The sequence below is a fragment of the Pseudarthrobacter sp. fls2-241-R2A-168 genome (genome assembly GCF_030209335.1).
Lineage (GTDB): Bacteria > Actinomycetota > Actinomycetes > Actinomycetales > Micrococcaceae > Arthrobacter.
Genome location: NZ_JARVSG010000012.1, coordinates 1 through 57,259, shown reverse-complemented (window position 1 = coordinate 57,259; position 57,259 = coordinate 1). Strand labels below are relative to the sequence as shown.

Sequence of the window (57,259 nt, the reverse complement as noted above, 5' to 3'; positions counted from 1 at the left end):
GTCAAACCGATCACCATTGTGTTCCTGCCCTTCATAGGCCTGCTCTGGGCGGGGAAAAACGCCGGCTGGCTGCGGAAGTTCGCCTTCTGGGGCCTGACGGCCGGGTTGAGCCTGGGAATCCTGGTGCTGATGAGCCTGGTCAACGGGTTCGGGTTCGGCTGGATCAACGGGCTGTCCGCCCCCGGCAGCATCTTCATCTGGTACGCGCCGGTAGGGCTGATCGGCATGGTGGTGGCCTCGCTGGCCAACGCTTTCGGACTGGACGGGCGTGTCCTTGCCGATTGGGTGTTCGACGCCGGGAAGCTGCTGGCGGTGGGTATCCTCGCCTGGCAGATTTTCCGGGGTGAGCATGACCGGCTTATCCGCCGCCTCACCCTTGGGTTTGCGGCGATCGTTGTGCTGGCCCCCATGATCCAGTCCTGGTATGTGGTGTGGCTTATTCCGCTGTTCGCCGTGACCGGCATCCGGAACGACTGGCAGGTCAAGGCCCTGTACTTCGTGGTCTCGTTCTTTATGATCTATGCCATTTCGGACCAGCTGGAGGTGTTCCCGTACCTCCAGACGGCGGACCTCGGGCTGGCTCTTGCCCTGGCGCGTGTTGCCGCTGCGGTCACGGGGCTGCTGTTTGGCCTCTACCTGATTTTCTGGGACCCCCGCACGCGCAGCCTGTTCCGGAAGACCGGTGAACCAGTCCTCGAGCGTCCGGTCATTTAGGCAGGTTCTTCAGCGCTTCCCGGCGGGACAACGGGCTGATGCTTCCCTGGTGTCTGGCCACAAACTCCGCTACCCAGTCAGGTGCTGTTTTCGCATACTCCCGGAGCGCCCAGCCAATAGCCTTCCGTATGAAGAACTCGGGGTCAGCCAGGTTCACTTCGATGACGCGGCGGAGTAGTTCGGGGTCCGTGTTGGCCTTGGCCTTGAGCTGTGCGGTGAGGGAAGCGCGCCTGATCCAGAAGTCAGGATCCGTGCTCCAGCCCAGGATCACGGCAGTCATCTCCTGCCGGTTGGCCTGCAGCAGTGTACAAATGCGGCTGGCAACACCGTCGGCAAAATCCCACCACGCGCCATCGCGGATGATTTCCTCGTAGACCGGAAGCATCTGCAGATCCGTGGCCACCAGCCTGCCGGCGGTCAAATCGATCGCGGCATACCGTTCCTCGCGGAAGCCGGCGGTGCGCCAAAGCTCCAGGACGGTATCACGGACCTGCTCCGCCGAGTCGAAGGGATAGCGGACAACTGCCCCGGCAGCCAGCCGGCGCACCTCTGGCACCCGGACACCGAGCGAAGGGATGGCGGATTTCATGTACGCCTGCGCTCCGGCTGCCCTCTTCGGGTCGGCCATGTCCCGGAGCTGGCTGCGGACAGCCTCAAGGAGTTCCCGGTTCACCATACGGCAACTCTAGCCATCGTTTCTGACGACGGCGGCCTGCCGTCCGCCGCCCCAGCGGCGACTTTGGCGATACGATGTTTAGCGCTAACACAGGCGAATAATCGATGGAGGACTCCCATGCCGGGCACCGAGTACAGCATCGCCGCCGGCGACTACACTGCGGTGATCACCGCGCGGGGAGGAGCCCTCCGGGAACTCCGCCACAAGGGGAGGGACCTGGTGGTGGCCTTTGGCGCTGACGGAACGATTCCCGACTACCGCGGCGTCATTTGCGCTCCGTGGCCCAACCGCCTTGCGGACGGCACCTACACCTACGCTGGCCGGACATTCGAGGCAGCCATCAATGAACCTGAACGGGGTTCAGCCCTGCACGGTCTGGCAACAGGCCGCCTCTGGATCGTGCGGCAACCTTCCCCGGACGAGGTGGTGCTGGATTGTCGGGTGGCCGCGGGCGAGGCATATCCCGGGGAGCTGGACCTTTCCGTTGCCTATAGGTTGACTGAGGACGGGCTGGTCAGCACTGTGCGGGCGGCAAACGTCGGCGGCGTCCCGGCGCCGTACGGTGTCTGTCCGCACCCCTACCTGGTGGCGGGCCCGTCGGGACTCGACGAATGGTCGCTGGAGCTGCCCGCCGCCGATTTCCTTGAAGTGACCCAGGACCGGTTGCTTCCGGTCGGGATGCGCAGCGTCGACGGGCACGAGTTCGACTTCAGGGCCGCCCGCCGCCTGGGGCCGGTCAAGATCGACCATGCTTTTACCGGCATCAACCGCGGGGCTGACGGGCGCGCACGCGTCCGCGTCCAGGATCCCGCAGGAACCGGCGTCGAGCTGGAATGGGGCGCCGAGTGGCCCTGGGTCCAGATCCACACGGCTGACAAGCCGGTGGGACCGGACCGCCTGGGCCTGGCAGTTGAGCCGATGACCTGCCCGCCGGACGCTTTCAACTCAGGAACCGACGTGGTCCATCTGCAGCCCGGCCAGGCGCACTGCGCTGAATGGACCATCCGCGCCCTTGGCTAGCTAGGAAACCGTCCAGCCTGCGCGGTCCAGCCAGCCGGCACAGAGGGCGGGCCACTGGTCTGCGCCGGCTTGCCCGTCCGCCAGGCCCAGCCCGTGGCGGCCCTCGGGGAAGACGTGGAGTTCCGCTGGCACGCCGGCGTTGAGCAGGGCCGCGGTGTAGTCCAGGCTGTGGCTGACGGGCACTGCGGCATCATCGGCCGTATGCCAGACGAACGCGGGCGGCGTTGCAGCTGTCACCTGCTGCTCGGCGGACAGTTCGGCAAGGAGATCCGCCGACGGCGACCCGCCCAGAAGGTTGTCCACGGAACCCTGGTGCACCGCCCGGGTATAAGACACCACCGGATAGCAGAGCACGGTCAGATCCGGGACTGCCGATGGAACGTCCAGGTCAGCGCCGCCGGTGGCCACAGCCGTGGAAAGCGTCGCCGCAAGGTGTCCACCCGCGGAAAACCCGAGGACGCCCACGCGCCGGGGATCCACCGCCAGGCCGTGCGCACCGCCGCGGATCTGGAGCATTGCCTGCTTTGCATCCTCCAGCGGTGCGGGGTGCCGGTCCGGAGCAACCCGGTAGCGCAGGACGAAACCGTGAATGCCCAGTCCGGCCAGCCATTCGGCCACGGGCTCGGCCTCATGGTCTGCCTGGCGGCCATAGCCGCCGCCGGGAAGCACCAGGACGGCGGGACGCTCTCCCGAGCCCGCGCGGGACGGCGCCGCCGTCAATTGCAACGCCACGGTCAGGCTGCCGTTTCCGTGCTGCGCCGGAGCGTGACTTCACCGGTAATGGGCTGCTGCCGCCCGCCGTCGGGCCCTGCCTCAGTTGAACCGGAACCGTTCTCGCCGGGCTCGCGGGCACTGGCTCCGCCGGGAGCCGTGGCACGGGTTGCCAGGCGCCCGATTTCTTCCAGCGGCAGGCGCACCGTGGAGAGGGCGGGGCGGAAGTCCCGGAGTGTTTCGATGTCGTCGAAGCCTGCGATGGTGGCGTCCCGCGGAATCCGCAGCCCCTGTTCACGGAGGGCTGCGGCCGCACCGATGGCCATGACGTCATTGACGGCGAAAATGCACAGCTTCCCGCGCCCGGCTTCCTCCCCGGAGTCCGCCTGCCGGGACTCTGCCTGCCGGGCCTTGATCATGTCAGCGAGCTTGAGGCCGGCCTCGTAGCCGCCGGCGCGGTTGAAGGCCGTGCGAAGGACTTCGGCGGGTTTGCGTCCGGCGGCTGCCAGGCCCTCCTGGAACCCGCGGATCCGGTCGTCGGACGTGAAGAGCCCATCCGGACCGCCTATGATCACAAAATCACCATCCTGGCCGGAAGCGAGTTTTCCCGCCAGTGCCGCTGCGAGTTCCTGGTTGGGCACGGCCACAATATGGTAGCCCTCGGGAGCTGTCGCGCCGACCACAGGGTGGCCCACCACCGCTACCCGGCCGCCATTGCGGCAGTACCGGTCCAGTTCAGCCGCCAGTTCAGCGTTGCCTTCCTGGTTTTCCGGCTGCGAAGAGCGGGAGCCGGCGATCACGATCGAATCAGCGCGGCGTGCGGCGAAAGCTGCCACGGCTTCCCTTTCCTCCGCCGGGGCGCCGCCTGTGGTGGCCAGCAGCACCATCTTGCGCTGCTCGCGGGCCGCCTCCTGCACACCCCTGGCGATGGCGGCGAAGTAGGGGTCGGCGATGTCGTGGACGATCAGGCCGATCAGTCCCGAACTGGACTTCGCGAGGCCCTGGGCCTGGGCGTTGGGGATGTAGCCGAGCGAGTCCGCGGCCTGGCGGACGCGGTCCGCGATGTCCTGTCCCGGCTTGCGGGCGGAACCATTGAGGACCCGGCTGGCAGTGGCCGGTGATACCCCTGCCAGCCGCGCCACCTCGGTAAGGGTACTTGCAGCCACAGCGTCTCCTGATCGGCTTTGTAGGGTCATCGAGCGTAACCACATTATGGCAGTTTTAAGCTGGTGCTGGAAAGCGCTTGCCAATACGTCGTGCCGGGTGCATCATTGAAGCAGTGGGAATGCGCTTTCCCGATACAGCTTGAGTAGAACTGCTCACTCACCGTGGAGGACTTATGGGCTTCGAGACAAAAACAATCCGCATCGCCATGAACGGCATCACCGGTCGGATGGGTTACCGCCAGCACCTGCTGCGTTCCATCCTCCCCATCCGGGACGCCGGCGGTTTCACCCTGGAGGACGGCACCCGCATCCAGGTTGAGCCCATTTTGGTGGGCCGCAACGAAGCCAAGATCCGTGAACTGGCCGAAAAGCACAAGGTCTCGGAGTGGAGCACCGACCTGGACGCCGTGATCAACGACCCCACGGTCGACGTCGTTTTCGACGCCTCCATGACCAGCCTCCGCGCCGCCACCCTGAAGAAGGCCATGCAGGCCGGCAAGCACATCTTCACCGAAAAGCCCACGGCCGAAACCCTCGAGGAAGCCATTGAGCTGGCCCGCATCGGCAAGGAAGCCAGCGTCACCGCCGGTGTTGTCCACGACAAGCTGTACCTGCCCGGCCTGGTCAAGCTCCGCCGCCTGGTGGACGAAGGCTTCTTCGGCCGCATCCTCTCCATCCGCGGCGAATTCGGCTACTGGGTCTTCGAAGGCGACATCCAGGCTGCCCAGCGCCCGTCCTGGAACTACCGCAAGGAAGACGGCGGCGGAATGACCACGGACATGTTCTGCCACTGGAACTACGTCCTCGAAGGCATCATCGGCAAGGTCAAGAGCGTCAACGCCAAGACCGCCACCCACATCCCTGCCCGCTGGGACGAAGCCGGCAAGGAGTACAAGGCCACGGCCGACGACGCCTCCTACGGCATCTTCGAGCTTGAGACCCCCGGCGGCGACGACGTCGTCGGCCAGATCAACTCCTCCTGGGCCGTCCGCGTCTACCGTGACGAACTCGTGGAATTCCAGGTGGACGGCACGCACGGCTCCGCCGTCGCCGGCCTGAACAAGTGCGTCGCCCAGCAGCGCGCCCACACCCCCAAGCCGGTCTGGAACCCGGACCTTCCGGTCACCGAGTCCTTCCGCGACCAGTGGCAGGAAGTGCCGGCCAACGCTGAGCTGGACAACGGCTTCAAGCTGCAGTGGGAAGAGTTCCTCCGTGACGTCGTGGCCGGCCGCGAGCACCGCTTCGGCCTCCTCTCCGCAGCCCGCGGCGTCCAGCTCGCCGAGCTTGGCCTGCAGTCCAACGACGAACGCCGCACCATCGACATCCCGGAGATCACCCTCTAATGACCTCACTCATCCTTCCCTCCCACGACGGCGGCACCATGGAGTACCGCCTGCAGGGCGGCACCACCTGGGCGCGCCCGGCCGCCCCGCTGACCGCCCGCCGCGCTTACGCCGCAGCCCACGTGATCCCCGAGGTCCTGGCGGACAACACCCCCGGTGCCCCCGCCCGCCTCGACTGGGATGCCACCATGGCCTACCGCCACGAACTGTGGTCCTACGGACTCGGCGTTGCCGATGCCATGGACACCGCCCAGCGCGGGATGGGCCTCGACTGGGCAGCCACCCAGCAGCTCATCAAGCGCACCGGAGTAGAGGCCGCTTCGGTGGTTTCGTCCGGCAACGCAGCCACGGCCGGCAAGTCGGTCCGCGACCTCGTATCCTGCGGCGCGGGCACAGACCAGCTGGACATCGACTCCCTGCCCGTTGGAGAGGCCGGCCTCAAAGCGGTCCTCGAGGCATACCGTGAGCAGATCGCCGTCATCACCGAAGCCGGTCCGAAGGTCATCATCATGGCCTCGCGCGCCCTGGCCAAGGTTGCCCGCGGCCCGGAAGACTACCTGCAGGTCTACTCCACCCTGTTGCAGGAAGTGGACCAGCCGGTGATCCTCCACTGGCTGGGCACCATGTTCGATCCCGCCCTCGCCGGCTACTGGGGTTCGGACCACGTCGCAACGGCCACCGAAACGTTCCTGGGCCTCATCAAGGACAACGCGGCCAAGGTGGACGGCGTCAAGGTCTCGCTGCTGGATGCCAACCACGAGGTTGCCCTGCGCGCGGCCCTTCCCGAAGGCGTCCGCCTCTACACCGGGGACGACTTCAACTATCCCGAACTGATCGACGGCGACGGCGACGGCAGCCACCACTCCGACGCCCTGCTGGGCATCTTCGCGGCAATTTACCCCGCCGCTTCGGTGGCACTGCAGAACTACGACGCCGGCAACCCGGCCAAGGCGCGGGAAATCCTGGACTCCACCCGGGAACTGGGCAAGCACATCTTCAGCGCCCCCACGTTCTACTACAAGACCGGGATCGCCTTTATGTCCTGGCTCAACGGCAAGCAGCCCGGCTTCCAGATGGTGGGCGGCCTGCACTCCGGCCGATCGGTCTGCCACCTGGCCAAGACCTTCGAACTGGCGGACCAGGCCGGCCTGCTGCGGGACCCGGCTCTGGCTGCCTTCCGGATGTCCGATTACCTGCGGATCAACGGGGTGGGCGTGTGAGCGACTTCTCGCGCCTCTCCATCAACAGCGCCACCACGAAGAAATGGACCCTCGCCCAGGTGGTTGACGGCTGCGTCAACGCCGGCATCCCCACGATCGGTCCCTGGCGGGACCGGGTGGAGGAAGCCGGCCTGGACAAGGCCGCCCGCCTGATCAAGGACGCCGGACTCCGCGTTTCATCCCTGTGCCGCGGCGGGTTCCTCACTGCACCCGACGCTGAAGGGCAGGCCGCCGCACTCGCTGACAACCGCGCCGCCATCCTGGAGGCCGTTGCCCTGGACACCAAGGAACTGTTCCTGGTGGTGGGCGGCCTGGCGCCGGGGGAGAAGGACGTGGTGGCGGCACGCCGGCGCGTCGCAGACCGCCTCGCCGACCTGGTTCCTTTCGCCGAGGAACACGGCGTCCGCCTGGTCCTGGAGCCGCTGCACCCGATGTACGCCGCGGACCGTGCCCTGATCTCCACCCTGGGGCAGGCTCTGGACCTTGCAGCTCCGTTCGACTCATCCACAGTGGGCGTCGCCGTCGATACCTTCCATGTCTGGTGGGATCCCGAACTCAAGGCGCAGATCGAGCGCGCCGGGCGGGAAAACCGCATCGCCAGCTACCAGGTGTGCGACTTCAACATGCCCATTGCGGCCGATCCGCTGCTGTCCCGCGGCTACATGGGCGACGGCGTGGTGGACTTTGCCACTATCGGCACCTGGGTGCGTGAAGCCGGGTACACCGGGGACATCGAAGTAGAAATCTTCAATCAGGACATCTGGGACACGGACGGCAACACTGTCCTGGCCACAGTCAAGGAGCGCTACGCCGAGCTTGTGCTCCCGTACGCCTGACCTGATAAAGACCTCGGGCTCCTGCCACGCTTCCCAACATGGCAGGCAGGAGCCTGAGCCCCACCAAAAAGGACCGGACCGCGCTCGCGGTCCGGTCCTTTTGCATGGCAACGGTCAGGCGTACATCGAAGCGCACCGCCGGTACCTGGCCAGCACCCCGCCGTCGTCCTGCCCGGCAGGAAGGTCGACGGCGTCCAGGGCCCACTGCGGAAATTGTCCGGTGAGTGCCGCGGCAGCCTGGCGGGCTGCGCCGTCGGCCACGTATTCGCCCGGCCGTGGCACAGTGACCTTGACTCCCAGCAGCTGCGCCGCCGCAGACTGGACCGCAGTGGACTGCGCCCCGCCACCCACCAGGACGATGCGCCGGGCCTGGACTCCCTGCTCCTGCAGGGCGGCCAGGCCGTCTGCGAGCGAGCAGACTACGCCTTCGACGGCGGCACGCGCCAGGTTAGCCGGCGTGTAGTTGGCGCGGGTGATGCCATGCAGGGAACCGGTGGCCTCCGGCAGGTTGGGCGTGCGTTCGCCGTCCAAATAGGGCACGAGCGTGAGGCCCGCGGCCCCTGGCTCGGCACTCAGCGCCAGCTCGTTGAACTCCTCGATACTGACGTCCAGCAGGGCCGCCGTGGCATCGAAAACGCGCGTGGCATTGAGGGTGCACACCAGTGGCAGGTAGTGCCCGGAAGCATCGGCGAACCCTGCCACCAGCCCCGACTGATCGGCTGCGGGGGTGTCCGAGACGGCAAAGACCGTCCCAGAGGTGCCCAGGGACATCACCACATCCCCGACGCCGGCACCCACTCCCAGCGCTGCTGCCGCATTGTCGCCGGCGCCGGCGGCCAGGAGGGCGCCATCGGGGGTCTTGCCGGCGACGTCCAGGGGACCCAGCACCTCAGGCAGCAGCGGCACATGGCCCAGCGATGCCTCCAGCACCTCGGGCAGGTACCGGCCGGCCGCCGTCGAAAAATAGCCGGTGCCCGAAGCGTCCGAACGGTCCGTCGCCAGGGCGTCAAGGTTTTCCGGACCGCTGCCGGGGCCATGGCCCATCAGCCGCCACGTCAGCCAGTCGTGCGGGAGGCAGACGGCCGCCACCTCCGCGGCGTTCTCCGGCTCATGTGCGGCCAGCCAGTGCAGCTTGGTCAGCGTCAGCGAGGCCACCGGGACAGTGCCCGTGGCACCGGCCCAGTAGCGGGCGCCGGCAGCACTAGCGCCGTCGCCCGCGGTCCTGATCAGCTCCTGGGCGGCGCCGGCACTGCGGGTGTCGTTCCACAGCAGTGCCGGACGGATCACCCGGCCATCGCTGTCGAGGCACACCATGCCATGCTGCTGCCCGCCCACCGAGACAGCTGCAACGTCGGCCAGCCCGCCGGCCTGTTGCAGTGCTTCCTGCAGTGCATCCCACCAATGGTCGGGATGGATCTCCGAACCGTCCGGATGGCTGGCCCTGCCTTGGCGGACCAGTGCTCCGGTGTCCGCATCGCGGATCACCACTTTGCAGGACTGGGTAGAGCTGTCGATCCCTGCTACCAGCGCCATGGTCAGCGGGCGTTGAGGAGGTGTTCGATGGCGAGCTGGTTGAGGCGGACGAACGCGAAGGAGCGTTCGGCAGCCTTGTCGGCGTCGAAGTCCTCGAACGCTCCGGCGTCGTTGAGCAGGTCGGCGGTGGTCTCGCCGGCGGCCAGCGTGGGTTCTGCGAGTTCGCCGACGCCGGAGGCGGCGAGGGCGGCCTGAACTTCGGGGTCCGCGCGGAAGGCCAGGGCGCGTTCCTTCAGGAGCAGGTAGGTGGCCATGTTGGCTTTGGCTGATTCCCAGACGCCGTCGTAGCCGTCGGTGCGGGAGGGCTTGTAGTCGAAGTGGCGGGGGCCCTCGTAGCGGGGGCCGCCGTTGGGGAAGCCGTTTTCGAGCAGGTCCACAGTGAAGAATGCGCTGGTGAGGTCGCCGTGGCCGAAGACCAGGTCCTGGTCGTACTTGATGCCGCGCTGGCCGTTGAGGTCGATGTGGAAGAGCTTGCCGGCCCAGAGGGCCTGGGCGATGCCGTGGGTGAAGTTCAGCCCGGCCATCTGCTCGTGCCCGGTCTCGGGGTTCAGGCCCACGATGTCGCCGTGTTCGAGCTGGGCGATGAACGCCAGGCCGTGGCCCACGGTGGGCAGGAAGATGTCGCCGCGGGGTTCGTTCGGCTTTGGCTCCAGCGCGATGCGCAGGTTGTAGCCCTTGTCCTTGATGTACGCGGCGGCCGTGTCCACGCCTTCCTTCATCCGGTCCAGCGCCGCGGCGAGGTCCTTCGAGCCGTCGTACTCGCTGCCCTCACGCCCGCCCCACATCACAAACGTCTCGGCGCCGAACTCGGCGGCGGAATCGATGTTGCGCAGCACCTTTGACAGGGCAAAGCGGCGGATGGAGCGGTCGTTGGAGGTGAAGCCGCCGTCCTTGAAGACGGGGTGGCTGAAGAGGTTGGTGGTCACCATGGGCACCTTCAGACCCGTCTCGGCCAGTGCTGCTTTGAAGTTCTTCAGGATCAGCTCCCGCTCGGAAGCCGTCGCGTCAAAGGGGACCAAGTCATTGTCGTGGAAGGTGATGCCGTAGGCGCCGAGCTCGGCCAGCCGGTGTACCGCTTCCACCGGATCAAGGGCGGCGCGGGTTGCGACACCGAACGGGTCCGCACCGGTCCAGCCCACGGTCCAGAGACCAAAAGTGAATTTGTCAGCGGGGGTGGGGGAGAGAGTCATGATGCGTCCTTGCAGTCAGTGTGCCCCTTGCGGAGCGAGTTAGTTTATCGCTTGAACTATATAATTGTGATTACGTTGGGGTCAATAGCCAAGGGCATGTTGGGACGGCCCGGCTTATCTAAGGAGGCCGCCATGGCGAACACGGCACCAGCACCTGCCCTGCCCGATGCCGGATCGCCAGGAAACATGGGCGACGTCCGCAGGAGCAACCTCGCCCTGGTTATGGGCAGGGTTGCGCAGGCTCCATCCGGCTCCCACCTGACGCGGGCGCAGATTGCCGCGTCCACGGGGCTTACCAAGGCTTCGGTATCGAGCATCGTCCTGGATCTTCTCGAGACCGGGATCCTGCGGGAAATAGGGCTTAATCCCCAGGGGGAGCGCGGCCGGCCCGGAGTAGGCCTGGAGTTGAATCCGGCGCGCGGGGTGATTGGCATGGAAATTAATGTCGACTACATTGCCGCCGGCGTCACGGACTTGTCCGGAGCGGTGGTGGTGCAGGAGATCCGCGAGCGGGATAACCGTGGGAGTGAAAGCGCGCCAGTCCTGGCGGCCTTGGCCGCCCTTGCGGTGGAGGTGCGGACGGCTGCCCTCGGCAAGGGCGTGGAAGTCCTGGGTGGAGGACTGGCCGTTCCCGGGCTTGTGGATGCCGGCAGCGCCACTGTCCTTGCCGCCCCCAACCTCGGCTGGCTGGACGTAGAACTCGATCTTGACCGGCTGCTGCCCGGCCTGCCGTTGGGTATAACCCTCTTTAATGAGGCCAATGCTGCTGCCCTTGCGGAACTGGCGCGCGGACCCGCCGGCCGGCACGACTTCCTGTACGTGTCCGGTGAGGTGGGGGTCGGCGGCGGACTGGTCATCAGATCGGAGCTCTTTACGGGTCCGGAAGGGCACGCCGGGGAAGTGGGCCATGTTGTGGTGGACCCCGCAGGCAGCCGCTGCTCCTGTGGAGGCACGGGCTGCCTGGAGACTGTTGCCGGGCAGGACGCGATCTTCGCGGCTGCCGGTATCGCCGGCAAAGGGAGGTCCAGGTCGGAGAGCATGTCCGCGCTGGTGGCCGCGCTCGCGGAGGATCAGCCGGGCGCACTGCGGGCCGTTGAGCGTGCCGGGACGTCACTGGGGGTGGCGGTGGCATCCACAGCCCGTGTGCTGAACATCGGGGCGGTGGTGCTCGGCGGGCACTTCGCTGTCCTGGAACGGTGGCTGCGCCCTTCCCTGGCCGAAAGCCTGGCACGGTACGCGCCCGGCAAGGTTTTTCCGGAGCACATCACCATCGCAGCCGTGGAAGAGGGCGGCGCACTGCTGGGTGCCGCCGGCAGCGTGGTCCGTTCCCTGGTGGAAGCGCCGCACCGGCTGCAGTCGTAGAGCCCGCAACCCGCGGTTGCACCATCACCTGCGGGTGCTGTCCCCGCCGTTTGAAGATGTTGGCTTGTGTCCCTGGCCTCTAGACTTGGCGCCATGTCTGCTGATGATGAGAAGGATCCGCCTGTTCCCGCCGACGTTGAGGGCAAGATCCCGAGAAAGGTCCACGACGACCCGGGCGACGAAGATGGGGACGAACCTGCCACTCAACAGGATTGAGTCCACCACCGCATCCGGACATGGTTCCGGCGGTACATGGTCGGCTGAGCCGACTGCAAAATTAAAGACGGCCCTGATCAGCTTTTCCACTGGTCAGGGCCGCTCTTTTTTGTGCCCCAGGAGGGAATCGAACCCCCGACCGGCGGATTAGAAGGCCGCTGCTCTATCCCCTGAGCTACTGAGGCAGTTCCGGAGATGAATTCCGGCGCCTCAAAAAGTTTACATTGCCCGCCGTCCGGGCGCCGTCATTGATGTGCGTGGCACCCACTGATCCTCCACAGGCAGCCGCGGGCCGGGTTTTGCACATAGGCAAACTCCTGCCTCCCCGGCAGATTGCGCCAGGGCCATGCTGGTCTTGCCTGCTAGGCAGAACCACATGGAGACAGGACATAGAGATGAACGACACCATAACGATCAAAGGCTTTGTTGCCACCGACATCACCAGCGGCACAACACCGGGGGGAGTGGCCACCGCCGAATTCCGGATCGCTTCGAACTCGCGTCGGCGTGACAAGGACGGCCAATGGGTGGATGGCCACACCAACTGGTTCACGGTCCAGGGCTACCGCCATCTGGCCGGCAACATGGGCTGCAGCATCCGGAAAGGCCAGCCCGTCATCGTGGTGGGCACGCTGAGGATCCGCAGCTGGGAGAGGGACGGCAGGGTCTATTACTCGCACACCATCGATGCTGACGCCGTTGGGCATGACCTCACGTTGGGGACCGCCAACTTCACCCGGTCCTCCAAGAAACCGCTCCTCTCGCTCGTGGAACCGGAGCCACCCCTTGACGCCAGCCGGCCGGCCGGGCCGGAAGGCCCTTTCGACGAACCCGAAGACAGCGATGACGGCGCTGACGGCGGAGATCCGGCTGCCGCCTACGTTGAGGACACCAATGGCGACCTGCTCGCCCTCAACCTGGAAACGGGGGAGCTCGCCGACTCCCCAGTTTGAGGATGCCCTTGTCAACGCCTCTCGGCCCTCTTGGTTCCTTGGCGGGCAGGGTCGCAGCACCCCCCGGCTGCACCCCTGTCCGCCAAGGTCATGAAGCCCATGGCGGAAAGTTGGCTCTTGCAGGCGTGGCAGAATGGCACCATGCGGCTTACCCCTGACCACCGGCAAAAGACTCCGGCGGGTGCAGTATCGGCCGCCCCCGCAGCTTTAGCCCCAGCCGTTCCAGTCCAATCTGCTCCGGCCCCCGCAACTGCCGCACGCACGGCCATCGCTTCCATAGCTGTTTGGCCCACCGCCGCACGCTGTTTGGTCGTGGCAACGGCCGCCGCCGCGCTGCTGGCGGGTCTGTCGGGCTGCGTTGGCGGTTCGCCCCAGGTCCAGCCTGCATTATCCGAGCCGGCAACCGCGGCAGCATCCACTGCGGCAGCATCAGCCGGTGCTGGTCCGGCAGCAACGGAAAGCGGCTCCGCCGAACCGCTGGCCGGCACCTCCGGGGCGCCATCGGCCCCGGCAGCGGACGCCGCCGCCACCGCAACGGTGACACAGACCGTCACGGATGCGCTGGGACGCCTGGCCGCAGGATCGCCCAAACCGGCCACTGCCCAGGTAACAGATGCACTCACCGGCGCGGGAATCGCGCCGGCAGCATTGCAGGTGTCGCAAAGCCGTACCCCCACCGGCCTCGAAGCCGATGCCATCGAAGCGGCAGTGCTGCAGGGAAAGGACTGTGTCATCGGCCAGGTCCGCGACGGTGCCGTCACGGTAACGGTCCTGCCCGTACTGGCCAGCGGCAAGTGCTTTGTAGGCTCCTGACCTTGCCGCACCGAATGTGAGATATGCCCGCCGACCCACTAGATTTGGAACCATGGCGGAATTTATCTACACAATGACCAAGGCCCGAAAAGCCGTTGGCGAAAAACTCATTCTTGACGACGTAAGCATGTCCTTCTTTCCCGGCGCCAAGATCGGTGTTGTGGGCCCGAACGGTGCCGGTAAGTCCACCATCCTGAAGATCATGGCCGGACTGGACACCCCCTCCAACGGTGAGGCCCGGCTCAGCCCTGGCTACACCGTGGGCATCCTCCTCCAGGAACCACCCCTGAACGAAGAAAAAACCGTCCTGGGCAACGTCCAGGAAGGCGTTGGCGAGATCTACGGCAAGATCCAGCGCTTCAACGAAATATCGGAGGAAATGGCCAGCCCCGATGCTGACTACGACACCCTCCTTGAGGAGATGGGGCACCTGCAGGAAGCCATCGACGCTGCAGACGCCTGGGACCTGGACTCACAGCTGGAGCAGGCCATGGACGCCCTCCGCTGCCCGCCGGCCGACGCCGACGTCACCAACCTCTCCGGAGGTGAGCGCCGCCGCGTAGCCCTGTGCAAGCTGCTCCTGCAGAAGCCTGACCTGTTGCTTCTCGACGAGCCCACCAACCACTTGGATGCTGAAAGCGTGCTGTGGCTTGAACAGCACCTCTCCTCCTACGCCGGCGCCGTCCTGGCGGTCACCCACGACCGGTACTTCCTGGACCACGTGGCCGAGTGGATCGCCGAAGTGGACCGCGGCCACCTGTACCCGTACGAGGGCAACTACTCCACGTACCTCGAGAAGAAGCGCGCCCGCCTGGAGATCCAGGGCAAGAAGGACGCCAAGCAGGCCAAGCGTCTTTCCGAGGAACTCGAATGGGTGCGGTCCAACGCGAAGGGCCGCCAGACCAAGTCAAAGGCCCGCCTGGCCCGCTACGAGGAGATGGCTGCCGAAGCAGACCGGACCCGCAAGCTGGACTTCGAAGAGATCCAGATCCCGCCGGGACCGCGCCTGGGCGGGCTGGTCCTCGAAGCCAAGAACCTGCAGAAGGGCTTCGAAGACCGGACCCTGATCGATGGACTGTCCTTCAGCCTGCCCCGCAACGGCATCGTGGGGGTCATCGGCCCCAACGGCGTCGGCAAGACAACGCTGTTCAAGACGATCGTGGGCCTGGAGCCGCTCGACGGCGGCGACCTGAAGATCGGCGATTCGGTCAAGATTTCCTACGCTGACCAGAGCCGCGGGGGCATCGACCCCAACAAGACGCTGTGGGAAGTTGTCTCGGACGGCCTGGACTTCATCCAGGTTGGCCATGTGGAAATGCCGTCCCGGGCCTATGTCGCCGCCTTCGGCTTCAAGGGCCCGGACCAGCAGAAGAAGGCCGGCGTGCTCTCCGGCGGTGAGCGCAACCGCCTGAACCTCGCCCTCACCCTCAAGCAGGGCGGAAACCTGCTGCTCCTGGATGAGCCCACCAACGACCTCGACGTCGAAACCCTCAGCAGCCTGGAAAACGCGCTGCTGGAGTTCCCGGGCTGCGCCGTGGTGGTCTCGCACGACCGCTGGTTCCTGGACCGGGTGGCCACCCACATCCTCGCCTACGAAGGTGACGAGGAGAACCCCTCCAAGTGGTACTGGTTCGAGGGCAACTTCGAATCCTACGAGGAGAACAAGGTGGAGCGGCTCGGCCCCGATGCGGCCAAACCGCACCGCGTCACGCACCGCCGCCTCACCCGCGACTGATAAGCCGCGGCACCAGCGAAAAGCAACAGGCCGGCCCCGGAAGGGTGCCGGCCTGTTGGCGTTTCCACCCACAGGAGCAGGCGGAAACAAAATACAGCTAGTCCTTGGCTGCCTTGCGGATCTGGTGCTCCATCACCTTGGACTGGAAGGCGCCCACCACTTTGTTCTTCAGGTCGGTTGGCACGCGGACCATCCCTTCCTGCGCCACGGACGCCACGTGCTGGCCCGCTTGGTTAAAGATCTTCCCGGTGGCGAGTCCGCGGGCGCCTTGGGCGCTGGGCGACTCCTGGACATAGAGCAGCCATTCATCCACCCGTGCGGGCCGGTGCCACCACATCGCGTGGTCCAGGCTCGCGACGTTCATCCCCGGCGTGATCCAGCTCAGCCCGTGCCGGCGCAGGATTGACTCGAGCAGGGTGTAGTCGCTCGCGTACGCCAGCGCCGCCCGGTGCAGGTTCGGGTTGTCCGGCATGGGCCCAAAGGTCTTCATCCACACGGCGTTGCGGGCTTCCCTCTTACCTTTCGCCGAGACGTACAGCGGCGGGTCAACGTGCCGGATGTCGAACGGCCGTTCGTAGGCCCAGTGCCGTGCCACCGGATGATCGAATTTGCCCAGCAGGTCAGCGGTGCTGGGCAGCGACTCGGGATCGGGAATACCGCTGGGCATCACGGATTCGTGCTCAATTCCTTCGTCCTCGCCCTGGAAGGAGGCAATCATCGACAGGATGGGCACGCCCTCCTGGTAGGCGTGGACGCGGCGGGCCGAAAAGGACCTGCCGTCCCGGAGGCGCTGCACGCCGAACGTGATCGGCTTGTTCGCATCGCCCGGCCGCAGGAAGTAGCCGTGCATCGAATGCACAAAACGGTCGGGGTCTACCGTCCTGATGGAGGCGATGAGCGACTGTGCCAGTACCTGCCCGCCAAACACCCGATGGTGGGGCTGCTGCTGCGACGGGCCAAGGAAGATGTCCTCATCTGTCCGGGCCCCCTCGAGCTCACCAAGGTCGAGAAGATTGATGAGCGACAAGGTGGGATCTTCGCTGGGGAGCGCCAGGAGTCCGGCGTCGGCTTCAGTCATGGTTTGACTCTAGACGGCACCCGGGCACTGCTCAACAAAGGTCGAGCCGGTAGTGTTCTTGGTGTGTCTGATCTACTCACCTCGTCCTTCCGTTTCGCCGATCCCCGCGACCTCGCTGATTTGAAGACCTTCGCCACGCGGGCAAAAGCAATCGACGACGGCGCCATCCGGCTTCAGGCGGCAGGTTCCGTTCTCGCCGCGTACGTCTGCGTGCTGCGCCCGCGTGTGCTGGGTGAATCGACTCCCACCATCCTGGGGCTGCGCACCATGGCGTTGGCCGAGCCGTCCGGAACGGATGTCACCGTTCCCCTGGCCGCAGTGCTGGACCGCCTTGCCAGGGCGGCGGAGGACGACGTCGAGCTGCCGGTTCCGCCGTCCACCGTCACCCAGTCCTGGACCGGGGTGGGCGCCCCTAGGAGCGGGTGGGAGCTCATGGGCCCGCGAAGCGACGCCGCCCTGCGTAAGGCCGCCGAGGCCGGCATCGCCGAAGTGGCAGGGATTGTGCCGGACAAACCCGGCGCGCTGATCGTCAACAATGCCAGGGCCGCCGTCTGGGGCAGGGAACTCGACGAGACCGGGCTGCCGGCAGGGGCCGCCTTCGCCGCCCTGGCCCTTGGTTTCCTGGGTGACGGCGACCAGAAGCTCTACCGTACGGGGCGCTGGTTCCGGCTGTCGGGTCCGCGCGGGCACGTCCTGGCACGGACCGGAAGCGGACTGCTCTAAGCGCAAGAACCCTGCTCTAAGCGCAAAAACTCTGTTTGGGCAGCCGGGGCTTCACTATCCGGCCGGGCTGTTCACCATCGACAGTGCGGCACGCTCCATGTAATCCCACAGGGTGCCCTCGTACAGCGGCGGCAGCTCCAGCGCGTCCACGGCCTTGCGCATGTGGAACAGCCAGCGGTCCTTCGCTTCCGGCGTCACTTGGAACGGCATGTGGCGCATGCGCAGCCGGGGATGCCCGCGCTCCTCCCCGTATGTGGTGGGACCGCCCCAATACTGTTCGAGGAACATCAGGAACCGGCGCTTGGCCGGCGCCAGGTCCTCTTCGGGGTACATGGGCCGCAGCAGCGGATCCGTGGCCACGCCGTCGTAAAAGACATCAATCAGCTTCACGAACGTTTCGTGGCCGCCCACGGCGTCATAGAAGTTATCGGTGTAGCCGGGCTGGCTGAACGGATCGTTCTGCATCAGCTGGCGTGGCCGCTGCGGTTCGATGGGGATGGTCATCGCTAGTCTCCGGCTTTCTGGTCAGTCTTTTTGGTCTCGACGGCGCCGTGGTCGCTGCCTTGGTCCGTGGTCCCGTCCGGTGACTCGTGCAGGGGCACGTAGTTGCCCTGGGACCGGTTGCCCACCCGAAGGATCTCACCGTTGCGGAGGTACCAGATGGCGCCGTCGTCAGAGCGTACCCGGGTGATGCGCAGGCCCATGGACTCCACCACACCAACAACCTCACTGGTCTCGATCACGTCGCCGATGCCGTACTGGTCTTCAATGGTAATAAAAATTCCCGCCAGGAAGTCCCGGATCAACTGCTGGGCACCGAAGCCGATGGCCACACCCAGGATGCCCACGCTGGTAAGCAGCGGGGCGATGTTGATGTCCAGGTTCTGCAGCACATACATGCCGGTGATGATCACCACCAGCACTCCCACCACGCTGTTCAGCAGGGATCCGATGGTCTCAGCGCGCTGCACCCGCCGTTCGTGGTCCAGGGCCCGCAACGCGGGCGCCACCCATTTGAAGGTGGGCTTCTTGAAGAGGCTGCTGCCGGAAGCAACTTGCCGCGTGATGCGGGAAATGACGAAGGTGGCCACCAGCCACACCGTGACGCCCACGCCGAGGCTGATCACGATGCCGGTGATGTTGATACCGTCCGGATCATTGGCGGCGGTAGGAAGGATCGACAACGTACTGACCATGTGGGGGAAATACTCCTGGGGGTTTCTCCGGCTGCGGCCGGGATGCGGATACCGGAGCGCCGGTTAAGCCCGGCGCGGAAGGCTCTGTTCTCCTTCAACCCTAGCGCCGTAGCGTGGCGGCATGCGCATTCTTGTCCTTGGCGGAACCGCCTTCCTGTCCGCAGAAATCGCCCGCCAGGCTGTGGCGGCCGGGGATGATGTCACGTGTCTGGCCCGCGGATCCGTGGCCGCACCGCCGCAGGGTGTTGCGTGGCTCAAGTCCGATCGTTCGCTGGGGGTGAACGCCTACACGGACGTGGCCAAAGAAGACTGGGACGCCGTCATCGAGGTCGCCCGGGACCCCGTGCCGGCATCGGAAGCTCTGCACGCCCTCGCGCACCGGGCCGCGCACTGGACGTTCGTCTCCAGCTGCTCCGTGTACGCCGACGCTTCGGTTCCCGGTGCCGGGGAGGATGCCGCCCTGCTTCCCGCCCTTGCCCCTGGTACGCCGTCCACGCCGGAGAACTATGGCGAGTCGAAGGTTGCCATCGAGGAGGCAACTCTCCAGGCTGCCGACGGCAAAGCCCATCTCTGCCGTGCCGGCCTGATCGGCGGTCCGGGGGACGGCTCGGACCGGTATGGCTACTGGCCTGCCCGCTTTGCCCGGGACATGAAGCCCGTTCTGGTACCGGCCATCGACGACGCCCCGATGCGGGTGATCGACGTCCGGGACCTCGCCGCCTGGATCCTGCTGGCCGCAAAGCGGGGCATTACCGGTGCAATGAACGCACTGGGAGACCAAATCCGGTTCGGCGACTACATCGAGGCGGCCCGGCATGCGGCGGGTCACAGCGGCGCGGTGGTGCCCGCGGCGGGGACCTGGCTTGCGGAGCAGGGCGTGGACTACTGGGCCGGCCCGGACTCGCTGCCGCTCTGGCTCCCGCCGGGGCACGAAGGCTTTATGGCCCGGAGCAACCAGGCGGCGGTTGACGCCGGCCTGCTGCTCCGGCCGTGGCGGGAGACGCTGGCGGACACGTTGGCCGACGAACGTGAACGCGGGCTGGACCGGCCCAGGAGGGCCGGGCTGTCACCGGAAACGGAGGCGCGCCTGCTCGCCGCCCTGCAGTAGGCCGCCTAAGCCAGGAGACTCCTAGGCCGGCGGACCGTACGGTCAGCCAACCACCGTCTCGGGCTCGTGGTGAACCGGAAAATTCACGCTCCGGGCGATGAAGCAGACCTGGTTCGCCTCGTGGTGCAGCCGGGCCGCAAGGTCCGTCTGGCCCGCGTCCGCAACCGTCACGCGCGGGTGCAGCGTGACGCTTTCGAACTGGCCGCTGCCGTCCCGGTTCAGGCGCATCAGCCCGGTGGCGTCGTCCCGGTAGCCGGTCACCACCACACCGTGCTTCACCGCCACATGGAGGTAGGAGAGCATATGGCACTGGGCCAGGGCGGCCAGGAGCAGCTGCTCAGGGTTGTAGCGCTCCCGGTCTCCATGGAAGGTGGGATCTGCCGAGCCCTTAAGGACCGGCAGGCCCGCGATGAGCACGTCGTGGTCGCGCGAGTAGCCGCGGTAGGACGACGTCCCCTCGCCCAGGTTGCCGGTCCATTGGACAGTCAACGCATAGCGGTGTTCGTGCAGGCTCATACCGCGGGAACTGCTTCGCCGGGCAGGACGTCAGCCGCGCGGGCGCGCAAGGCCCGGGCCACGCCGTCGCGGTTTTCCAGCATGAGCCGGCGCAGCGCGGCGCTTTCGGGCGGAAGCGACGCCAGGAAGCCATCCGTCCGGTCCACGATGGCCTGCGTGGTCAGCAGGGAGGGGTAGAGCCCGACGACGATCTGCTGGGCAAGTGCGTGCGTCCGGGTCTCCATGATCCCCGGCACCGCCTCGAAATACTTCTCGGCGTACGGTTCCAGCAGTGACCGGTCCAGGACCCGCATAAAGCCGTTGACCGCCGAGCCCTGAAGGGCGTTGGACAGCTCGCCCTTGACCACGATCGATTCCCAGGCCGCGGCTTTGGCCTCCGGCGTTGGGATGGCGGCCTTCGCCTGCGCTGCGGCATTTTGTCCGCTGGAGGTATTGTCCCGCTCCAGCTCGGCATCGATGCCGTCCTGGCCCAGCCGGCCGCCTGCCACGAGGGACGTCACCAGCTCCCACCGCAGGTCCTGGTCAACAGCCAGCCCGTCCAGGACCAGCGAGCCGTCCAGGAGGCCGCCAATCCGGTCCAGCTGGCTTTCACTGCCTGCCAGCAGGGCAAAGGACTTCACGAACTGCAGCTGGGCGTCCGAGCCGCCGGGCACCTCGGACGCCAGCTCCCACAGCTTGTCCGCGGCAGCCACAGCCGTCGCCTTCCGGTGCTCCTCGGCCACGTAGAAGTTCAGGGTGGTGGCCAACTGGCGGAGCTGGACCAGGATCACGGAAGAATCTGTCTCGGCCGCCACGTTGGCAAGGATCAACTCCACGTACCGCCGCGCCGGGGTCTCGCCGTCGCGGGCAGCGTCCCAGGCGGAGTTCCACACCAGGGTCCGCGGCAGGCTGTGGCTGAAGTCCTTCAGGTGCGCTGTGGCGGTGGCCAGCGATTTTTCATCCAGCCGCACTTTGGCGTAGGCGAGGTCGTCATCATTGACCAGGATGAGGTCCGGCTGCGCCAGGCCCGCCAGCGCGGGCACTTCGGTCCGTTCGCCGTCGACATCCAGCTCTTCGCGGTGCACCCGCTCCAGCTTCCCGTCGCCATTGAGGTTGTAGAACCCCACGGCCAGCCGGTGCGGACGGATGGTGGGCCACTCTGCGACGGCTGATTGCACAATGGCGAACGATGTGAGCCTGCCCTCGCTGTCCACCTCCAGTTCCGGTTTGAGGGTGTTGACCCCGGCCGTTTCAAGCCATTGCCGTCCCCACACATCGAGGTCGCGGCCACTGGCCTTTTCCAGTTCCACCAGGAGGTCCCGCAGCTCGGTGTTCTGCCAGGAATGCTTGGCAAAGTACTCCCGCACACCGGCCATGAACTGCTCCGGCCCCACCCATGCCACCAGCTGGCGGAGCACGGACGCGCCCTTCGCGTAGGTGATGCCGTCGAAGTTCACCTCGACGTCCTGGAGGTCGTTGATTTCGGCGAAGATCGGATGCGTGGTGGGCAGCTGGTCCTGGCGGTAGGCCCAGGACTTCTCCACCGAGGCGAAGGTGGTCCAGGCGCTGGTGAACGAGGTGGCCTCCACCGCTGCAAGGTGGGACATGTACTCGGCGAAGGACTCGTTGAGCCACAGGTCGTTCCACCAGCGCATGGTCACCAGGTCGCCGAACCACATGTGGGCGAGCTCGTGGAGCACTGTAATGGCACGCCGTTCGATCTGGGCGCCGGTGACCTTGCTGCGGAAAACGTAGCCCTCGAGGATGGTCACCGCGCCGGCGTTCTCCATGGCGCCGGCGTTGAACTCCGGCACGAACAGCTGGTCGTATTTCTCGAACGGGTACGGGCAGCCGAACTGCGCCTCAAAAAATGCGAAGCCCTGCCGGGTCAGCTCAAAAATGTTCTCCGCGTCCAGGTACTGCATCAGGGACTTCCGGGCAAAAACGCCCAGCGGGATGACCCGCCCGTCGGAGCTGGTGACCTCGCTGCGCACCGACTGGTACGGGCCCGCGATCAGCGCGGTGACATAGGAGGACAACCGCGGAGTCGGGGAGAAGGACCAGACGGACCTGGCACCGCCGTCCCCGCCGGGTGTGGTTTCCACCGGGGCGGGGGTGGGGGAGTTGGAAATGACGTCCCAGTGCGAGGGGGCAGTGACGGTAAAAGTGAAGGTGGCCTTCAGGTCAGGCTGCTCGAACACGGCGAACATCCGCCGTGAATCGGGAACTTCGAACTGCGTGTACAGGTAGACCTCGTTGTCCACCGGGTCCACAAAACGGTGCAGGCCCTCGCCGGTGTTCATGTACGGTGCGTCCGCTACAACGGTGAGCTCGTTGTGTTCCGCGAGCTCCGGCAACTGGATCCGCACGCCGTCGGACACCGCGGCCGGGTCAAGGCTGCGGCCGTTCAGGGTGACGCTGTGCACGGCCGAGGTAACCGCGTCAATGAAGGTGGCGGACCCGGGCCTGGCGCTGAATTTCACCGTGGTGGTGCTGCCGAAGACCTTCCCGCCCCGGGTCAGGTCCAGGCTGACGTCGTAGGACTCGACAGAGATCAGTTCGGCACGCCCGCTGGCTTCAGCGCGCGTCAGGTTCAAACCAGGCAAAGTGGGGCCTTTCGAAGGATGGCGACTGCCCGCTGGCGGTGCCCAGCGGGGCGTTTGTTCATTCTTGCATTCCTTCGCGGCTGCAAGTAGCGCGGCTCACAGTGGGTAGGAGTCAGGTGGGAGGCCAGTTGCCGGCAGCGGGAGTAGCGTTAAATCATGGGCAAGTTCATGGAGTCGGTGGACACCAGAGCCTTGCGTTTCGTCGCAGGGTTCCCGGTGATGGTTGCGGTGGCCTTCGTGGTGACCGCCTTCCTGATTCGGGCGGACCTTCCGGAGCCGCTCGCCGTCCGGTGGACGGCCGACGGCGGCGCCTCCTTCGCGCCCTTTGCCGCCTATGTGACGGTAGGCGCGCTGATGATCGTGGTTGCGGGCTGGCTGGTCCTGTCGCAGGCGCTGCCGGTCCGCAGGCCGGTGCTGATGCGGCGGATCATGATGGGAGCAGGATTGTTCCTGACGCTTTTCGTCACCAGCGCCCTTGCGGCAGGGCTGATTGGCCAGGCCGGACTGGCGGACGCCCGGGAATCCCGGGTGGACATGACGGTGCTCGCGCTGGGAAGCGGGGCGGCCGTGTCTTTGGGCGTGACGATCGCCATGGTCTATAAGGCGGACCAGCAATGGTCGCCCGATGACGATCGCGCCCTGCAGCTGGCCATTGCCAGGGAACTGGATCCGGACCTGTCACGGGACAGCATCAGGCTCTGGGTCCATGCCCGCAGCTCGGTCTTTGTGATGATCGGCATTGCCTCGGTGTTTCCTGCCATGCTGATTGCCATCGCCGTGCCCTGGCTCGGAGCCCTGCTTGTGGTCCTGGCAGTTATTGGTGCTGCGTTCCTGTTTGCCCGCATCAAAGCGGACCGGCGAGGCCTTCGGGTGCTGCTGGCCGGCGTGGTGCCGGTGATGGACGTGCCCGCCGGGGCGATTTCCGCAGCCAGCGCGGCCGACATCCGCGCCGCGGACTTTGGCGGGTGGGGCTACCGGCACCACAGCGGAACCGCCGCGATGCTCGTCAGCAGCGGCCCCGCCGTCGTGGTTAAGAAGACCGACGGGCAGCGGCTGGCGGTCAGCGGCGGGAGCCACGACTCGGCAGCGCGGCTCGCGGAGGTTTTGACCCGGGTGGCGGCGAGGGCACGGGGCGGCGGGAACCCCGCGGCAGGGCAGGCTGAGTCCTAGTATCCTTGTCCGTGTTGTCCTGACCCCGGCCTGCACCGTCCGTGCCGGCCGCCAGCGCCCACCGAACGGATTCTGCTCGTGACTTCTTCCCCTGCCTTCCCGCGGGTCCACATCGCCACCGACCATGCAGGCATGGAACTCAGCGCCCACCTCGTCACCCACCTGACTGCCAAGGGATATGACGTGGTGGACCACGGCCCCAAGGTCTACGACGCCCAGGATGACTACCCGTCGTTTTGCATTAACGCCGCCCTGGCCGTGGTCGCGGACCAGCAGGCCGGCGTCCACGCCCTGGGCATCGTGCTCGGCGGATCCGGCAACGGTGAACAGATTGCCGCCAACAAAGTAAAAGGTGTACGGGCGGCCCTGGCCTGGAACCATTCCACCGCCACCCTGGCCCGTGAGCACAACGACGCCAATGTAGTGGCCGTGGGCGGCCGCCAGCACACGGTAGAGGAAGCCACTGAGCTGATCGAGGCATTCCTGGCCGAGCCGTTCAGCAATGACGAGCGGCACGTGCGCCGCATCGGCAAGATCGCCGCCTACGAAACCACCGGCGAGGTCATCGAGTAGTGCCGGAAGGCCATACACTCCGGCGCCTGGCGCGGCAGTTCTCGGACGTCTTCGGCGGCCAGCGGCTGGCCGTCTCCAGCCCGCAGGGCAGGTTTAGCGGGGGAGCGGCGCTCCTGGACGGGCGTGTCCTGGTTGCCGCGGATGCCCACGGGAAGCACCTGTTCCTGCACTTTGACCACTCTTTGGTGCTGCACGTCCACCTGGGCCTCTACGGAGCATGGAGCTTCGGCGGAGACAGCACCTTCGCGGGGTCCTCCAGCATTGGCGCGCCACGCCGGGTGGGGGAGCAGGAGAGCTTCGACGACGGCGATGGCGGGCGCCCTTACGCGGGCCCCCCGGAGCCCGTGGGAGCGGTGCGGGTCCGGCTCGTGGGCACCAACGGGTGGGCGGACCTGCGCGGGGCAACCACCTGCGAAACCATCACCGCCGCGGAGGCAGAAGCCGTGCTTGCCCGGCTGGGCCCGGACCCGCTGCGGAACCGGCGGGGAGACGCCGGCCGGTTTACCACCAACCTGCAGAGCCGTACAGCACCGCTGGCCGCCCTGCTCATGGACCAGAAAATCATCGCCGGGGTGGGAAATGTGTACCGCGCCGAAGTTTTGTTCCGGCGGCGGCTGGACCCCTGGCTGCCTGGCACGGACGTGCCGGACGCCGAGGCACGCAAGCTGTGGCGCGACGTCGTCTCCTTGATGAACGACGGAGTAGCCGACGGCCGGATCATCACCACCACGCCGCGGTACTGGACGGACAACGGAACAGGCGGCAACGGGAAAGCCGCCGCGCGCACCCCGGTCGCCACCCCGGCTGCGGTCAGTGCCGCCGTCGTCAGGACCGATTCCTACCCTGCCCGCGAAGACGCCCATTTTGTCTACAAACGCCACGGGCTGCCCTGCCGTGTCTGCCGGACAACGGTACTGATGGCCGAACTGGTGGGCCGCAAGCTCTACTGGTGCCCGAAGTGCCAGCAGTCGGGCTGACCCAAAACGCCGCCGGTTCCGGGGAAGACTGGAACGCGCCATCAGCATTTGCCGGTTTTCCTGGGACGCGCCATCACGTCCTGCAGCTTTCCCCGAAGCGCCCCATCACGCCTTGCGCCTTGCGCCTTGCGTCGCATCGCTCCCTCAGCTCATGGCAGGGTTCGAAGGCGATGCTGCCGCCGGCAGTGTGCTCGATTTATCCGGGAGGCGCCAACTGGTGGCGCGTTCCCGGGTTTCCAGCCGGAGGTGATGGCGCGTTCCCGGGTTTCCAGCCGAAGGTGATGGCGCGTTCCCGGGTTTAGTGCAGGAGGTGATGGCGCGTGCTGTGGATTAATGCGAAAGGCCCCTCCGGAGAGGGGCCTTCTGCTATGGAGGGGACGACGGGAATCGAACCCGCGTAATCAGTTTGGAAGACTGAGGCTTTACCATTAAGCTACGTCCCCGAAGGAAGATCCATCTTTAAGCCTAGTACTGCAGGCCTCCACTGATGGGAACTTCGGGCTGGCTGTTCAAGCCGGATATAACTAAACCTAATCCATGGGCTACGTGTCAAATGTGCAAAGACGGCGCGTATCACCGTAGACTTGCCTGTGCACTTACGGGGTGTAGCTCAGCTTGGCTAGAGCGCCTGCTTTGGGAGCAGGAAGTCGCAGGTTCAAATCCTGTCACCCCGACTCTGCGGCCCGGACCTCTCGGCCTGGACAAAACATTGCGTTTGCAGAAACCCATCCCACAATCCCAGGAGTACTTAGACCGTGAAGAGCGCTGTCGAGAACCTCACCCCCACGCGGGTCAAGCTCAATGTTGAGGTCCCCTTTGAGGAATTGAAGCCCAGCATCGACTCGGCCTACAAGACCGTTGCTTCGCAGATCCAGGTCCCTGGCTTCCGTAAGGGCAAGGTCCCCGCAAAGCTCATCGACCAGCGCGTCGGCCGCGGCTACGTCCTGGAGACGGCCATCAACGAAGGCCTCAACGGCTGGTACCAGGCTGCCGTCCAGGAATCCGGCATCCGCCCCCTGAGCCGTCCCGAGGTTGAGATCACCGAGGTTCCGGACCCCTCCGCCACCGACGGCGGCCTGAAGTTCGCCGCCGAGGTTGACGTCCGCCCCGAGATCGAACTCCCGGATTACGCCGGCATCCAGGTCGAGGTCGCCGCAGCCCAGTCCTCCGACGAGGACGTGGACAAGGCCCTGGACGAACTGCGCGGCCGCTTCGGCACGCTGAAGCCCGTTGACCGTCCCGCCGCCGATGGCGACTTCCTCACCATCGACATCACCGCCAGCATCGACGGCGAAGAGGTTGACTCCGCAGCCGGCCTGTCCTACCAGGTTGGCGCCGGCACCATGCTCGAAGGCCTCGACGAAGCCGTCACCGGCCTGAGCGCCGACGAAGACGCCATCTTCAACACCACCCTGGTGGGTGGCGACCACGCCGGTGAAGCAGCCCAGGTCAAGGTGGTCGTGAAGGCCGTCAAGGAGCGCGAACTCCCCGAGGCGGACGACGACTTCGCCCAGCTCGCCTCCGAATTCGACACCCTTGCCGAGCTCCGCGAGGACCTCGCCAAGCAGGCCGCCGATTCCAAGGTTGTTGAGCAGGGCGTCGAGGCCCGCGACAAGGTCCTGGACAAGCTCGTTGAGCTGGTGGAGGTTCCGGTTCCGGACTCCGTCGTCGAAGAGCAGCTCGAAGCCCACTTCAAGGAGGGCAACGGCCACGGCGAAGGCGAGCACGACACCGAGGAGCACCGTGAAGAGGTGCGCGCCAACACGGCCCGCGCATTCCAGAACGAGATCATCCTTGACGCCATCGCCGAAAAGGAAGAAGTCAACGTCAGCCAGAACGAGCTGATCGACTACATCGTCAGCACGGCCAGCCAGTACGGCATGGACCCCAACCAGTTCGCCCAGATCATCGATCAGAGCGGACAGGTCCCCATGATGGTGTCCGAGGTACGCCGCCGCAAGGCCCTGGCTGTTGTCCTGGGCCAGGCCACGGTGACCGACACTGAGGGCAACACCGTTGACCTCAGCGACTTCGTCCGTCCCGGCGGAGAAGAGGAAGCTCCCGCCGTGGAGGCAGAGGAAGCTCCCGCCGTCGAGGCCGAAGAAGCAGCAGCCGAAGAAGCTCCCGAGGCTGCCGGCGAGGAAGACAAGGCAGAGGCCAAGGCCTAGCCACGCGGTAATCCAGAATTGAACGGCCCCCGGATCCCAGGATCCGGGGGCCGTTTGCTTTGCGCCGGCATGCCCAACCGCATGTCCGGCCGCAGGCCCAACTGCATGCCCCTCTGGAGGTCCCTCCGGGGGCCGGCCGATCGTGCGCCGTCAGCGAACAGCCCACGGCGCGCGAACAAAACGTCAGTGAAACCGGTTAGTGTCCAAGTAGAGATTTTCAGTGATGTCACCGTCACCAGTGAGAGGTAAGTACACATGTCACAGCACGCAGAGGCCCCCCGGATGGCGACTGTCGATCCTGCAGCCCAGGACAACTACATCTACAACCGCCTCCTCAAGGAGCGGATCATCTGGCTGGGCTCAGAGGTGCGTGACGAGAACGCCAACGCCATCTGCTCGCAGTTGCTGCTCCTGTCTGCCGAGAACCCGGAAAAGGACATCTACCTTTACATCAACTCCCCGGGCGGCTCGGTCACCGCAGGCATGGCCATCTACGACACCATGCAGTTCATCCCGAACGACGTCGTCACCGTCGCCACCGGCCTCGCCGCCTCGATGGGCCAGTTCCTGCTCTCCTCGGGCACCAAGGGCAAGCGCTACGCCACCCCGAACGCCCGCGTCCTGATGCACCAGCCCTCCGGCGGCATTGGCGGCACCGCCTCGGACATCAAGATCCAGGCTGAGCTGATCCTGCACATGAAGAAGGTGATGGCGGAACTGACGGCCGAGCAGACCGGCCAGACCGTGGACACCATCCTCAAGGACAACGACCGCGACAAGTGGTTCACGGCCACCGAAGCCCTGGAATACGGGTTCTTCGACAAGATCGCCGCCCACGCCGGCTCGGTTGCCGGCGGCGGCGGTACATCGAACAGCAACGGCGCCACGGGCGAGACCCCCTCCGCGAACTAACCGGCACAAGAACACTCAGATCAGGAGCAATAAAAATGAACTACAACTTCGGGTGGTCTGCCGGTAATCTTCCGTCCAGCCGCTACGTCCTGCCCCAGTTCGAGGAGCGCACGCCCTACGGCTTCAAGCGCCAGGACCCGTACACCAAGCTCTTCGAGGACCGCATCATCTTCCTCGGCGTCCAGGTGGACGACGCTTCCGCGGACGACATCATGGCGCAGCTGCTGGTGCTCGAATCCACGGACCCGGACCGCGACATCACCCTGTACATCAACTCGCCGGGTGGTTCCTTCACCGCCATGACGGCGATTTACGACACCATGCAGTACATCCGCCCTGAGATCCAGACTGTCTGCCTCGGGCAGGCAGCCAGCGCTGCCGCTGTCCTTCTGGCGGCCGGAACGCCCGGCAAGCGCCTGGCGCTGCCGAACGCACGCGTCCTGATCCACCAGCCCGCGCTCTCCGGCGGCCAGGGCGGCCAGGCCTCCGACCTGGAGATCCAGGCGGCCGAGGTTATGCGCATGCGGTCCTGGCTTGAGGACACCCTGGCGCACCACTCGGGACGGACGTCCGAGCAGGTCAACAACGATATCGAGCGCGACAAGATCCTGACCGCGGAAGAAGCCCAGGTGTACGGCCTGATCGACCAGGTCCTGGATTCCCGCAAGATCAAACCGCAGGCAATTACCAGGTAGCGGTAAAGTAAAGCGCCGGTGGCGCCAATCATTTGGCTCCACCGGCCTTTTCCTTCCACCCTCGGAAGCGAATGTGACCTAGAGTGGATGTTGTCACAACCGGCCCACGCAGGCTGGTGGAGATTCCAGCAACGGTGCAAGGCTGCCTGGCAGCAAGATACTAAGGGGTTCACATATGGCTCGGATTGGCGAGAGCACGGATCTGCTGAAGTGCTCTTTCTGCGGAAAGAGCCAGAAGCAGGTGCGCAAGCTCATTGCCGGGCCCGGTGTCTACATCTGTGATGAGTGCATTGAGCTTTGCAACGAAATCATCGAAGAGGAACTTGCCGAAGTCGCCGATCTTGGCAGCTTCGAACTGCCCAAGCCGCGGGAAATCTTCGACTTCCTGCAGGAATACGTCATCGGACAGGAGCCTGCCAAGCGCTCCCTCGCCGTCGCGGTCTACAACCATTACAAGAGGATCCAGGCAGGCCACGCCCCCAAATCGGGCAGCCTCGCCGACGGCGGCCACCACGACGACGTCGAGATCGCCAAGTCCAACATCCTCCTGATCGGTCCCACGGGCTGCGGAAAGACCTACCTGGCCCAGACGCTGGCGCGCCGCTTGAACGTTCCGTTCGCGGTGGCCGACGCAACCGCTCTGACCGAGGCCGGCTACGTGGGTGAGGATGTGGAGAACATCCTCCTTAAGCTCATCCAGGCCGCGGACTATGACGTCAAAAAGGCCGAGCAGGGCATCATCTACATCGATGAGATCGACAAGATTTCCCGCAAGAGCGAAAACCCCTCCATCACCCGGGACGTTTCGGGCGAGGGCGTGCAGCAGGCGCTCCTGAAGATCCTGGAAGGCACTGTTGCCTCCGTTCCTCCGCAGGGCGGCCGGAAACACCCGCACCAGGAATTCATCCAGATCGACACCACTAATGTCCTGTTCATCGTGGCCGGTGCGTTCGCCGGACTAGAGGAGATCATTGGTTCCCGCTCCGGCCGGAAGGGGATTGGCTTCGGTGCACCCCTGAACGAGGCCAGCAAAAAGATTGATTCCTATGGCGAAGTGATGCCGGAGGACCTGCTGAAATTCGGTCTGATCCCGGAGTTCATTGGCCGCCTCCCCGTGATCACCACGGTGTCCAACCTGGACCGGGACGCCCTCATCCAGATCCTTTCCACGCCCAAGAACGCCCTGGTGAAGCAGTACCAGAAGATGTTCCAGATCGATGGCGTCGAACTCGTGTTTGATGACACCGCCCTGGATGCGATTGCCGAGCAGGCCCTGGAGCGCGGCACCGGCGCGCGCGGGCTGCGGGCCATCATGGAGGAAGTGCTCCTTCCCGTGATGTTCGATCTCCCCAGCCGCGAGGACGTGGCCAGCGTGGTGATCACCGAGGACGTGGTCCTCCGGGGCGCGGAACCCACCATGATCCCGCACGTCACGAAGCGGCGTAAGACCGCCTGAAAAACCTTCCGCTACACACCGTCAGATGCGGCTGCCCCTTGCGCAGCCGCCTGCACCTGAAGGAGCAACACCCATGACTGACACTGCACGGAACAAAGCCGATTTCTGGTTTGACCCGCTGTGCCCGTTCGCGTGGATCACCTCGCGCTGGATCGGCGAAGTGGAGGACGTCCGCGACATCGAAACGGTGTGGCACGTGATGAGTCTTGCTGTCCTCAACGAGGGCCGCGACCTGGAGCCCGCCTACCGCGAGTCCATGGACAACGCCTGGGGCATGGTCCGCGTGATCATCGCGGCCCAGCAGGAGCACGGCCAGGAAACGGTCAAGGCCCTTTATGACGCCATGGGCACCCTGATCCACGAGCGCGGCGAGAAGGACAGGGCCCTGGTCATCACCAAGGCCCTCGCCGAATGCGGCCTCCCCGCCTCACTGGCTGAAGCGGCCACCACAGACGCCTTCGACGAAAAGCTGCGGGCCAGCCACGAGGAAGGCATCTCGCTGGTAGGCCAGGATGTTGGCACACCCGTGGTGGCCTTCAACGGAACCGCATTCTTCGGCCCCGTCCTGACCCGGATTCCGCGCGGTGAAGAGGCAGGCAAGCTGTGGGACGCCACCACGGCCCTGGCTGCCTACCCGCACTTCTTCGAGTTGAAGCGCAGCCGCACGGAACGCCCTGAATTCAGCTGAACCAGATCCCGCTGGCCGGTAGGGACTCAGCAGAGCCCCGGCAGAACTACTCGTTTGTAGTTCTGCCGGGGCTCTTGCGCATCCGGACGGGCAGGACAATGATGGTTCTTACCCTCTTCGAAAGAAGAGAGACGCAGGAACCGAAGATTCAGTGATATGTATTTGACGCAGCCATCGGCAAAGCCGGATACAAGCTACCAGTGACGAGGTAGGAAGACCTGAAATTTCCTAGGATCTTGCCAGACCATCAAAGACGTCACCAGATGGCCGAAAAGTCGAAGCCCCACCAACGGCAAAACGCTGATGGGGCTTCCCCTTTGCCCTGAAACAAGTTTCCCTGAAACAAGTTGCCCTGAAACAGGTTGCCCTGCAGCAGGGTGCGCCCCAACACGGGGCGCACCCTGTCAGGCCTGTGCGGGCTCCTCGGTGGCAGCCAGGGCCACATCACTCACGGTGAGTTCGCCGTCGCCCACCACCAGGGTGATCTCGCGGGCGTTGGACGCAGCCTTCAGGTCCGCAAGCCCTGCCTTCAGTTGCGTGGTCAGGGCCTCCGAAGCCGTGATGGTGGCGGACAGGACCTCTGTGCGCTGCTTGACCTTGGCCTCGGACTTGGCCTTGCGGACGCCGCTGAGCGCAACGCCCACGGTGGCCAGCATGGTGGTGTCCCCGCCCGGCACGTCCAGCGGGGCAGGCCACTGGGCGCGGTGCACCGAACCGTTCCGCCACCATCCCCAGACCTCTTCGGTGGCGAAGGGGAGGAAGGGCGCGAACAGGCGCAGCAGGGTGTCCAGGCTGGTGGCCAGGGCCGCGAGGACCGAAGCCTGTTCGGCTTCGCCGGCAGCGCCGTACGCCCGGTCCTTAATGAGCTCCACGTAGTCGTCCGTGAACTGCCAGAAGAAGCTTTCGGTGATCTGCAGTGCGCGGGCGTAGTCGTAGTTTTCAAACGCTTTGGTGGACTGCGCCACAACCTCGGCGAGCTGGGCCAGGACGGCCCGGTCCAGGGGGTTGGACAGCACCGAGAGGTCACCGGAAAGCACTGATGCTTCGGTGGCGCCGAGGTTCAGCACGAACTTCGAGGCATTCAGCAGCTTGATGGCCAGGCGCCGGCCGATTTTCATCTGGGCAATCTCGTAGGCCGTATCCGCGCCGAGCTTCGCGGAGGCGGCCCAGTAACGGACAGCATCGGAGCCGTATTCCTCCAGCACATCGGTGGGGACCACCACGTTGCCCTTGGACTTGGACATCTTCTTGCGGTCCGGGTCCAGGATCCAGCCCGAGATGGCGGCGTGCTTCCAGGGCGCACTGTTCTCCAGGGCATCGGCGCGGACCACCGAGGAGAAGAGCCAGGTGCGGATGATGTCGTGGCCCTGCGGGCGGACGTCAAACGGGAATACCTTGGCGAACAGTTCCTCGTCACGCTTCCAGCCGCCCACAATGTTCGGCGTCAGGGAGGACGTGGCCCACGTGTCCAGGATGTCGGCGTCGCCGGTGAACCCGTTGGGAACATCGCGCTGCGCCTCGTCAAAGCCCGGGGCGGCATCCGCTGCCGGGTCAACCGGCAGCTGCTCGTCGGACGGAACGATGGGGGAGTCGTAGTCCGGGTTGCCGTCGGCATCCAGCGGGTACCAGACCGGGATGGGCACACCAAAGAAGCGCTGGCGCGATACCAGCCAGTCGCCGTTCAGGCCCGAAATCCAGTTCTCATAGCGGGAGCGCATGAAGGCGGGGTGGAAGTCGATTTCCTGCCCGCGCGCGATGAGCCGTTCGCGGCGGTCCTCGTCCCGTCCGCCGTTGCGGAGGTACCACTGGCGGGAGGTGACAACCTCGAGTGGCTTGTCGCCCTTTTCGTAGAAGTTCACGGGGTGCATGATCTTCTTCGGCTCGCCGTCCAGCAGCTCGGCGGCGGTGAGGAGCTTCACTACCTCCTCCTTGGCGCTGAACACGGTCTTGCCGGCGATGGCGGCAAAGGCTTCCCGGCCAATGTCGGTGGTGATCCACTCCGGCGCCTCGCTGACAATCCGGCCGTCCCTGCCCACGATGGCCCGGGTGGGCAGCTGCAGTTCGCGCCACCAGGTGACGTCGGTCAGGTCGCCGAAGGTACACACCATCGCGATGCCTGAGCCTTTGTCGGCCTTGGCGAGCGGGTGGGCCTTCACTTCCACCTCGACGCCGAACACCGGGGACGTGACCTTCTTGCCGAACAGCGGCTGGTACCGTTCGTCGTCGGGATTTGCCACCAGGGCCGCGCAGGCGGCCAACAGTTCGGGACGGGTGGTCTCGATGTAGATCCGCTCGCCGTCCTCAGTGAAGAAGGGGTAGCGGTAGTAGGCGCCCGGCACCTCGCGGTCCTCGAGTTCGGCCTGCGCCACGGCGGTGCGGAAGGTGACATCCCAGAGGGTGGGCGCCTCGGCCATGTAGGCGTCGCCGGCGGCAAGGTTGGCCAGGAATGCCCGTTGTGAGACTGCCCTGGAATTGTCGTCGATGGTGCGGTAGGTCAGTTCCCAGTCCACGGACAGGCCAAGAGTCTGGAAGAGGTTTTCGAAGACCTTCTCGTCCTCGACGGCCAGTTCTTCGCACAGCTCGATGAAGTTTCGGCGGGAGACCACGTCGAAATCCCGCTGGTTTTTGGCAGGCTGGGCCGGAGGACGGTAGTCCGCGTTATACGGGATGGCCGGGTCGCAGCGGACACCGTAGTAGTTCTGTACCCGGCGTTCGGTGGGCAGGCCGTTGTCATCCCAGCCCATCGGGTAGAAGACGTTTTTGCCGATCATCCGCTGGTAACGGGCCAGCACATCGGTCTGCGTGTAGGAGAACATGTGTCCCACGTGCAGCGATCCGGAGGCGGTGGGCGGGGGAGTGTCGATCGAGTAGACCTGCTCCCGGGTGGTGTCCGGGTTGAACTTGTAGGTCCCCTCGGCAAGCCAGCGCTGCGTCAAGGCAGCTTCGAGGCCCTCGAGGGCCGGCTTGTCCGGAACGTTGATGGGGGCGGTGTTGGGCGTGTCTGTACCCTGTTTGTCTTCAGCCATCTGCCAATTGTTTCACGGCCGCGCGTGTCCCCCTGCCCGGCGGCAGACTGGAAGGGCCCGTTCATCCGGGGAAACACGCCGGGGTGGTCTTCGGGCAGGGAAGGTTAGGGTGGTGCCATGACTTCGGACTTCCATAAAAAAGCAGCTTTGGTGACCGGTGCGAGCAGCGGAATCGGCGAGGCAACGGTCCGCGCCCTGGCGGCGGAAGGCTGGACAGTCTTCGCTGTGGCCCGCCGCGCTGAGCGGCTCGCCGGGCTCGAAGCCGAGACCGGCGCCGTCGGCATTCCTGCGGATATTTCCGCGGACGACGACGTGTCCCGGCTCCTTGCCCGGGTCACCGAAGCGGGGGGTATCGACACGCTGGTCAACATCGCCGGCGGCGCGCGGGGCGCCGACACCGTGGGCCAGGCGAGCACCGAGGACTGGGAATGGATGTACCGGGTCAACGTGCTGGGCACCATGAAGCTCACCCGGGCGTTCCTGCCGATGCTCCGCGCCAACGGCGAGGGAACCGTGCTGAACCTGACCTCCACTGCCGCGCTGGCTCCGTACGAAGGCGGAGGCGGCTACAACGCTGCGAAGTCTGCCCAGCAGGCCATGACCGGGGCGCTGCGGCTGGAGGAAGCGGAGAACAACGTCCGCGTCATCGAAGTGGCGCCGGGGCTGGTGTACACGGAGGAGTTCGCGCTGAACCGGCTCGGTGACAAACAGGCCGCCCAAAAGGTGTACCAGGGAGTGGAGAAGCCGCTCACCGCTGCCGACGTGGCGGATGTTGTCAAGTACGCCGTCAGCGCCCCCCACCACGTGAACCTGGACCAGATCGTGATCCGGCCGGTGGCGCAGGCCGCCAACCACAAACTGATCCGCAAGGGCTGACGCACGGGCAGAGCCTCTCACTGCAGGACGAGGCGGGCCACCACCGCGGCGTGGTCGGTTCCGGGCAGGGTGACGACGTCGACCCCCGCCACGTCTATTCCCGGGCTGACCAGCACATGGTCCAGGGCCGCGAACGCGGGTGCCGGTGAGTTCACCGGCCAGGTGGGCACCAGCCCCTTGCCGGTTGACTGCGAGGCATCGGTCAACCCCCGGGCGAGGAGGTCCCGGAATTCCCGGTGGTCCCCGGTGGCGTTGAAGTCGCCCAGCAGGATGGAGTGCCCTCGCGCGCCCTGCCAGAGCACGCCGAGCTGCCGCAGTTCCGCCCGCCACATGGGCGTATGCCCCGGGCGCGGGGAATCGATATGGACAGCTGTCAGGTGAAGCGGCGCCGCTACCCCGGGGATCATGGCCACCGCCCGGCTTTGGTAGAACACCGATCCGGGTACCCGTTCAGCCTGCTCCAGCGGAAAGCGTGAAAAGAGGGCGTTCCCGGTACCGGCAGAGTCCACGTCGAGGGCCCGGCCGGGCAAAACGGCAGCCAGACCCGCAGCATCCAGGGCCTCCAAACCGGCAGGAGCCAGTTCGGGCAGGGCAAGGACATCGATGTTCCGGTTTCTTATCTCGGCCAGCAGGGCTGCTGTGTCTATGCCGGTGGAACCCACGTTGACCGCCATCACCGTGAGTGTCCGCTTGCCGGAAGGCGGGTTTCCGGCAGCTTGCCCGCCCGCGGGAGCCGCGGACTCCAGGTGGTCTACCCCGGCTGAAGGCAGGACACGGTCCAACACCAGGCCGAACTGTGCCGCGAGCACCACGGCTGCCAGTGCGGCCACCAATGTCCGGCCGGGGCGGGGCTTGGCGGGCAGTGCGACGACGGCGGCGGCCAGCCCGGCCGTCGTCGTGATGAGAGCAGCGGGAAAGACGGCCAAAAGCTGGATCCAGGGGGTCCCGATGTCCCACGGAACCAGGCGCAGTGCCAGCAGGACGGCACCGGGCGCTGCCAGGACGGCGGCGGACACCGACCACCAGGACACCTTGCGCGGACGCGGTCCGTCACGCCATCCGGTGCCGTTCTTCTGCATACGCTCCATTATTGGTGGCCCGGCCATGGAAATAGTAGACTCGGAAGCGGCTACGACCCGGCTATCACCGGCGAGCTTCCGGAAGAACGCACCAACCGCCACACACGCGGACGGCGTCAGTAGAACCGGACGGGTAAGCCCGTCACAGCAGTCAATGAGCGGCCGGAGCAGGATGGTTCCCCAGGGAGCCGGAAGCGCGCCGGTAAGTGAGGTGGTACCGCGGTGGGCGTGGAGTCCGGCAGGACAACACGGCAGCCGTCCTCGCATCCTGAACGGAACGAAAGGCGCAAGCCGGCAGTTCGCCAAGCTCAACCCAGGATGTCGAGAATGACGTATTACCCCAAGGCCTCAGCCTCCGCCGATGGCACCTCTTCCAGCCGCAACGCCGGCGTGTCCGCTTCCGTGAAGTTCCCGGAAATCGAAGAGCGCATCCTCAAGTACTGGGACCAGGACGGCACCTTCCAGGCCAGCATCGACCAGCGCAGCGCGGACGCCCCCGGCGGTGAACCAGGCAGCAACGAATTCGTTTTCTACGACGGCCCGCCGTTCGCCAACGGCCTGCCGCACTATGGCCACCTGCTCACCGGGTACGCCAAGGACCTCGTGGGCCGCTACCAGACCCAGCGCGGCAAGCGCGTGGAGCGCCGCTTCGGCTGGGATACCCATGGCCTGCCGGCAGAGCTCGAAGCCATGAAGCAGCTGGGCATGACGGACAAAACCCAGATCGAAGCCATGGGCATCGACAAGTTCAACGACGCCTGCCGCGCCTCCGTGATGAAGTACGCCGACGAATGGCGCAGCTATGTCACCCGCCAGGCACGCTGGGTGGACTTCGACAACGACTACAAGACCCTCAACGTCGAGTACATGGAGTCTGTCCTCTGGGCGTTCAAGCAGCTGCACGAAAAGGGATTGACCTACAACGGCTACCGCGTGCTGCCTTACTGCTGGAAGGACGAAACGCCGCTGTCCAACCATGAGCTGCGCATGGACGACGACGTCTACAAGAACCGCCAGGACCAGACCGTCACGGTGACTTTCCCCCTGCTTGCCGGGGAGTCGGAACTGTCCCGGCAGCTCGCCGGTGTCAAGGCCCTCGCCTGGACCACCACCCCCTGGACCCTGCCGACAAACGCCGCGCTCGCCGTCGGACCTTCCATCACTTACGCGGTACTGCCTGCCGGCCCCAACGGCATCAAGGCCGCCTCCGCGGACGCTCCGGTCAACGGCAGCTTCCTGCTGGCCGCCGACCTGCTGGCCAGCTACGCCAAGGACCTCGGATACGAGGACTTCGAGTCAGCGCAGGCCGCGGTTGTCTCCACGCACACCGGTGCCGAGCTCGAAGGCCTCGCCTACCAGCCGCTGTGGCAGGACTTTGCCGACAACGAAAAGTACGGCATGGAGAACGCCTGGCGGATCCTCGTGGCTGACTACGTCACCACCACCGACGGCACCGGCATCGTCCACCAGGCTCCCGCCTACGGTGAAGACGACCAGAAGGTCTGCGAGGAAGCCGGCATCCCGGTGATCCTCTCAGTGGACGAGGGCGCGAAATTCCTGCCGCTGTTCAAGCACGGGGACCTCCACGACATCGTGGGCCTGCAGGTCTTTGAGGCCAACAAGCCCATCACCCAGGTGCTGCGCGCCCAGGGCCGCCTGGTCCGCCAGGCCAGCTACGAGCACAGCTACCCGCATTGCTGGCGCTGCCGCAACCCGCTGATCTACCGCGCGGTGTCCTCGTGGTACGTGGAGGTCACCAAGTTCAAGGACCGGATGTCCGAGCTGAACCAGGAAATCAACTGGATCCCGGGCAACGTCAAGGACGGCCAGTTCGGCAAGTGGCTGGAAAACGCCCGTGACTGGTCCATCAGCCGCAACCGCTACTGGGGCAGCCCCATCCCCGTCTGGCAGTCCAGCGACCCCGAATACCCGCGCACCGATGTGTACGGCTCGCTCGCCGAGATCGAGGCGGACTTCGGCAGGCTGCCGCTGAACAAGGACGGCCAGGTGGACCTGCACCGCCCCTTTATCGACGAACTCACCAGGCCCAACCCGGACGATCCACGCACCCCGGAAGAGGGCCAGTCCGTGATGCGCCGCGTGGAGGACGTCCTGGACGTCTGGTTCGACTCCGGCTCCATGCCCTACGGCCAGGTGCACTACCCGTTCCAGAACGAAGCATGGTTCGATACCCACAACCCGGCCGACTTCATCGTGGAGTACATCGGCCAGACCCGCGGCTGGTTCTACATGCTGCACATCCTCTCCACGGCGCTGTTCGACCGGCCTGCCTTCCGCAACGTCATCAGCCACGGCATTGTGCTGGGCTCGGACGGGCAGAAGATGTCCAAGAGCCTGCGGAACTACCCGGACGTCTCAGAGGTCCTGGACCGCGACGGCTCGGACGCCATGCGCTGGTTCCTGATGTCCAGCCCCATCCTCCGCGGCGGCAACCTGGTGGTCACCGAACAGGGAATCCGCGACGGCGTCCGCCAGGTCATCCTGCCGCTGTGGAACGTGTACAGCTTCTTCACGCTTTACACCAATGCCGCCAACGGCGGTTCAGGCTATGACGCCAAGCTGCGCTACGACGGCTATGCCGACACGCTGGATCAGTACCTGCTGGCCAACACCGGTGAACTGGTCCGGAACATGACGGAGCAGCTGGACACCTACGACATCTCCGGCGCCTGCGACGAACTGCGCAGCTACCTGGACATGCTCACCAACTGGTACGTCCGCCGGAGCCGTCAGCGGTTCTTCGACGAGGACCAGGACGCCTTCGATGCATTGTTCACCGCGCTGGAAACGGTCACCCGCGTGGCGGCTTCGCTCCTGCCGCTGGTCTCCGAGGAAATCTGGCGCGGGCTCACCGGAGGCCGCTCGGTGCACCTGGCCGACTGGCCAGACGCCAACCTGTTCCCGGCCAACCCGGACCTGGTTCAGGCCATGGACAAGGTCCAGCAGATCTGCTCCACCGGTTCCTCGCTCCGGAAGGCAGCAAACCTGCGCGTACGCCTCCCGCTGCAGGAACTGACCGTGGTGGCACCCGGCGCGGATGCGCTGGCTGGCTTCGCCGCCGTCGTCGCGGACGAGCTCAACCTCCGCAGCGTCCGCCTGCTGGACGCTGCCACGGCCTCGCCGGAGGAGTTCGGTATCCAGCAGAAGCTCGTGGTCAACGCACGCGCAGCAGGTCCGCGGCTGGGCAAGAACGTCCAGGCCGCCATCAAGGGCGCCAAGTCCGGCGACTGGTCGGTTTCCGATGCCGGCGTTGTCACGGCCGGGGGCCTGGAACTGGAACCGCAGGAATACACGCTGGAAACCGTAGTGGCAGAGAACGACGGCGGGTCCGCGGCTGCGTCTTCTGCTGTAGCAGTCCTCCCCGGCGGCGGCTTTGTGGTGCTCAACACCGAGGTGACCCCGGAGCTGGAGGCCGAAGGCCTGGCCCGGGATATGGTCCGCTCGATCCAGCAGGCACGCAAGGACGCCGGACTCAACGTCAGCGACCGGATCCGGACCTCCGTGACTGCCCGGCAGAGCGTCGTCGACGCCCTGCTGGCCAACGCGGACCTGGTGAAGGGGGAAACCCTGACCGTGCACCTGGCGGCAGAACCATCGGACGCCGCCGAACCGGTTGTCGCCGTCGAAAAAGTAGAGGCCTGATCCATGACTGACGAATTTTCCGTAGAGAGCGTCTACGCCGAACTGCTGGGCCGGGCGCCGGAAAACAAGATGGAGCCGCGGCTTGCCCCGCTGTTCCGGGCCATGGATGTGCTGGGCGAGCCCAACAAGGCATACCCGATCATCCACGTGACCGGGACCAACGGGAAGACCTCCACGGCCCGCATGATCGAATCGGTGTTGCGGGCCCACGGATTGAGCACCGGGCGGTACACCAGCCCGCACCTGTCCAAGGTCACCGAACGGATCAGCATCGACGGCCACCCGGTTTCGGATGAGACCTTCGTCCGGATCTGGGACGAGATCCGGCCGTACCTGCAGATTGTGGACTCGGAGCTGGAGGCTGAGGGGCAGCCCCGGCTGACGTACTTCGAATGCCTCACCATCCTGGGCTTCGCCATCTTCGCCGACCAGCCGGTCAATGTGGCGGTCATCGAAGTGGGACTCGGCGGCATCACGGACGCCACCAACGTGGGGGACGGACAGGTTTCGGTGGTTACGCCCATCTCGCTGGACCACACGGACCTGCTGGGCGACACTACCGAAGACATTGCCCACGAAAAGGCCGGGATCATCAAGCCCGGCGGCTACCTCATCAGCGCCGCCCAGCCCCTGGACGCGGCGCAGGTCCTCCTCGAAAAAGCCAAAGACGTGGGCGTACCGTTCAAGTTTGAGGGCGTGGAGTTCGGCGTCGAATCCCGGACCGTGGCCGTGGGCGGCCAGATGGTCACCATCCAGGGCATCGCGGGCCGCTACCCGGACCTGCTCGTGCCGCTGCACGGAGCCCACCAGGCACAGAACGCCGCCGTCGCCGTGGCAGCCCTGGAAGCCTTCTTCGGCGGGAAGGAACTCGGCTTCGACGTGCTGCAGGAAGGATTCGCCGCGGCCACCTCCCCGGGCCGGCTCGAAGTGGTCCGCACGGCACCCACCATCGTGGTGGACGCCGCCCACAACCCGGACGGCATCAAAGCATCCGCCGCAGCCCTGCAGGAGGCCTTCACGTTCACCCGGCTGGTTCCGGTGGTGGGGGTCCTGCGGGAAAAGGACGCGGAGGAAGTACTCCGCCAGCTCAAGGAATCCCTGGGCGGCCTGGCGGAGGAATACTGCTTCACCCAGTCGAACTCGCCGCGGGCCGTCCCGGCGGCCGAACTGGCCGAGCTGGCCATAGACCTTGGCTTTGGCGAGGACAACGTCCACATCGCCGAAAAGCTCGACGACGCCCTCGAGTGGGCCGTGGAACGCGCCGAAGCCAACGATGACCTTTCCGGGGCCGTCCTGGTGACCGGTTCCATCACCCTGGTGGCCGAAGCCCGGATCCTGCTCGGAAAGACGGAGGCGTAGGCGTGGCCAGACTGACCAAGGCCCAGCGCGAGTGGCGGCCGGGCATGCCCAAGAAGCGGCGCTCCACCAAGGTGATGTTCGCCTCCACCGTGCTGCTGCTGGAAGCATTCGTGATGTTTTTCGCCACCCTGGCGGTGTTCGGGCTGCGCCGGGCGGAATTCCCGCCGGTGCTGATCCTGGGGGTGGGCATCGGCCTGAGCGTGGTGATGATCGTGGCCTGCGCCTTCCTCACCAAGCCCTGGGGCGTTGGACTGGGCTGGATCCTGCAGCTCGTCCTGATCCTCACCGGCATCTTCGAGCCGGCCATGTTCCTGGTGGGAGCTCTGTTCGCCCTTGCCTGGTGGTATGGAATCCGCACGGGCATCCGGCTGGACCGGGAAGCCGGCCAGCGGGCCCGCGAACAGGCTGCATGGGAAGCAGCCCATCCGGACCAGGCCGCCGGGCCGGACCAGCAGCCCCAGTCCACATAACGCCAGTCCCCGTAGACTTGTCCCCGAAACCCATACCAACGCATTGGAGCAGTTGTGACTACTGAGCGCACCCTCGTCCTGATCAAGCCCGACGGCGTCGCCCGCAACCTTACGGGCGCCATCCTGGCCCGGATCGAAGCCAAGGGCTACACCCTGGCTGAGCTGAAGAAGGTGGACGCCACCCGCGACCTGCTCGAACAGCACTACGAGGAGCACGTGGGCAAGCCTTTCTACGAGCCCCTGGTGGACTTCATGCTCAGCGGCCCTGTTGTGGCGGCCATCTTCGAAGGCCACCGCGTCATCGAGGGCTTCCGTTCCCTGGCCGGCACCACGGACCCCACCACCGCCGCCCCGGGCACCATCCGCGGCGACTTCGGCCGTGACTGGGGCCTGAAGGTCCAGCAGAACCTGGTGCACGGCTCGGATTCCACCGACTCCGCCGAGCGCGAGATCAAGATCTGGTTCCAGGGCTGACCCCGCCGGGATGACAGATAAGGCCAATGTTCTTCGCGAACATTGGCCTTATCTGTCATTTGGCGGGGTGGCTTAGAACCCGGAGGTCCCCGCGAACACCTGGATGAAGGCGAAGAAGATGGTGGCGATCACGGCCACGTAGAGCAGCGCGGTGATGATCCAGCCCGAGTCGCCGATGATGCGGGCTGCGTTCGCGGGCACCGGGATCACGCCGGAGGCGATGTTGCGGACCGTGGTCCAGACGAACAATGGAATCATGACGGCCCACACGATCATGCAGAACGGGCAAAGGACGTGGATGTCATAAAGGGCCTGGGACCACAGCCACACCACGAACGCGAAGCCAAGGGTGACACCTGCCTGGAGCCCCAGCCAGTACCAGCGGGCGAACGTTGCCCCGGCGAGCAGCGCCATGCCCACCGTAATGACGACGGCGAAGGCCACGATCCCGATGAACATGTTGGGGAAGCCGAACAGCGAGCTCTGCCACGTCTGCATCACCTGCCCGCACGAGATCCACGGATTCACATCGCACACCGTGGTGTGGTTCGGGTCCTTAAGGACCTCGAGCTTTTCCAGGACCAGGGTCCCGGAGGCGAGCCAGCCGATGACCCCCGTAATCACCAGCAGCCAGCCGAAGGGCCGGTTCCGGGCCATGGGTGGAACCGCTCCTGCTGTCCGTGCGGCCGGGTCCCTGTCCTGGTTCAGGCTCCGTTCCGGGGCAGGGGAACCGCTGACGGGGGAGATGCTGGGCATGGGTATGGCGTCCTTTTCATCCGGTGCTCCTTTGCCCTGATTGTAACGCCGCAGGCTGGACGGAACGTCCAGACGCCGGGCGCGGGCCAACGGCATATGCCCGGCTTCCGCGGCGATTTACCCCGGGTATGAGAGAATGAACGTGGCTGGAAGCCGAACCACATTCGGACTCCGGTCCGGTGGCTTGTTCCCAAGACCGCCAATGATGAGCAGGGCAGGCATCGGTTCCACCGGCGCGCTCCCGCGACTCCATTGGACGGCACCTGGTTGTGGCATGTAGAACAACGGGTTTTTAGAACATCCCGCCGGCCTCCACGGGCTGCCGCACCCCACTGCCGGTGCGAACCTGGGGGTATCCACTTGACTTCTGTCAACGCCTGCGGGTTTTGACAATATGTGCCCCAATGGGTGCCGGATGTGGCGGTACGTCAGGGGCAGGAGTGTTGCCACATATGGATAATGAACAAGTTTCAGCCGTTAACGAAGACGCACCGGCCACGGAGGCCGTAGCCGCAGAGGCCGACGCCGCACCGAAGAAGGCCACCAGGACCCGGCGGAAAGCGGCTCCCAAGGCCGATGAAGCCCTGATTCCTGCCCCCGATGCCGGGGAAGCGGCCGCTCCCGAGGCCAAGGCTCCCGTCCGGCGTTCGCGTTCCCGCAAGAAGGACGACGTCGCTGAGCCGCTTCCTGCCTTTGCCGGGGAAGCAGCCCCTGAGACCGCCCAGCTCCCGGCCGATGCCCCGGCCGCGGAGGCTGGTGCCGGAGCTCCCGCACGTCCGGAATCTGCGGAGGAAGCAGCCCCGGAAACCGCAGTGGACGTTGAGCCCGAAGCAAAGCCGGTCCGGCGCCGCCGCGTGGCCACCCGTAAGACCTCTGCACCGGTTGCCGCGGAAGCGGCCCCCGCCGCAGCAACCGAATCCGCTGTTACAGAACCGGTGGCTGCAGCACCTGCACCGGCTGAAACTGCTGCCACGCCGACGGTTGCCGTCCCCTCCGATGAGACCGGCAAGCCCGAAGTGGAAGAAGCACCTGCGGAAGAGCCCACAGAAGAGACTCCCGCCGCGCAGGCGCCTGTGCAGGCGCCGGCAGATGCTTCCGCCGAAACAGCCGCTAAGGAGCCGGCACCCGCCGCTCCCGCGAGCCCCTTCGGCTCCCTGTTCCTGGAACCCGCTTCCCCCACCTCTGTGCTGTTCCAGGCCCCGGACCTGAGCACCGTGGTGCGGCCGGCACCTGCCGCCGCCGCGGAAGCAGGCGAGGACGAAGCTGACGACAGCGATACCGATGATGCCAACGGCCGCCGCAGGCGCCGGGGGCGTGGGCGCCGCAACCGCGGCCGCCCGGGCGAGGGTGAAGACGCTGAGCTTGAAGGCAGCGAAGAGGCCGACGCCGATGCCTCCGACGACGCCGATGAGGAGGCTGCAGGGCAGGTGGAGGACGGGGTCACGTCCCGCCGTCGTCGTCGCCGCCGCCGCGGTGACCAGGACCTCGAGCTGACTGGCGGCGGGGAAGACGACCCGCCTAACACCGTCACCCGCGTCCGTGCGCCGCGCGCCGTCACCGAAGCGCCGGTCAGCAACCGGGTCACCAGTGTCAAGGGTTCCACCCGCCTGGAGGCGAAGAAGCAGCGCCGCCGCGAGTCCCGCGATACCGGCCGCCGCCGCACCGTCATCACCGAAGCAGAGTTCCTGGCCCGCCGCGAATCCGTGGACCGGCAGATGATCGTCCGCCAGCGCGACGACAGAATCCAGATCGCCGTCCTCGAAGACGGCGTCCTGGCCGAGCACTTTGTATCCAAGACACAGCAGGACTCCCTGATCGGCAACGTCTACCTGGGCAAGGTCCAGAATGTGCTGCCGTCCATGGAAGCTGCCTTCGTGGACATCGGACGCGGCCGTAACGCGGTCCTGTACGCCGGCGAGGTCAACTGGGAAGCCGTTAATCTCGAGGGCAAACAGCGCCGCATCGAAAACGCCCTGAAGTCAGGCGATACGGTCCTGGTCCAGGTGACCAAGGACCCCGTGGGCCACAAGGGCGCCCGCCTGACCAGCCAGATCTCGCTGCCAGGCCGCTACCTGGTGTACGTGCCCGGCGGTTCCATGACCGGCATCTCCCGCAAGCTGCCCGACGTCGAGCGCAACCGCCTCAAGCGGATCCTGAAGGACCGCCTTCCCGAGCACGCCGGCGTGATTGTGCGCACAGCTGCGGAGGGTGCGTCCGAGGAAGAGCTGACGCACGACATCAACCGGCTGCGCGCCCAGTGGGAGGGCATCGAGAGCCAGTCGAAGTCCACCAAGATCCTTGCCCCGGAGCTGCTCTACGGCGAACCGGACCTCACCATCAAGGTGGTCCGCGACGTCTTCAACGAAGATTTCTCCAAACTGATCGTCTCCGGCGAGGAAGCCTGGGACACCATCGAGGCCTACGTCACGTACGTGGCTCCGGACCTGGTGGGCCGCCTGGAGAAGTGGACCAAGGACCAGGACATCTTCGCCGCCTGGCGCATCGACGAGCAGATCCACAAGGCGCTGGAGCGTAAGGTCTTCCTGCCCTCCGGCGGTTCGCTGGTGATCGACCGCACCGAAGCCATGACCGTGGTGGACGTCAATACCGGCAAGTTCACCGGCAGCGGCGGAAACCTCGAAGAGACGGTGACCAAAAACAACCTCGAGGCCGCGGAGGAAGTGGTCCGCCAGCTCCGGCTGCGCGATATCGGCGGCATCATCGTCATCGACTTCATTGACATGGTCCTCGAATCCAACCGCGACCTCGTGTTGCGCCGCCTGGTGGAATGCCTGGGACGCGACCGCACCAAGCACCAGGTGGCCGAGGTCACCTCGCTGGGCCTGGTCCAGATGACGCGCAAGCGGATGGGCACCGGCCTGCTCGAAGTGTTCGGCGAACAGTGTGAAGCGTGCGCAGGCCGCGGCGTGGTCACCCACGACGACCCCGTGGAGCACCGCCGCGCCAACATCGTGGCCGCCGAGCACCACGTCCAGCGTGCTGACAGCCGCCCCGAAGCGCGCAATGAAGGCCACCGCCCTGACAGCCTGCGCCCGGACAACAACCAGCCCGGTGCCCGCCCCGACCGGAAGCGGCGCCGGGGCCGCGGCGGCCAGCAGCCCGAAGCAGCGCCTGCTGCTGCCGTGCAGATCCACACCGTGCACCCCGACCCCTCGGACGCTGAACGGCACGCCAAGGCAGAAGCCACCAGGCTGGCACTGGCCAACATCGCCGCCGCTGCGCACGCAGCGCACCTGCATGATGACGAGGTGGCGGCAGCCAAGCAGGCGGCTGGGGATCAGCCCGCTCCCGCACCGGCTGTTGAAAAGCGCGACGCCGATACCCGTCCGGCTGCCGTGCTGACCTTCGGCGGCGAGAAGGTGGTACTGCCGTTTGTGGAGCACGCGGAGGAACAGCAGCCCCGGCCGGCACTGACCCTGGACCGGCTCGCCGAAGCGTTCGCCCACCTTGGCCAGCCGGCCACGGAACCGGAAGCCCGGCCGGACACTGAAGCGCGGCAGGAGCAGGCTGAACCTGAGCAGGCGCACGAGCAGGCGCAGGAGCAGAACCCGCGGGCTGAACAGGCGGCGCCGGCGCAGCAGTCCCAGCCCGCTCCCCAGCGCGCTGAGGCACCGGAGAAGGACTACAGCGACCACACGCTCGAGCAGACGCGGCAGCGCCGGCCCCGGCGCCACCGCAGCGCCAGCCGCGCCCAGGGTGCTGCAAATGAAACCACCGTGGAGCAGCACGAGAACGTTGCTCCGGCCGGCACGGGCCACTCCCATGAGGCGAAGGCCCCCCAGCCGGCCGGCACCGGAAGCGCGGGTGCTGAAAAGCCGGCAGCCAAGGGGGCCGAAGCGCCCATCATCCTGGGCGTAGGGGTCCCGGCCTCGGAGCTCTAGGAGCAAACAGCGCTGACAATCAGCAGGCAATGCCCGGCCAGCCACACCCGTGGCCGGCCGGGCATTGCCATACCTTCTGCCGAACAGTTCAAGGCTCAGGAAGACAGTTCAAGGCTCAGGAAGACAGTTCAGGGCTCAGGAAGACAGTTCAGTCGGGTCGCAATGTGTCACCTTCTGCCTGCACCGGCCAAAAAAGCTAGGCTGGGGAACCGACACGGGGTGCCGCGCAGAGAGCCGGCTGAGATCCACACCCGTTGAACCTGTCCGGCTAGCACCGGCGAAGGGATGTCCTCTTGTCTGCGACTCTTGCAATACCCGCTGCCACCCCAACTTCCGTCTCCGCAGCCTTCTTCCCAGCACCCACGGCACCTTGCCGCCCTGTGCCACGAGTGCTGTCCATTGCCGGTTCTGATCCGTCCGGGGGAGCCGGCATCCAGGCCGACCTCAAAAGCATTGCGGCATTGGGCGGCTACGGAATGGCCGCCATCACGGCCCTTACCGCCCAGAACACCCATGGCGTCCGGTCCGTTCACGTTCCGCCGGCCGATTTCCTGGCTGCGCAGCTGGATGCCGTCAGCGACGACATCGGCATCGATGCCGTCAAGATCGGAATGCTCGGCAGTGCCGAGGTGATCGAAGCGGTGGGGGACTGGCTGCGCAAGGTCCGTCCCGCCGTCGTGGTCCTGGACCCGGTGATGGTGGCAACCAGCGGCGACCGGCTCCTGCAGGAGTCCGCCGAAGCCGCGCTGCGCGGACTCCTGCCGCTGGCCCACCTCATCACCCCCAACCTCATTGAACTCGCCATGCTGGTGGGCGGCGACGTGCAGGAGGACTGGGCGGGAGCCCTGGAACAGGGACGCGCCCTCTCCGCGGCTACCGGGGCCACCGTGCTGGTCAAGGGCGGCCACCTGGACGGCAGCGAGTGCCCGGATGCCCTGGTCAACACCGCGGGCCTGCTGTCCAGTGACATTGTGGTGCTGTCCGGGGAGCGGGTGGCAACCCGGAACAGCCACGGGACCGGCTGTTCGCTGTCCTCCGCGATGGCTACTGCCCAAGCGCGGCTGGGGGACTGGGAAGCGTCACTCCGTGAGGTCAAGCCGTGGCTGGCAGGCGCGCTGGAAGCGTCGGGAACGTTGGAGGTGGGAACCGGCAACGGCCCGGTGCACCATTTCCACCACCTGCCGCCGATTCCCTCTGAAGGCAGCTTCGCCGCCCGGCTCTGGAGTGAGGCCCAGCCGGACCTGGAGGATATCTACGCCCTGGACTTCATCCGCGGCCTGGTCTCCGGCAGCCTTGAGGAGCAGGAGTTCGCGTACTACCTTGCGCAGGACGCCATCTATCTCAACGGCTACTCCCGGGTGTTGGCACGGGCCAGCGCCTTGGCGCCCACCGAGGCAGAACAGCTCTTCTGGGCCGGGTCTGCCAGCCAGTGCCTGGAGGTCGAGTCGGAACTTCACCGCTCCTGGCTGAGCACCCGCGCCGTCCGGCCGGAACTTGGCCCGGTAACGAAGTCTTACGTTGACCACCTGACCGCGGCTTCGGCGTCGGGCAGTTATGCAGTGCTGGCCGCAGCGGTCCTGCCCTGCTTCTGGCTGTACGCAGAGGTTGGTGCATCCCTGCACGCCCAGTTCCTCGCCGCCGGCGAACCTGCCGGGCACCCATACGCTGCCTGGCTGCGCACCTACGCTGATGAGGGCTTCGCCGCCGCCACCCGCCAGGCCATTGCCATTGTGGATGAGGCGGCACGCAACGCCTCGGCCGCGGACAGGGACGCGATGATCACGGCGTTCAAGCAGTCCTGCCGGCTGGAAGTGGACTTCTTTGACGCGCCGCGCCTGCACGCCTGAACAACCGCCGGCGTGCGGGCCGGTACTATGGTGGGGCAGGGTGCGGACGCCGGACCTGGACTGTGGTACCTATCACAGCAACCCGCCGGGAACCAGCCTCATTTGCGGCCGAAGACAAAATTAGCGTAATCTAGATCTTCGGTGCTTACGCCAACACTTGGGTTACGACCCCACGGCGTTGAGGCACAGCGAGAAACCAGGCTTTTGATAGTCGGTTCCGCACGCAAATTTAGTTATAAACGTCGAGAGAAGTGAGTTCCCAAGTGGTGTACGCGATTGTCCGCGCAGGCGGCCGCCAAGAGAAGGTTTCCGTTGGAGACTTCGTTACCCTGAACCGCGTCGCCGGTGGGGCTGGCAGCACCATTCAGCTGCCCGCGCTGCTCCTGGTTGATGGTGACAAGATCACCACTGCCGCTGCTGACCTGGCCAAGGTAACTGTTACAGCTGAGATCCTGAACGACCTCCGTGGTCCGAAGATTGTGATCCAGAAGTTCAAGAACAAGACCGGTTACAAGAAGCGCCAGGGTCACCGCCAGGAACTGACCAAGGTCAAGATCACTGGTATCCAGTAACCTTCGTTACTGTTCAGGTTTTTCAGCAGATCCCCAGAATTTAGAGGCAGGCATTTCAAATGGCACATAAAAAGGGCGCGAGCTCCACTCGCAACGGTCGTGATTCCAACGCTCAGTACCTCGGCGTAAAGCGCTTCGGCGGCCAGGTTGTTTCCGCTGGCGAGATCATCGTCCGCCAGCGCGGCACCCACTTCCACCCGGGCGCCGGCGTTGGCCGTGGCGGCGACGACACCCTGTTCGCCCTGACCCCGGGCGCCGTTGAATTCGGCACCCGCCGCGGTCGTCGCGTCGTCAACATCGTTGCTGCTGCAGCTGCAGAGTAACAACCAGTTCTGAAGCGGTGGAGCGGGCCTGAGGGTCCGCTCCACTGTTCTTTTAACCGCATTACAATCTTCTTGGCGCCCCGCGGCGTCCAGGAAACAGCACTGAGGAGATCCACGTGGCCAGCTTTGTAGACCGGGTAGTACTGCACGTATCCGGCGGTAACGGCGGCAACGGGTGCGTCTCGGTGCACCGCGAGAAGTTCAAGCCGCTGGGCGGTCCCGACGGCGGTGACGGCGGCAACGGCGGCGACGTCATCCTGCGCGTGGACCACCAGACCACCACACTCCTCGACTACCACCACGCACCGCACCGGCATGCCAGCAACGGCGGACCGGGCATGGGCGACTGGCGCGGCGGGAAGAACGGCGAGACGCTCATCCTCCCCGTCCCGGACGGCACCGTGGTCAAGTCCAAGGACGGCACCGTCCTGGCGGACCTCGTGGGCGAAGGCGCCGAGTTCGTGGCGGCAGCAGGCGGCATCGGCGGCCTGGGCAATGCTGCCCTCTCCTCGCAGAAGCGCCGGGCGCCCGGATTCGCGCTGCTTGGCATCGAAGGTGATTCCAGGGACGTTGTCCTCGAGCTGAAGTCCATCGCCGACATCGCGCTGGTCGGCTTCCCGTCCGCCGGCAAATCCAGCCTGATCGCTGCCATGTCCGCCGCCCGCCCCAAGATCGCGGACTACCCCTTCACCACGCTGGTTCCCAACCTCGGTGTTGTGCAGGCCGGTGAGGTGCGTTTCACCATCGCCGACGTCCCGGGCCTGATCGAAGGTGCAAGCGAGGGCAGGGGACTGGGCCACCACTTCCTGCGCCACGTGGAGCGCTGCGCGGCACTCGTCCACGTCCTGGACTGCGGCACCCTCGAATCGGACCGCGACCCCCTCTCCGACCTGGCCATCATTGAGGCCGAACTGGAAAAGTATGCCGTGGACATGAGCTACGCCGGGCAGGACGGGGAGGTTGTTCCGCTCAACCACCGTCCCCGCCTGGTGGCACTGAACAAGGTGGACCTGCCGGATGGCAAGGACATGGCCGACTTCGTGCGCCCCGAACTCGAATCCCGCGGCTACCAGGTGTTTGAGGTATCGGCCACCAGCCACGAGGGCCTCCGCCAGCTCGGCTTCGCCATGGCCGGGATTGTCAAGGCCGCGCGCGATGCTGTGGCTGCTGCTCCGCCGAAGGTACAGCCCGCCGTGCTTCGGCCGCGCGCTGTCAACGAATCCGGGTTCAAGATCCGCCGGGAGGAAAAAGGCCTCGAGCCGCTGTTCCGCGTCATGGGTGAGAAGCCCGTGCGCTGGGTCAAGCAGACCGACTTCACCAACGAGGAAGCCATCGGCTACCTTGCGGACCGCCTTGCCAAGCTCGGTGTGGAGACGGAACTGTTCAAGCAGGGTGCCAAGCCGGGCGATACGGTGGTCATCGGCGAGGACGACGGCGTCGTCTTCGACTGGGAGCCCACCATGATGGCAGGCGCAGAGCTCCTGGCATCGCCGCGCGGCACCGACGTCCGCTTTGCGGACATCGGCGACCGGCCCACCCGCAGCCAGAAGCGCGACGAGCAGCAGGAGCGCAAGGACGCCAAGGCAGCCGCCCGCGCCGAGCTGGAAGCGGAGCGCAAGGCCGGCATCTGGACCGAATCAGTCAGCAGCCGCCGGGTTGCCAAGCCCCTCAAGGAGAGTGGACTGGACGCGGACGATGAGTTCTAGGGCGGCAGCCGCGGATCCGCTCACCCGGTCCGTGGACAGGAGCGTGCTCGCGAACGCGGGCAGGATCGTGGTCAAGGTGGGTTCATCCTCCCTGACCAGCATCAAGGGCGGCATCTCCGAGGAGGCGCTGACGGCCCTCGCTGATGCATTGGCCGCCAAGCGCAACACCGGCACGGAGATCATCTTGGTCTCTTCCGGTGCCATCGCCGCCGGCCTGGCTCCGCTGGGCCTTGCCAAGCGCCCGCGCGACCTCGCCACCCAGCAGGCCGCGGCCAGCGTGGGCCAGGGGCTGCTGATGGCCCGCTATACCCAGGCCTTCGGCGCGCACGGCGTGACCGTCAGCCAGGTGCTGCTCACGGCCGAGGACCTGATGCGCCGCAGCCAGCACACCAACGCCTTCCGCGCCCTGGACCGGCTCCTTAACCTCGGAGTGGTCCCGGTGGTCAACGAAAACGACACCGTGGCCACCCATGAAATCCGTTTCGGCGACAACGACCGCCTGGCAGCCCTGGTGGCGCACCTGGTCCGGGCGGATGCACTGGTGCTGCTGTCCGACGTCGACTCCCTGTATGACGGACCGCCGTCGCTCGGTGCCAAAAGGATCCCCCTCGTTGAAGGCCCGCACGACCTCGAGGGTGTGTCCATCGGCAAAACCGGCAAAGCCGGCGTGGGCACCGGCGGCATGCAGACCAAGGTGGAGGCAGCCACCATGGCCGCCGGCTCCGGCATCCATGCACTGGTCACCTCAACGCCCAACGCGGCCGCCGCCCTGAACGGCGAGGACGTAGGCACCTGGTTCACCGTCAACGGCGCCCGCAAGCCCGTCCGGTTGCTCTGGCTTGCCCACGTGGCGTCGGTGCAGGGCCGCCTTATCCTGGACGACGGCGCGGTGAAGGCCGTGCGGCATCACCGCACCTCACTGCTGCCGGCCGGCATCTCCGCCGTGCACGGCGACTTTGAGGCGGGCGACGCCGTCGAGATCGCCAGTGCCGACGGCACCGTGGTGGCGCGGGGGCTCGTTAATTACTCGTCGGCTGAATTGCCGCAGATGCTGGGCCGTTCCACCCGTGACCTTGGCGAGGCCCTCGGCAGCGGCTACGACCGTGAAGTTGTTCACGTAGATGACCTGGTGCTGGTCTGAGCCCCTGGCTCGCCTAAACTTGGAACATGACTGAGGCCCTGATCCACACCACTGCTGAAACCTCCGGAGACACCGCTGCCGCTTCCACCATGCAGCCGGCTGACTCATCCGCAGTAAAGGTCCCGGCCGAGGCTCCGGTTTCCGGCAGTGTTGATGTTGAAGCAGCGGTCCACGCCATAGCGGACCGTTCCCGTCTTGCCGCCCGGCGCATGGCCGCGGCAAACCGTGCCTGGAAGGACCGCGCCCTTCTTGCGGTGGGGGCTGCACTGCAGGAAAACAGCGGGGCCATCCTCGCCGCCAACAGCAAGGACGTCGCGGCAGGCAAGGCCAACGGCACCTCCGCAGCCATGCTGGACCGGCTCACGCTGACCGACGCCCGGATCGCCGGGCTGGTCGCTGCCCTGGAAAACCTGGCCAACCTCCCTGACCCCGTGGGCAACGTGGTCCGCGGCCAGACCCTTCCCAACGGGCTGCGCCTGCGGCAGGTCAACGTACCCATGGGTGTGGTGGCCGCCATTTACGAGGCACGGCCCAACGTCACAGTGGACATCGCAGGACTCGCCCTCAAGAGCGGCAACGCCGTGATCCTGCGCGGCGGAAGCGCAGCACAGGCAACCAACGAAGTCCTGGTTCGCGTACTGCGTGAGGCCCTGGAATCCGTGGGCCTGCCTGCCGATGCGGTGCAGACCGTTGACCAGTATGGGCGCGACGGAGCCAACATCCTCATGCGCGCCCGCGGCAGGGTGGACGTGCTGATTCCCCGTGGCGGCCGTGACCTCATCCAGACTGTTGTCACCAATTCCGCCGTCCCGGTCATCGAGACGGGGGAGGGGAACGTGCATATCTTCATTGATGAATCCGCCAGCGAGGACATGGCAGTGGAGATCCTCCTGAACGCCAAGACCCAGCGTCCCAGCGTGTGCAACACGGTGGAGACCCTCCTGGTCCACTCGGGCTCCACGGTGCTGCCCGCCGTCGCCACAGCCCTGAGCAAGGCAGGCGTGCGGCTGCACGCTGACGAACGCATCCGTGCCGCCCTACCCGCTGCAATCGAGTCCGAACCGGCCACCGACGAGGACTGGGCCACGGAGTACATGGACCTCGATCTTGCCGTTGCCATGGTGGACAGCCTGGATGAGGCCGTGCAGCACATCCGGACCTGGACCACGGGGCACACTGAGGCGATCCTCACCAACAACCTGGCCAATGCCGAGCGTTTCATCGCCGAGGTGGACTCTGCGGCGGTCATCGTCAACGCCTCCACCCGGTTCACCGACGGCGGGGAGCTGGGCCTGGGTGCCGAGGTGGGCATCTCCACGCAGAAGTTGCATGCCCGCGGTCCCATGGGCCTGACCGAGCTCACCACCACCAAATGGATCGTGCAGGGCGAGGGCCAGGTCCGCGGGTAGCTACGCGGTAACATAGACCAGAAGTCAGAATCGGCGGAGCTTTCCGCTGCCACAATCCTTTGAGCATTAGGGGAGAACATGCTGTTCCAGCAAATTGCCGCCACCGTCGCCGAGGGCGGAGAACATGAAGAGCTCGCGCCGTTGTGGGCTGAGCCGTGGGTCTTCGGCGTCAGCATTTTCGGCATCCTCGTGGTCATGATGTTCATCACCCTCTCGTACACCAACCTGGGCAACCGCCACTCCGCGACGGAGGAGCACGCGGACCCGCACCGCCAGCACCCGAACAAGCACGATCACGGGCAGGGCCACTAACATTTCCCGCGCTCTGCACCGCAACGGTGCCAACGGCAGGCTGCGGTTGGGCGTGATGGGCGGGACGTTTGATCCCATCCATCACGGCCACCTTGTGGCGGCCAGTGAAGTTGCTGCCGAGTTCGACCTGGATGAGGTGGTTTTTGTCCCCACCGGGCAGCCGTGGCAAAAGTCCCACAAACAGGTCAGTGAACCGGAACACCGTTACCTCATGACAGTGATCGCGACGGCCTCCAACCCGCGGTTTACTGTCAGCAGAGTGGATGTTGACCGGCCCGGTCCGACCTACACCATCGACACCCTGCGCGACCTCAGGGCCCAGCGTCCAGAGGCTGACCTGTTCTTCATCACTGGAGCGGACGCCCTCGCGCAGATCCTGTCCTGGAAGGACATCGACGAGCTGTGGTCACTGGCGCATTTTGTCGGCGTCACCAGGCCCGGACACGTCCTGGACGGCATGGGCCGCAAGGACGTCAGCCTGCTGGAGGTGCCCGCCATGGCCATTTCTTCCACGGACTGCCGTTCCCGCGTGGCAGCGAACAACCCTGTGTGGTATCTCGTTCCGGACGGGGTGGTCCAGTACATCGCCAAGTACGGCCTTTACCTTGACGCGCCGGCAGGCGTGAATGCCACTTCCGAAGCAAGCGAACCCGCCAGCACTGAATGAGTTCTCAATGAGTCAGGAACAGCCCCCCATCCGCAGCCGCCGGGAACTCCGGAAGGCCAGGGATGCACAACAGGCATCCGTGTCCCCAGGCACGGATCAGGTTTCCCCTGCCACAAAACGGCCGCCGGCCGGCCGGCCGGCCCCTAGTGCTGCCGGTGCCACTGCTTCGGGTGCCACAGCTTCCGGTGCCCCTGCTGCGGATACCGGCACGTCAAATGCCCCTGCCCCGGGAGTACCTTCCCAGGCTGCTGAGCAGACGCACACCCAGCGTTCCTCCCAGATCCGTGCCCGTGACCGGGCCGCACTGCGCACTATCAAGGAACTGGAAGAAAAAGAGGGCCAGCTGGCCGGTAGCGGCCCGCCCACTCGGCGCCAACTCCGCCTGCAGCAGCTCAAGGAGCAGGCACTCACCGCTGCCACCCCTATCGTGGCCCCCGCCGGACCCGCCGGACCCGCCGGACCCGCCGGACCCGCCGCTCCGGATGCCAACAGGACGGGAAGCCCAGCCCGCCAGGCACCAGCCGATGCCGCCCAGGACCCCAAGGTTGCCACCACTCCGGCTTCGAATGCACAGCCATCCAGGGCTCCCCAGGGGATGACCGTAGAGCAGGCGCTGGCAGCCAGGGCCCTGCTCGCCGAGCAGGCCAAGAACCAGATCGCCAAGATGGAGCACATTGCCTCCCTTGATCCGGAAGCAGTGGACCCGGAAATCCTGGCGGAGCAGATTGCCTTGGCGGAACGTGCCGCCGTGATCAACCGGCGCGCCATGGCCCGGCAGAAGCTGGCCGAACAGGCGGGCGTTCCGGTGGGCCAGGAGCCCCTGCCCGGCCAGGAACCGGATCTTGCCCCGGAACCGGCATCAGGCAAGAAAGCTGCAGCCGGCCAGAAGCCTGTACCCGGCCGGAAGCCTGTACCGGGTCAGCAGAAGTCCCCGCAGCAGGGGCCGAAAGCACAGCCTGCCGCCGGTCAGCGGCCGGCCCCGTCTGCTGCAAGCAACCTGGCAATGGTCACGCCGCTGGAGTTCGTCCAGGTGCCCGGAGTGGACCGGCCGGTAATGAAGCCGCCGGCAACATCCCATGTTCCGGTCACCACCCGCCCCGGCACCAAGGTTCCTCCGGCGGCCGGCACCAAGAAGCGACGCCCGGCAGGCGGCGGGCGGCCAACTCCTTCCGACAACGGAACCGGCCGGTCGCAGGTTATTGCCCGTGCCGAAGCCGCTGCCAGGGCGGCCGCCCGCCCAAGGCCGGCCATGGCGCCTCCGGCGGCGGCCAACACGGCCGTCGAAGAAGCCTTCGAAGACCTGCCACGCATCCCGGCCCGGTCCGCCCATGGACTCGATCCCCTCGATGCCGCCACAGCAGGCCTCGCCCGCGCAAACCGCAACCGGATCCTCCAGTTCTGCGTCCTGGCGTTCGGGATCCTGGCACTCATCTCCGGCATCGTCCTGATCATCAGCGGCATGTCCCACTGACCGGCCCCGGCCGGCACCCACGCTTTTAAATCAACAAGGAGTCCCGTGACTGCATCAGAATCATCCATCATCACAGCCCGCGCCGCCGCCAAAGCGGCCGCGGACAAGATTGCCCAGGACATCGTGGCCCTGGACGTGAGCGAACGCCTTGCCCTGGCCGACGTTTTCCTCATTGCTTCAGCGCCCAGCGAGCGGCAGGTCAATGCCATTGTTGACGGCATTGAAGAAGAACTCGCCAAGCAGGATCTGCGTCCAGTACGGCGCGAAGGCCGTTCCGGCGGCCGCTGGGTCCTGCTCGATTACTCGGACATCGTCATCCACGTCCAGCACGAAGAAGACCGGGTCTTCTATGCACTGGAGCGCCTGTGGAAGGACTGCCCGGTGGTGGACCTGCAGCTTGGCGATGACACCTCCGCGAAGGCCGCCGCTGCCTCTGACGCGGAGTAGCAACCCGGGAACCACACGGAATATGCCCGATTTGGAATTTTCGGAATTGCTGTTCTAAGATATTTGAGTTGCTTCGGGGAAACCCGGGAGAAAAGCTCGTAGAGCAGCAATAATTCGGGGCTGTGGCGCAGCTGGTAGCGCACCTGCATGGCATGCAGGGGGTCAGGGGTTCGAGTCCCCTCAGCTCCACCAACAATCCGCCGGAATCAATTGATTCCGGCGGATTTTTTGGTTTTCCCCGTTCCAGCCACAAACTTCAAGGCAGCAGGGCGATGCTGGAGACGCCCGGAACAACGCCGATTGGCGCAGCGGGCGAAAGTGCATTAAGCTGATCAGGTTGCTCCGGCGGGACACCGCAAAGCAACAAAGTCCGGGGCTGTGGCGCAGCTGGTAGCGCACCTGCATGGCATGCAGGGGGTCAGGGGT

Annotated in this window: 50 protein-coding genes, 4 tRNA genes, 1 pseudogene and 1 riboswitch (1 of these 56 cut by a window edge); of the genes and pseudogenes, 38 read left to right on the top strand and 17 right to left on the bottom strand. The window is 65.9% G+C overall.

Annotated elements, in window-relative coordinates:
• Positions 1–714, top strand: partial view of a polyprenol phosphomannose-dependent alpha 1,6 mannosyltransferase MptB gene (gene mptB / locus QRN11_RS09150; protein ID WP_285250709.1) — the 3' portion only. 843 nt of this gene lie to the left of the window's left edge; 714 of the gene's 1,557 nt are visible here — the last part of the coding sequence; its start codon lies beyond the left edge, outside the window; the stop codon is at positions 712–714.
• Here the strand turns inward: mptB and QRN11_RS09145 are convergent.
• The gene (locus QRN11_RS09145; protein WP_285250708.1) at positions 707–1,390 is read right to left on the bottom strand and encodes a DNA alkylation repair protein; all 684 of its coding nucleotides are present in this window, start codon (positions 1,388–1,390) and stop codon (positions 707–709) included. The two genes, mptB and QRN11_RS09145, sit on opposite strands and share 8 nt — an antisense overlap.
• Positions 1,391–1,507: 117 nt before the next feature.
• On the opposite strand from QRN11_RS09145, the gene QRN11_RS09140 reads away from it, so the two are divergent.
• Entirely contained in the window at positions 1,508–2,410 is a 903-nt protein-coding gene (locus QRN11_RS09140) for an aldose 1-epimerase family protein (RefSeq protein ID WP_285250707.1), read from the top strand.
• Here QRN11_RS09140 and QRN11_RS09135 read toward each other — a convergent pair whose 3' ends face one another.
• Positions 2,411–3,148, bottom strand: coding sequence for an alpha/beta hydrolase (locus tag QRN11_RS09135; RefSeq protein WP_285250724.1), 738 nt, complete (start codon positions 3,146–3,148; stop codon positions 2,411–2,413).
• Positions 3,145–4,287: a LacI family DNA-binding transcriptional regulator gene (locus QRN11_RS09130; protein WP_285250706.1), complete on the bottom strand. Its 1,143-nt coding sequence runs from the start codon at positions 4,285–4,287 to the stop codon at positions 3,145–3,147. Before QRN11_RS09130 ends, QRN11_RS09135 begins: the two co-directional genes overlap by 4 nt.
• A gap of 173 nt (positions 4,288–4,460) precedes the next feature.
• Here QRN11_RS09130 and QRN11_RS09125 point away from each other — a divergent pair, with 173 nt between their 5' ends.
• From QRN11_RS09125 to QRN11_RS09115, 3 genes are read left to right on the top strand one after another with little or no spacing between them, the layout of a single operon-like run.
• Positions 4,461–5,630, top strand: coding sequence for a Gfo/Idh/MocA family protein (locus QRN11_RS09125; protein WP_285250705.1), 1,170 nt, complete (start codon positions 4,461–4,463; stop codon positions 5,628–5,630).
• Complete coding sequence (locus QRN11_RS09120) at positions 5,630–6,850, top strand: dihydrodipicolinate synthase family protein (RefSeq protein WP_142064362.1); 1,221 nt, start codon at positions 5,630–5,632, stop codon at positions 6,848–6,850. The genes QRN11_RS09125 and QRN11_RS09120 overlap by 1 nt, the downstream gene beginning before the upstream one ends.
• Positions 6,847–7,686, top strand: coding sequence for a sugar phosphate isomerase/epimerase family protein (locus tag QRN11_RS09115; protein ID WP_142064359.1), 840 nt, complete (start codon positions 6,847–6,849; stop codon positions 7,684–7,686). Before QRN11_RS09120 ends, QRN11_RS09115 begins: the two co-directional genes overlap by 4 nt.
• A gap of 114 nt (positions 7,687–7,800) precedes the next feature.
• On the opposite strand, the gene xylB is transcribed toward QRN11_RS09115, so the two are convergent.
• Together xylB and xylA are read right to left on the bottom strand one after the other, a co-directional pair.
• Positions 7,801–9,219: a xylulokinase gene (gene xylB, locus QRN11_RS09110; protein ID WP_142064356.1), complete on the bottom strand. Its 1,419-nt coding sequence runs from the start codon at positions 9,217–9,219 to the stop codon at positions 7,801–7,803.
• A gap of 2 nt (positions 9,220–9,221) precedes the next feature.
• A complete protein-coding gene (gene xylA, locus QRN11_RS09105; protein ID WP_142064353.1) occupies positions 9,222–10,409 on the bottom strand; it encodes a xylose isomerase in 1,188 nt (395 codons plus the stop codon).
• 132 nt (positions 10,410–10,541) lie between these two features.
• On the opposite strand from xylA, the gene QRN11_RS09100 reads away from it, so the two are divergent.
• Together QRN11_RS09100 and QRN11_RS09095 are read left to right on the top strand one after the other, a co-directional pair.
• On the top strand, positions 10,542–11,771 hold the full coding sequence (locus QRN11_RS09100; protein WP_142064350.1) for an ROK family protein: 1,230 nt from the start codon (positions 10,542–10,544) through the stop codon (positions 11,769–11,771).
• 93 nt (positions 11,772–11,864) lie between these two features.
• The gene (locus QRN11_RS09095; RefSeq protein WP_255470957.1) at positions 11,865–11,987 is read left to right on the top strand and encodes a hypothetical protein; all 123 of its coding nucleotides are present in this window, start codon (positions 11,865–11,867) and stop codon (positions 11,985–11,987) included.
• 112 nt (positions 11,988–12,099) lie between these two features.
• On the opposite strand, the gene QRN11_RS09090 is transcribed toward QRN11_RS09095, so the two are convergent.
• Positions 12,100–12,172, bottom strand: a tRNA-Arg gene (locus tag QRN11_RS09090).
• A gap of 210 nt (positions 12,173–12,382) precedes the next feature.
• Here QRN11_RS09090 and QRN11_RS09085 point away from each other — a divergent pair.
• From QRN11_RS09085 to ettA, 3 genes are all read left to right on the top strand, one after another.
• Positions 12,383–12,940, top strand: coding sequence for a single-stranded DNA-binding protein (locus tag QRN11_RS09085; protein ID WP_142064347.1), 558 nt, complete (start codon positions 12,383–12,385; stop codon positions 12,938–12,940).
• A gap of 312 nt (positions 12,941–13,252) precedes the next feature.
• Positions 13,253–13,753, top strand: a complete 501-nt coding sequence (locus QRN11_RS09080; RefSeq protein WP_255470956.1) for a DUF6993 domain-containing protein — start codon at positions 13,253–13,255, stop codon at positions 13,751–13,753.
• 52 nt (positions 13,754–13,805) lie between these two features.
• Complete coding sequence (ettA, locus tag QRN11_RS09075; protein ID WP_142064344.1) at positions 13,806–15,488, top strand: energy-dependent translational throttle protein EttA; 1,683 nt, start codon at positions 13,806–13,808, stop codon at positions 15,486–15,488.
• A 2-nt stretch (positions 15,489–15,490) separates the two neighbouring features.
• On the opposite strand, the pseudogene QRN11_RS22500 reads toward ettA, so the two are convergent.
• Positions 15,491–15,556, bottom strand: a pseudogene (locus tag QRN11_RS22500) (hypothetical protein); the annotation flags it as partial.
• 29 nt (positions 15,557–15,585) lie between these two features.
• Entirely contained in the window at positions 15,586–16,566 is a 981-nt protein-coding gene (locus tag QRN11_RS09070; protein ID WP_142064340.1) for an acyl-CoA thioesterase, read from the bottom strand.
• Between the two features lie 63 nt (positions 16,567–16,629).
• On the opposite strand from QRN11_RS09070, the gene QRN11_RS09065 reads away from it, so the two are divergent.
• Positions 16,630–17,289, top strand: a complete 660-nt coding sequence (locus QRN11_RS09065; protein WP_142064337.1) for a DUF8185 domain-containing protein — start codon at positions 16,630–16,632, stop codon at positions 17,287–17,289.
• Positions 17,290–17,343: 54 nt separating this feature from the next.
• On the opposite strand, the gene QRN11_RS09060 is transcribed toward QRN11_RS09065, so the two are convergent.
• Positions 17,344–17,793 (bottom strand): globin, encoded by a 450-nt coding sequence (locus tag QRN11_RS09060; protein WP_142064334.1) that lies wholly within the window; start codon positions 17,791–17,793, stop codon positions 17,344–17,346.
• Positions 17,794–17,795: 2 nt separating this feature from the next.
• Positions 17,796–18,485, bottom strand: a complete 690-nt coding sequence (locus QRN11_RS09055; RefSeq protein WP_091422808.1) for a mechanosensitive ion channel family protein — start codon at positions 18,483–18,485, stop codon at positions 17,796–17,798.
• A 121-nt stretch (positions 18,486–18,606) separates the two neighbouring features.
• Here QRN11_RS09055 and QRN11_RS09050 point away from each other — a divergent pair, with 121 nt between their 5' ends.
• A complete protein-coding gene (locus QRN11_RS09050; RefSeq protein ID WP_142064331.1) occupies positions 18,607–19,593 on the top strand; it encodes a Rossmann-fold NAD(P)-binding domain-containing protein in 987 nt (328 codons plus the stop codon).
• 42 nt (positions 19,594–19,635) lie between these two features.
• Here QRN11_RS09050 and QRN11_RS09045 read toward each other — a convergent pair whose 3' ends face one another.
• On the bottom strand, positions 19,636–20,109 hold the full coding sequence (locus QRN11_RS09045; protein WP_142064328.1) for an OsmC family protein: 474 nt from the start codon (positions 20,107–20,109) through the stop codon (positions 19,636–19,638).
• Complete coding sequence (pepN, locus tag QRN11_RS09040) at positions 20,106–22,694, bottom strand: aminopeptidase N (protein ID WP_285250704.1); 2,589 nt, start codon at positions 22,692–22,694, stop codon at positions 20,106–20,108. The genes QRN11_RS09045 and pepN overlap by 4 nt, the downstream gene beginning before the upstream one ends.
• A 156-nt stretch (positions 22,695–22,850) precedes the next feature.
• On the opposite strand from pepN, the gene QRN11_RS09035 reads away from it, so the two are divergent.
• From QRN11_RS09035 to QRN11_RS09025, 3 genes are all read left to right on the top strand, one after another.
• On the top strand, positions 22,851–23,864 hold the full coding sequence (locus tag QRN11_RS09035; protein ID WP_091422819.1) for a hypothetical protein: 1,014 nt from the start codon (positions 22,851–22,853) through the stop codon (positions 23,862–23,864).
• 78 nt (positions 23,865–23,942) lie between these two features.
• Positions 23,943–24,437 (top strand): ribose-5-phosphate isomerase, encoded by a 495-nt coding sequence (locus QRN11_RS09030; RefSeq protein ID WP_091422826.1) that lies wholly within the window; start codon positions 23,943–23,945, stop codon positions 24,435–24,437.
• Positions 24,437–25,414 (top strand): Fpg/Nei family DNA glycosylase, encoded by a 978-nt coding sequence (locus tag QRN11_RS09025; RefSeq protein WP_285250703.1) that lies wholly within the window; start codon positions 24,437–24,439, stop codon positions 25,412–25,414. Before QRN11_RS09030 ends, QRN11_RS09025 begins: the two co-directional genes overlap by 1 nt.
• A gap of 369 nt (positions 25,415–25,783) precedes the next feature.
• Here QRN11_RS09025 and QRN11_RS09020 read toward each other — a convergent pair.
• Positions 25,784–25,857, bottom strand: a tRNA-Gly gene (locus QRN11_RS09020).
• A 156-nt stretch (positions 25,858–26,013) separates the two neighbouring features.
• Here QRN11_RS09020 and QRN11_RS09015 point away from each other — a divergent pair.
• The 6 genes from QRN11_RS09015 to QRN11_RS08990 all read left to right on the top strand — a co-directional run bounded on the left by QRN11_RS09015 (position 26,014) and on the right by QRN11_RS08990 (position 31,333).
• Positions 26,014–26,088 (top strand) — tRNA-Pro (locus QRN11_RS09015).
• Positions 26,089–26,169: 81 nt separating this feature from the next.
• Positions 26,170–27,582, top strand: coding sequence for a trigger factor (gene tig, locus QRN11_RS09010; protein ID WP_285250702.1), 1,413 nt, complete (start codon positions 26,170–26,172; stop codon positions 27,580–27,582).
• Between the two features lie 282 nt (positions 27,583–27,864).
• A complete protein-coding gene (locus tag QRN11_RS09005) occupies positions 27,865–28,494 on the top strand; it encodes an ATP-dependent Clp protease proteolytic subunit (protein WP_050054828.1) in 630 nt (209 codons plus the stop codon).
• Between the two features lie 35 nt (positions 28,495–28,529).
• Complete coding sequence (locus QRN11_RS09000) at positions 28,530–29,189, top strand: ATP-dependent Clp protease proteolytic subunit (protein ID WP_013601337.1); 660 nt, start codon at positions 28,530–28,532, stop codon at positions 29,187–29,189.
• A 175-nt stretch (positions 29,190–29,364) separates the two neighbouring features.
• Positions 29,365–30,645 carry an ATP-dependent Clp protease ATP-binding subunit ClpX gene (gene clpX, locus QRN11_RS08995; RefSeq protein WP_091422837.1) on the top strand — a complete coding sequence of 427 codons (1,281 nt, stop codon included), beginning with the start codon at positions 29,365–29,367 and terminating at the stop codon, positions 30,643–30,645.
• A 73-nt stretch (positions 30,646–30,718) separates the two neighbouring features.
• On the top strand, positions 30,719–31,333 hold the full coding sequence (locus QRN11_RS08990; RefSeq protein WP_142063124.1) for a mycothiol-dependent nitroreductase Rv2466c family protein: 615 nt from the start codon (positions 30,719–30,721) through the stop codon (positions 31,331–31,333).
• Positions 31,334–31,737: 404 nt separating this feature from the next.
• On the opposite strand, the gene valS is transcribed toward QRN11_RS08990, so the two are convergent.
• Positions 31,738–34,359 carry a valine--tRNA ligase gene (gene valS / locus QRN11_RS08985; protein WP_285250701.1) on the bottom strand — a complete coding sequence of 874 codons (2,622 nt, stop codon included), beginning with the start codon at positions 34,357–34,359 and terminating at the stop codon, positions 31,738–31,740.
• Positions 34,360–34,476: 117 nt separating this feature from the next.
• Between valS and QRN11_RS08980 the strand changes: the two genes are divergently transcribed.
• Positions 34,477–35,235 carry an SDR family oxidoreductase gene (locus QRN11_RS08980; RefSeq protein WP_285250700.1) on the top strand — a complete coding sequence of 253 codons (759 nt, stop codon included), beginning with the start codon at positions 34,477–34,479 and terminating at the stop codon, positions 35,233–35,235.
• Positions 35,236–35,252: 17 nt separating this feature from the next.
• Here QRN11_RS08980 and QRN11_RS08975 read toward each other — a convergent pair whose 3' ends face one another.
• Positions 35,253–36,314 (bottom strand): endonuclease/exonuclease/phosphatase family protein, encoded by a 1,062-nt coding sequence (locus QRN11_RS08975; RefSeq protein WP_181762707.1) that lies wholly within the window; start codon positions 36,312–36,314, stop codon positions 35,253–35,255.
• Between the two features lie 327 nt (positions 36,315–36,641).
• Here QRN11_RS08975 and ileS point away from each other — a divergent pair, with 327 nt between their 5' ends.
• The 4 genes from ileS to ndk are packed head-to-tail and all read left to right on the top strand — an operon-like array spanning position 36,642 to position 42,280.
• The gene (gene ileS, locus QRN11_RS08970; RefSeq protein WP_142063113.1) at positions 36,642–39,977 is read left to right on the top strand and encodes an isoleucine--tRNA ligase; all 3,336 of its coding nucleotides are present in this window, start codon (positions 36,642–36,644) and stop codon (positions 39,975–39,977) included.
• A gap of 3 nt (positions 39,978–39,980) precedes the next feature.
• Complete coding sequence (locus QRN11_RS08965; RefSeq protein ID WP_142063110.1) at positions 39,981–41,336, top strand: bifunctional folylpolyglutamate synthase/dihydrofolate synthase; 1,356 nt, start codon at positions 39,981–39,983, stop codon at positions 41,334–41,336.
• A 2-nt stretch (positions 41,337–41,338) separates the two neighbouring features.
• Positions 41,339–41,806: a DUF4233 domain-containing protein gene (locus QRN11_RS08960; protein ID WP_142063107.1), complete on the top strand. Its 468-nt coding sequence runs from the start codon at positions 41,339–41,341 to the stop codon at positions 41,804–41,806.
• Positions 41,807–41,860: 54 nt separating this feature from the next.
• On the top strand, positions 41,861–42,280 hold the full coding sequence (gene ndk / locus QRN11_RS08955; RefSeq protein WP_091422865.1) for a nucleoside-diphosphate kinase: 420 nt from the start codon (positions 41,861–41,863) through the stop codon (positions 42,278–42,280).
• A gap of 72 nt (positions 42,281–42,352) precedes the next feature.
• Here ndk and QRN11_RS08950 read toward each other — a convergent pair whose 3' ends face one another.
• On the bottom strand, positions 42,353–43,036 hold the full coding sequence (locus tag QRN11_RS08950; RefSeq protein WP_142063102.1) for a vitamin K epoxide reductase family protein: 684 nt from the start codon (positions 43,034–43,036) through the stop codon (positions 42,353–42,355).
• Between the two features lie 452 nt (positions 43,037–43,488).
• Here QRN11_RS08950 and QRN11_RS08945 point away from each other — a divergent pair, with 452 nt between their 5' ends.
• From QRN11_RS08945 to QRN11_RS08890, 12 genes are all read left to right on the top strand, one after another.
• Complete coding sequence (locus QRN11_RS08945; protein WP_285250699.1) at positions 43,489–46,938, top strand: Rne/Rng family ribonuclease; 3,450 nt, start codon at positions 43,489–43,491, stop codon at positions 46,936–46,938.
• A gap of 205 nt (positions 46,939–47,143) precedes the next feature.
• A riboswitch (TPP riboswitch) is annotated at positions 47,144–47,241 on the top strand.
• A gap of 77 nt (positions 47,242–47,318) precedes the next feature.
• A complete protein-coding gene (locus tag QRN11_RS08940) occupies positions 47,319–48,785 on the top strand; it encodes a bifunctional hydroxymethylpyrimidine kinase/phosphomethylpyrimidine kinase (RefSeq protein ID WP_285250698.1) in 1,467 nt (488 codons plus the stop codon).
• Between the two features lie 263 nt (positions 48,786–49,048).
• The gene (gene rplU, locus QRN11_RS08935; RefSeq protein WP_091422877.1) at positions 49,049–49,357 is read left to right on the top strand and encodes a 50S ribosomal protein L21; all 309 of its coding nucleotides are present in this window, start codon (positions 49,049–49,051) and stop codon (positions 49,355–49,357) included.
• Between the two features lie 59 nt (positions 49,358–49,416).
• Positions 49,417–49,680, top strand: coding sequence for a 50S ribosomal protein L27 (gene rpmA, locus QRN11_RS08930; RefSeq protein ID WP_009372867.1), 264 nt, complete (start codon positions 49,417–49,419; stop codon positions 49,678–49,680).
• 116 nt (positions 49,681–49,796) lie between these two features.
• A complete protein-coding gene (gene obgE / locus QRN11_RS08925; protein WP_091422879.1) occupies positions 49,797–51,386 on the top strand; it encodes a GTPase ObgE in 1,590 nt (529 codons plus the stop codon).
• The gene (proB, locus tag QRN11_RS08920) at positions 51,376–52,527 is read left to right on the top strand and encodes a glutamate 5-kinase (RefSeq protein WP_091422881.1); all 1,152 of its coding nucleotides are present in this window, start codon (positions 51,376–51,378) and stop codon (positions 52,525–52,527) included. Before obgE ends, proB begins: the two co-directional genes overlap by 11 nt.
• Positions 52,528–52,553: 26 nt before the next feature.
• Positions 52,554–53,936: a glutamate-5-semialdehyde dehydrogenase gene (locus tag QRN11_RS08915; RefSeq protein ID WP_285250697.1), complete on the top strand. Its 1,383-nt coding sequence runs from the start codon at positions 52,554–52,556 to the stop codon at positions 53,934–53,936.
• A 78-nt stretch (positions 53,937–54,014) separates the two neighbouring features.
• Positions 54,015–54,248 carry a hypothetical protein gene (locus QRN11_RS08910; RefSeq protein WP_091422887.1) on the top strand — a complete coding sequence of 78 codons (234 nt, stop codon included), beginning with the start codon at positions 54,015–54,017 and terminating at the stop codon, positions 54,246–54,248.
• Between the two features lie 40 nt (positions 54,249–54,288).
• A complete protein-coding gene (gene nadD / locus QRN11_RS08905) occupies positions 54,289–54,915 on the top strand; it encodes a nicotinate-nucleotide adenylyltransferase (RefSeq protein ID WP_285250723.1) in 627 nt (208 codons plus the stop codon).
• A gap of 7 nt (positions 54,916–54,922) precedes the next feature.
• Complete coding sequence (locus tag QRN11_RS08900) at positions 54,923–56,386, top strand: hypothetical protein (protein WP_285250696.1); 1,464 nt, start codon at positions 54,923–54,925, stop codon at positions 56,384–56,386.
• A gap of 45 nt (positions 56,387–56,431) precedes the next feature.
• Positions 56,432–56,833 carry a ribosome silencing factor gene (gene rsfS, locus QRN11_RS08895; RefSeq protein WP_050054813.1) on the top strand — a complete coding sequence of 134 codons (402 nt, stop codon included), beginning with the start codon at positions 56,432–56,434 and terminating at the stop codon, positions 56,831–56,833.
• 116 nt (positions 56,834–56,949) lie between these two features.
• Positions 56,950–57,025: transfer RNA gene (locus QRN11_RS08890), tRNA-Ala, on the top strand.
• Here QRN11_RS08890 and QRN11_RS08885 read toward each other — a convergent pair.
• Positions 57,014–57,259 (bottom strand): hypothetical protein (locus QRN11_RS08885; protein WP_285250695.1); only part of this gene is annotated, 246 nt, incomplete at its 5' end. The genes QRN11_RS08890 and QRN11_RS08885 overlap by 12 nt on opposite strands.

What these genes read in the sequence shown, in the direction of transcription:
- QRN11_RS09145 (WP_285250708.1), bottom strand. Translation starts at nt 1,390, where the DNA reads ATGGTGAACCGGGAACTCCTTGAGGCTGTCCGCAGCCAGCTCCGGGAC.
- QRN11_RS09140 (WP_285250707.1), top strand. Translation starts at nt 1,508, where the DNA reads ATGCCGGGCACCGAGTACAGCATCGCCGCCGGCGACTACACTGCGGTG.
- QRN11_RS09125 (WP_285250705.1), top strand. Translation starts at nt 4,461, where the DNA reads ATGGGCTTCGAGACAAAAACAATCCGCATCGCCATGAACGGCATCACC.
- QRN11_RS09120 (WP_142064362.1), top strand. Translation starts at nt 5,630, where the DNA reads ATGACCTCACTCATCCTTCCCTCCCACGACGGCGGCACCATGGAGTAC.
- xylB (WP_142064356.1), bottom strand. Translation starts at nt 9,219, where the DNA reads ATGGCGCTGGTAGCAGGGATCGACAGCTCTACCCAGTCCTGCAAAGTG.
- xylA (WP_142064353.1), bottom strand. Translation starts at nt 10,409, where the DNA reads ATGACTCTCTCCCCCACCCCCGCTGACAAATTCACTTTTGGTCTCTGG.
- QRN11_RS09100 (WP_142064350.1), top strand. Translation starts at nt 10,542, where the DNA reads ATGGCGAACACGGCACCAGCACCTGCCCTGCCCGATGCCGGATCGCCA.
- QRN11_RS09095 (WP_255470957.1), top strand. Translation starts at nt 11,865, where the DNA reads ATGTCTGCTGATGATGAGAAGGATCCGCCTGTTCCCGCCGACGTTGAG.
- QRN11_RS09085 (WP_142064347.1), top strand. Translation starts at nt 12,383, where the DNA reads ATGAACGACACCATAACGATCAAAGGCTTTGTTGCCACCGACATCACC.
- ettA (WP_142064344.1), top strand. Translation starts at nt 13,806, where the DNA reads ATGGCGGAATTTATCTACACAATGACCAAGGCCCGAAAAGCCGTTGGC.
- QRN11_RS09070 (WP_142064340.1), bottom strand. Translation starts at nt 16,566, where the DNA reads ATGACTGAAGCCGACGCCGGACTCCTGGCGCTCCCCAGCGAAGATCCC.
- QRN11_RS09060 (WP_142064334.1), bottom strand. Translation starts at nt 17,793, where the DNA reads ATGACCATCCCCATCGAACCGCAGCGGCCACGCCAGCTGATGCAGAAC.
- QRN11_RS09055 (WP_091422808.1), bottom strand. Translation starts at nt 18,485, where the DNA reads ATGGTCAGTACGTTGTCGATCCTTCCTACCGCCGCCAATGATCCGGAC.
- QRN11_RS09050 (WP_142064331.1), top strand. Translation starts at nt 18,607, where the DNA reads ATGCGCATTCTTGTCCTTGGCGGAACCGCCTTCCTGTCCGCAGAAATC.
- QRN11_RS09045 (WP_142064328.1), bottom strand. Translation starts at nt 20,109, where the DNA reads ATGAGCCTGCACGAACACCGCTATGCGTTGACTGTCCAATGGACCGGC.
- QRN11_RS09035 (WP_091422819.1), top strand. Translation starts at nt 22,851, where the DNA reads ATGGGCAAGTTCATGGAGTCGGTGGACACCAGAGCCTTGCGTTTCGTC.
- QRN11_RS09005 (WP_050054828.1), top strand. Translation starts at nt 27,865, where the DNA reads ATGGCGACTGTCGATCCTGCAGCCCAGGACAACTACATCTACAACCGC.
- QRN11_RS09000 (WP_013601337.1), top strand. Translation starts at nt 28,530, where the DNA reads ATGAACTACAACTTCGGGTGGTCTGCCGGTAATCTTCCGTCCAGCCGC.
- clpX (WP_091422837.1), top strand. Translation starts at nt 29,365, where the DNA reads ATGGCTCGGATTGGCGAGAGCACGGATCTGCTGAAGTGCTCTTTCTGC.
- QRN11_RS08990 (WP_142063124.1), top strand. Translation starts at nt 30,719, where the DNA reads ATGACTGACACTGCACGGAACAAAGCCGATTTCTGGTTTGACCCGCTG.
- valS (WP_285250701.1), bottom strand. Translation starts at nt 34,359, where the DNA reads ATGGCTGAAGACAAACAGGGTACAGACACGCCCAACACCGCCCCCATC.
- QRN11_RS08980 (WP_285250700.1), top strand. Translation starts at nt 34,477, where the DNA reads ATGACTTCGGACTTCCATAAAAAAGCAGCTTTGGTGACCGGTGCGAGC.
- QRN11_RS08975 (WP_181762707.1), bottom strand. Translation starts at nt 36,314, where the DNA reads ATGCAGAAGAACGGCACCGGATGGCGTGACGGACCGCGTCCGCGCAAG.
- ileS (WP_142063113.1), top strand. Translation starts at nt 36,642, where the DNA reads ATGACGTATTACCCCAAGGCCTCAGCCTCCGCCGATGGCACCTCTTCC.
- QRN11_RS08965 (WP_142063110.1), top strand. Translation starts at nt 39,981, where the DNA reads ATGACTGACGAATTTTCCGTAGAGAGCGTCTACGCCGAACTGCTGGGC.
- QRN11_RS08950 (WP_142063102.1), bottom strand. Translation starts at nt 43,036, where the DNA reads ATGCCCAGCATCTCCCCCGTCAGCGGTTCCCCTGCCCCGGAACGGAGC.
- QRN11_RS08945 (WP_285250699.1), top strand. Translation starts at nt 43,489, where the DNA reads ATGGATAATGAACAAGTTTCAGCCGTTAACGAAGACGCACCGGCCACG.
- rpmA (WP_009372867.1), top strand. Translation starts at nt 49,417, where the DNA reads ATGGCACATAAAAAGGGCGCGAGCTCCACTCGCAACGGTCGTGATTCC.
- proB (WP_091422881.1), top strand. Translation starts at nt 51,376, where the DNA reads ATGAGTTCTAGGGCGGCAGCCGCGGATCCGCTCACCCGGTCCGTGGAC.
- QRN11_RS08915 (WP_285250697.1), top strand. Translation starts at nt 52,554, where the DNA reads ATGACTGAGGCCCTGATCCACACCACTGCTGAAACCTCCGGAGACACC.
- QRN11_RS08910 (WP_091422887.1), top strand. Translation starts at nt 54,015, where the DNA reads ATGCTGTTCCAGCAAATTGCCGCCACCGTCGCCGAGGGCGGAGAACAT.
- QRN11_RS08900 (WP_285250696.1), top strand. Translation starts at nt 54,923, where the DNA reads ATGAGTCAGGAACAGCCCCCCATCCGCAGCCGCCGGGAACTCCGGAAG.